Genomic DNA, 57,671 nt, shown 5'->3' with positions numbered 1-57,671 from the left:
CCGAAAACCTGCGCAAGCTTTTTCTGGCCGTTGCCGATGATGTCCGGGTGCTTCTGGTCAAGCTCGCCGACCGGCTCCACAACATGCGCACGCTCTACTACATGCGCGCCGACAAGCGTCGCCGGATTTCCGAAGAGACTATGGAAATCTATGCCCCGCTTGCCGGCCGCATGGGCATGCAGGACATGCGCGAGGAGCTGGAGGACCTGTCCTTCCAGTACATCAACCCGGAAGCCTACGAGACGATCCGCGACAAGCTGCAGGATCTCTCCGGCCAGAACCAGGCTCTGGTCAAGAGCATCGAGGATGAGCTCAAGGCGCTTCTGACGGAGCACGGCCTGGCCGACGTCAAGGTGAAGGGGCGGCTGAAGAGGCCATTTTCGATCTTCAACAAGATGCAGTCGAAATCACTGTCCTTCGAGCAGATGTCCGATCTTTATGGTTTCAGGATCATCGTTGATGAGCTTGAGAGCTGCTACCGCGCGCTCGGCCTTGTGCATACCCGCTGGCGCATGGTGCCGGAACGCTTCAAGGACTACATCTCCAACCCGAAGCAGAACGGCTACCAGTCGCTGCACACCACCATTGTCGGGCCGCTGAGGCAACGCATCGAGCTGCAGATCCGCACCCGCTCGATGCACGATATCGCCGAATACGGCATTGCCGCGCATTCCCTCTACAAGGAGGGGCGTGCGGCGGGTGCGGCCAATGACGAGACCAATGTGTTCTCCTGGTTCCGCAGGACCATCGAGGCGCTGGCCGAAGGCGACAGCCCTGAAGAATTTCTCGAGCATACCAAGCTGGAACTGTTTCAGGATCAGGTGTTCTGCTTCACGCCGAAGGGCCAGCTGATCGCGCTGCCGAAGGATGCGACGCCGATCGATTTCGCCTATGCGGTTCATACCAATATCGGCGATACCTGTGTCGGGGCCAAGGTCAACGGGCGGATGATGCCGCTTGTAACCCGGCTCAACAATGGCGACGAGGTCGAGATCATCCGCTCGGGCGTGCAGGTGCCGCCGCCTGCCTGGGAAGGCATCGTGGTCACCGGCAAGGCCCGCGCGGCGATCCGAAGGGCCACGCGGGCTGCGATCCGCAAGCAGTATAGCGGCCTCGGCTACCGGATTCTCGAGCGCACCTTCGCCCGCTCGGGCAAGACCTTCTCGCGCGAGGTGCTGGCCTCGGTTCTGCATCGGCTCGGCCAGAGCGATGTCGAGGATGTGATCGCCGCCGTCGGCCGCAACGAGCTCTCCTCCGTCGATGTGCTGAAGGCCGTGTTCCCGGACCACAAGGACGAGCGCGTCACCATCAAGCCGAGCGTCGAGGAGGGCTGGGTCAGCCTGCCGAAGGGCGAGGGCATGGCGTTTCGCCTGCCTGAGGCGGAAGGCGAGGCGGGCGTGCCGCTGCGCGGCCTGAACGGCGCGGCAATCGTGCGTTTTACGCCAACAGGCGCGGTGCCGGGAGACCGCATCGTCGGTATCACCGAGGATGACGGCAGCATCATGGTCTATCCGATCCAGTCCCCCGGCCTTCAGCAATACGAGGACCAGCCGGACCGCTGGGTCGACATCCGCTGGGATATCGATTCCACCAATGACAAGCGGTTTCGCGCGCGGATCGGCATCAATGTCCTGAACGAACCCGGCACGCTTGCCCGCATCACCTCGACTATCGCCACGCTTGATGTCAATATCCGTTCGATCCGCATGGATGTCATCGCCGAGGACTTTGCCGAAGTCGGGATGGACATGGAGGTCTGGGATCTCCGGCAGCTCACGCAGACGATCAATCAGCTCAAGGCGCTTGATTGCGTGGCAACCGTGAAGCGGGAATTCGGCTGAGGCGTCATACGGGCGGTGCGACCGTTGGTCGCGCGCAGTGCGAAGCGACCCGGGCCGAAATGGAACATTATGCGTTGAGTTTGCGTCTAACAGTCATCAACCGACGAAAGGCAGGAACGCCATGTGGGATGGTTTGCGCGACTTTTTCAAACGTTTCACGCACCCCAAGGTCAGCGAGAGCGAAGCGGAGGGTGTGAAGCACGTGATGGATAATATCGATCATAATTTCGATCCCGGACGCCCGAAACCCGAAGATTTGCGGGAGAGCGATGATGACGAGGTGCGACGCCGCGTGAAGCCCGACTGAGTTTCGCCAAAACGCGCTTGCATTCATTCTCCCAGCTGTCAAAACTAGGCCATGCTTTTCAAAAGACGTTCTCCGGCAGGTTTTTGGCAGCGATTGCGAGGCGCTCTCTGGCCCAGAAAGGGTTTCTGGCGCGTCCCGGTCTATATTTACCATCGCACCGTGCGGCTGCGGGGAACGCCGCATGCGATCGCCATGGGCATCGCGGCTGGCGTTTTTGTGTCGTGGACGCCGTTCATCGGTTTGCATTTCGTTTCCGCGTTTGCGGTTGCCTTCGTCCTGGGCGGAAACCTCTTCGCCGCGGCCCTTGGAACGGCCTTCGGCAATCCGCTGACCTTTCCCTTCATCTGGCTGTCGACCTGGAAGTTCGGGAGCTTTCTGCTGGGGCGGAGCATGGAGGGGCGCCACCATATCGACCTTGTCGAACTGGTCAAAAAGTTCGAGCTGTCCGATCTCTGGAAGCCGCTGCTGGAACCGATGATCGTGGGCTCGATCATTCCCGCGCTGGTATGCGGCGGCCTGTTTTATGTCGCCACCTACCTCGCGGTCCAGTCGTTCCAGAGCCGCCGCCAGGCGATGATCGCCGCACGCCAGGCCGAACTCCGGAACGGCGCCGTCAACGGCTCTAAATAATTGCAACGACCGGGAGGAATGTCATGATCGTCGGACTCGGCAGCGACCTGATCGACATCAGGCGCGTGGAAAAGACCATCGAACGCTTCGGCGAGCGGTTCACGGCGCGCTGTTTCACCGATATCGAACGGGCGAAATCCGACCGCCGGCGCAACCGCGCCGCCTCCTATGCCAAACGCTTCGCCGCCAAGGAGGCCTGCTCCAAGGCGCTTGGCACCGGGATCGCGCAGGGCGTGTTCTGGAAGGATATGGGCGTGATCAACCTGCCGGGCGGCAAGCCGACGATGAAGCTGACCGGCGGCGCCGAGACCTGTCTTCAACGCATGATTCCCGCCGGCCACGAGGCCCGCATCCACGTCACGATCACCGATGATTACCCGCTCGCGCAGGCGTTCGTCATTATCGAGGCGGTGGAGGAGAGCCCGAAATCCGTTTAAAAACATTGCCCGGTTTTCTGGAAGGGGCTAAAGCTCATGGCAAAACCGGTGAGCATAAGGAAGCACTGTGTGTCTGAAAAAGAAGTAAAGCAGGAAAGCTCGCTCTGGAGCAATGTCAAGGTCATTGTCCAGGCGTTGCTTCTGGCAGTGGTCATCAAGACCTTCCTGTTTCAGCCTTTCACGATTCCCTCCGGATCGATGATGCCGACGCTTCTGGTCGGCGACTATCTGTTCGTGAACAAGTTTTCCTACGGTTATTCGAAATATTCCCTGCCTTTTTCGCCGAACCTGTTTTCGGGCCGCATTTTCGGCAGCGATCCCGATCGCGGCGATGTCGTGGTGTTCCGCTATCCGCCGAATCCCGATATCGATTACATCAAGCGCGTGATCGGGCTTCCCGGCGACCGGGTGCAGGTGAGAAACGGCATTCTCTATCTGAACGACGCGCCGGTGCCACGCACCGCCGACGGCGCCTTCACCTCCGATTATCGCCGCGATCCCGGCCGCAACATCCCGGTCTTCCGCGAGACGCTTCCCGATGGCGTCAGCTACGATACGCTGGATGAAATTCGCGGCTCGCCCGGCGACAATACCCGCGAATTCATCGTGCCCGAGGGGCATTATTTCATGATGGGCGACAATCGCGACAATTCGCTCGACAGCCGTTTCGACGTCGGATTCGTTCCGGCGGAGAACCTGATCGGCCGCGCCAGCCTGATCTTCTTCTCGCTCGGCAATGATACCTCCTTCGCCCAGATATGGAAGTGGCCGTTCAACATGCGCTGGGATCGCATGTTCAAGGTTATCGGAGGCTGAATGACGGACAAGCACGGCGCCAGTGTCAACGCGTTTGCCGAGTTGATCGGCTTCGACTTTGCCGATCGCTCGCGCCTGACGCTGGCGCTGACCCATTCAAGCGCGCGCAACGGCAAGGACGACAATTACGAGCGGCTGGAATTTCTCGGCGATCGGGTGCTGGGGCTCGTGATCGCCGAAAATCTGTTCCGGCTGTTTCCCGGCGCGAGCGAAGGCGAGCTTTCGGTGCGGCTGAACCAACTTGTCAGCGCCGAGGCCTGCGCGCGGGTTGCCGATGATCTCGGCCTTCACCGGTTCATCAAGACCGGGCAGGACGTCAAGAAGCTCACCGGAAAGCGCATACTGTCGATTCGCGCCGATGTCGTCGAAAGCGTGATCGCCGCGATCTATCTGGAAGGCGGCATGCCGCCGGCACGTGACTTTATCGAGACGTACTGGAAGCCGCTGTTTGACGATGGCGTGGAGCTTCGCCGCGATGCCAAGACCGAGTTGCAGGAATGGGCGCATGCCCGGTTCGGCCTGACGCCGGTCTACAAGGTCGAGGACCGTTCCGGCCCCGATCATGAGCCGCGCTTCACCGTGAAGGTCACCGTCGGCGGCGTGGCGTCGGAAATCGGCGTCGATCGTTCCAAGCGCGCCGCCGAGCAGGTCGCGGCGACCCGGCTTCTGGAGCGTGAGGGCGTTTGGGCAGCCGAGAGCTGAGCCTGCCATTATTGAACCTGTTATAATGCGGTCCGCCACGATGCGGAAAACCGCGGGAGCTGCCATGACCGAGACTGAAACCATGCCGGAGGGTGTCAACACCCGGTCCGGCTTCGTCGCCCTGATCGGCCCGACCAATGCCGGCAAATCCACGCTGGTGAACCGGCTCGTCGGCGCCAAGGTCACCATTGTCAGCCACAAGGTGCAGACCACCCGCGCCACGCTGCGCGGCATCGCCATCCACGACAAGGCGCAGATCGTGTTCATGGATACGCCCGGCATCTTCAAACCGCGCCGCAGACTGGACCGCGCCATGGTGATGGCCGCCTGGAGCGGCGCGCGTGATGCCGATGTGATCTTGCTGCTGGTTGACAGCGAGCGCGGCCTGAAAGGCGACGCGGAGGCCATTCTCGAAGGCCTGAAGGAGGTGCGACAGCCGAAAATCCTGGTCCTGAACAAGATCGACCGCGTTCGCCCCGAGGATCTGCTGAAGCTCGCCTCGGCCGCCAATGAAGCCATCGAGTTCGAGGAGACCTTCATGATCTCCGCCACGACCGGGTCAGGCTGCGACGATCTGATGGATTTTCTGGCGAAGCGGTTGCCCGAGGGGCCGTGGTATTATCCCGAGGACCAGATTTCCGATCTGCCTATGCGCCAGCTCGCAGCCGAAATCACCCGCGAGAAACTGTTTCTGCGGCTGCACCAGGAACTGCCCTATTCCTCTCACGTCGAAACCGAGAAGTGGGAGGAGCGCAAGGACGGATCGGTGCGCATCGAGCAGGTGATCTATGTCGAGCGCGACAGCCAGAAGAAGATCGCGCTCGGCAAGAACGGCGATGCGATCAAGGCGATTTCGATGAGCGCGCGCAAGGAGCTATCGGAAATTCTCGGTCAGCCGGTGCATCTCTTCCTGTTCGTCAAGGTGCGGGAAAACTGGGGTGACGATCCGGCGCGCTATCGCGAAATCGGGCTCGACTATTCGAACTGATCCGTCAGGGGATGCCACGCTTTGGAATGGCAGGATGAAGGCATTGTTCTGGGAAGCCGCCGCCATGGCGAGACCAGCGTGATCGCCGAGATGATGACGGTGGATCACGGCCGTCATCTCGGCATGGTGCGCGGCGGCAGATCGCGAACCATGCGGCCGGTGCTGCAGCCCGGAAACCGGGTTTCGCTGCACTGGCGGGCGCGGCTTTCCGAACATCTCGGTGAATTCCGGGTCGAACCGATCGAGCAGCGCGCAGCCTTTCTGATGCTCTCCGCGCCCGCGCTTCACGGCGTCCAGGCGATGGCTTCGCTGTTGCGGCTGCTGCCGGAACGCGATCCCCACCGCAATCTCTGCGCGGCGATGGAGGTGATCATCGCCCATCTGGACGATGCAAACGCTGCCGGCGAATTGTTCGTTCGCTTCGAACTGGCGCTGCTCAACGAACTGGGCTTCGGGCTAGACCTCGCCCAGTGCGCGGCGAGCGGCGTGACGGAAGGTCTTGCCTATGTATCGCCCAAGACCGGCCGGGCGGTGTCGCGCGTGGCGGGAACGCCCTATGCGGAGCGGATGCTGGCGCTGCCGGTGTTTCTGCGGCCCGACATGAACGAAGCCGCAGATCGGGCCGATCTGGAAGCCGGCTTCCGGCTCACCGGTTTTTTTCTGAACCGCCATGTCTACGAGCCACGCGGGCTGAAGCCTGACACGGCGCGCGATAGCTTCATCCAGGCCACACTGAAGGCGCTCGATGCCGCATCTGTCTGATGCGGCCTGCGATCCGAGACGAAAACGATCTACAGATTTTCGGCGAGCGTGCAGAATTCGGCGATGTCGAGGGTCTCGGCGCGGCGGGTCGGATCGATGCCGGCTTTCGCGAGCAGCGCTTCCCCGCCCAGGCTCTTGAGGCTCTGGCGCAGCATCTTGCGGCGCTGGCCGAACGCTGCCTGCGTCACTTTTTCAAGTGCGGGGGCAGAAACCGGAAGCGGTTCGGCGCGGGGTGTGAGGTGCACCACGCTTGAGGTCACCTTCGGCGGCGGCGTGAAGGCCTGCGGCGGGACGTCGAAGGCGATGTGCGCCTCAGTCCGCCAACCGGCCAGCACGCCGAGCCTGCCATAGTGATTGTCGCCTGCCTCCGCGACGATGCGCTGGGCGACTTCCTTCTGGAACATCAGCGTCAGGGATTGCCAATAGGGCGGCCATGCGCCCGGCAGCAGCCAGTTCACCAGAAGCTGGGTTCCGACATTGTAGGGCAGGTTGGAGATGATCCTGACCGGATTGTTGCCCGCAAGAGCGGCAAAATCCGTCTTCAGCGCATCGCCACTGATGATCTCGAGCCGGTCCGGATAATGGGCGGCGATTTCCCTGAGCGCCGGAAGACAGCGCTCGTCGCGTTCGATCACAGTCAGCTTTTCGACGCCGAGCGAGAGGATCGCGCGCGTCAGTCCGCCGGGGCCGGGGCCGACCTCGATCACATGGGCGCCGGCAAGATCGCCTGCGGTGCGGGCAATCTTCTGGGTCAGATTGAGATCGAGCAGAAAATTCTGGCCGAGCGCCTTCTTCGCGTTGAGCTCATGGGCGGCCAGAACCTCGCGCAGCGGCGGCAGGTCGTCGATCTGGCTCATGCCGCGCTTTCCGAAAGCCGGGCCGCAAGCTTCAGCGCCTCCTCGAGGCTCCCCGGATCGGCAACGCCCTTGTCGGCAATGTCGAAGGCCGTGCCGTGGTCCGGCGAGGTGCGCACGAAGGGCAGGCCGAGCGTGACATTGACGCCGTCCTCGAAGCCCAGCGTCTTGACCGGAATCAGCGCCTGATCGTGATACATGCAGATCGCGGCATCGTAGCGGCTGCGGGCGGCGGCGTGGAACATGGTGTCTGCGGGCAGGGGGCCGACGACGTCGATGCCATCGGCGCGAAGGCGCGCGATTGCCGGCCGCACGATTTCCTCGTCCTCGCGGCCGATCGTTCCCTGCTCGCCGGCATGGGGGTTGAGGCCCGCCACGGCAAGGCGGGGCGCGGCAATCCCGAAGCGGGATTTGAGCTCGTCCGCGGTGATGCGGATGGTATCGATGATCAGCGCCTCGTCGAGCGCGGCCGGCACGTCCTTCAGCGGAATATGGATCGTGACCGGCACGACCCGCAATTGCGGGCAGGCAAGCATCATCACCGGGCGTACATGTCTTCCGGTCTCGCGCCCGGCAAGAGCTGCCAGGAATTCGGTATGGCCCGGATGTTTGAAGCCGGCGCTGTAGAGCACCGATTTGGCTATCGGATTGGTGACCACCGCGCTCGCCTTGCCGCGCAGGGTGAGCTTCACGGCGGTTTCTATTGCCGCGATGGTGCCCTCTCCGGTCGCGGGGTCAGGCTTGCCGGGCGCGATCGTCAGCGCGGTATCGATCGCGAACACCGGCAGCGTCGCGTCGAAGCGCTCGTGCGCTGCCTCCGGTGCGGTGATCTCAATCGGGATGTCGAGCCCGAGCATTTCGGCGCGCGCTGCAAGAATGCGCGGATCGCCGAGATAGATGAAGGCCGGCAGGCCGGTCTCGCGGCGCCTGTGCCATGCCTTCAGGGTGATCTCGGGGCCGATCCCGGCCGGATCGCCCTGTGTCAGGGCCAGCGGTGGCGCGGTGTTCATTGCCAAGGATTACGACTTGCCCGGGGTGACGATCTGGGCCTTTTCCCGCAGTTCGTCGAGATATTTCTGGCTTTCGGCGTCGGTATCCACTTCAGCGGAATCCTCCTTGCTGCTCAGCACCAGGCGGGCGGCATAGTCGTCATTGGCGGTCTTGCGCTCGCACACCGCCAGGAATTCGGCGCCGGCTGGCGTTGTGATCACAGACGTCGTGTCGCCGGTCGACTTGATGACCGGATCCTTCCACTGGGCAGGCAGCTGCGGTTCAAGGAAACGGCCGAGATCGACAACGGTGACGTCATTCATGGTCGCGGCAAAGGAAATGGCCTGATCGCAGCCCGGAAACTTCTTGCGCGCGGCCTCGGCTTCATTCTTGCGCTTGCCAAGCAGCGAGCCCCGCTCTTTTTCCGGTACCACGAAGATGATCCGCTTCAGCAGATACTCGGTGGTTTCGGGCTTCTTGCCTTCCTTCTCCGCCTGTTCGAGCTGCGTGATGAACTCGTCGTCGGGAAGCAGCGTGTTCGTGCCATAGCGGGCGCGCAGAAGCTGGCCCCAGCTCATGCTCACGGCGATGAAGAATTTGAAATGTTCGGCGCCGACACCGGCCTGATTGAGGACGCTGGTCATCTGGGCGACCGACATCTTGTTGCCGCTGGCGAAATTCTGAAAGGCTTCATCGACCTCGACCTGGGTGACGGAGGCGCCGCGGAACGCGATCTCCGACTGCTTCAGGGCCTGGTCGACCATCGCCTCGCGGGCCTTGGCGTCGGTTGCGCCCTTGGTGCCCATCAGGCGCAGCAGGTTCTTGCGCTTGGTGATATCGTCGTTGGTGATCGGTACGTTGTTGACGATCACCTCGATGTCGACGGTCTTGGCGAAAGCCGTCTGGGCGGGCATGCCGATGATCGACGCCGTGGCGATCACTGCGGCGGCAAGGGCATTCACGGTAAATCTGGCGGCAATCATGTCTTGTCCTTTCCCCGGCCGGGGCGAAACGCCATCGCGGCCGCATCCGTATTTCTTGTCCGCGGGGCGTATCGGTCTCGCCTGAAACAGATCGAACGCATCCGATCGCCTCAAGTCCCGCGTTCTTTCAGGAGACATGTGAGACCGTGTATCCGGCCGCATGTCGATCCTGAACCTATGGGGGAAATGTTTTGTCCATTTCAGCGGCAAAAGCAAGGCATGGCCGCGATTCCCTGCTTGATGAGCCGCTAGAAACTGCCGCCGAAACTGTCCGAACCGATCGCGATATCGCCCAGAGTGCGCAGGGTCAGACGCGCGCCGATGGTCCAGTCGACCCCTTGGGAATTATCGGTATCCCAGCTCTCCTGATAGGTGATCGAGAACGAGGTGCAGATGTCCTCATAGCTCAATCCCACCCAGCGGCGCGTCAGGACATTGTTGCTGAGGTCATAGGTCAAGGACCCCGAGATGCCCCAATTGTCATTGAACCGGAACGTGCTGGTCGACTTCAGCTCGCTGTTGCGCTCGTCATAGGCGTAGCCGGGCTGGGCCGCGACATTGGTGTAGTCGAGCGCGGTGTCGAAGCGCGCCGATGTGTAGGTAATGCCCGCATCGGTGCGCTGCAGCGAAAAATCGGTCTCGTCGAAACGGGCGGAGCCGTTGAGGCCGATGCCGAAGGGGAATGTGATCTGGGCGGCGCCGACATAGTCGGAGCGGGTGGTTTCAAGCCCGGATTCCAGGCCGACGCCGACGAGGTCCGGCGAGGCGAACGAGTTCGCGCCGGCGAGCTGGAAGGATTGGCCGAACAGGCCGTCGATCATGATGCCGTTGTCGTAGACGCCGCGATAGCGCAGCCCGAGATTGGCGCGAGTGCCGCCCTCGACCCGGTCGTATCCGGCAAACTTGTCGCGATCGAACAGCGTCGTGGCGTCGAACACGAAGCTCTGGCTGTCTTCATTCGGCAGGCCGCCGGCATACTGCTCGTCCGGGCGGACGAAAATCTGGCCGATCGGCTCCAGGATATGCGAGCTGAAGCCGTTGGTGATCAGCATCGGGTATTTGACCTCCAGACCGGCGGTCAGCATGCCCCGGGCCGCAGCATCCCGATCGACGAAATCGCCGGAATAGCTGTAGGCTCCGTTGTTGATCGTATTGGGGTCATCGACATTGAGAAGATAACCATCGGCGCGCGCGGCCAGGATCGGTGTCAGTTGCAGGCCCTGCGGCGTGGTGAAGGTCTTCTTCCACTCGACTTCGCTGGTCAGCCTTGTGCTGTTGCCTTCAAGCCCGAGGAACCGGTCGTTGACCGAGGTCTCGACAACGTTGTTCTTCTGCCGGACGATATTGGTGAGGTTGTTGGTGATCGAAAGCTCGCCGCCGGCGAACGGGCGCGGGGCGATATAGTCATAATCGATGACCGGCAGCACGATCGCCTGCTCGTCCTCGCTGGCATTCTGGCTGTTGGCGTCCTGGACGTCGAAATAATTGCCCTTGATCGAGAGCGCGCTGCGCTTGCCGAGGCCTTCAAGGTAAACCTGATTGTTGAAGATCCGGTCGTCGTGGCCGTCGATCGAATATGTCCGCGCGAAATTGGTGTCGCTCTGCGCCATGACGTCCCAGCCGAACACCCAGCGCGGGTTGATCTGGAACTGGCCGGTGGAGGCGATCATGCCGCGCGCGTCATTGTCGGCGTCGCTGGTGCCGACCGGGAAGCGGTCGCTGCCCATCTGGTCGATGCCAGCCATGCGCAGCGTATGATGGCCGTTGCGGTAGAGTTTGCGATACTCGGCTTCGAGGAGGAAGCCCTGCTGGGTGTAACCGGTTCCGGTGAAGGTGACATCCGCGCTCGGGCTCAGCGGAATATAGTAGGGCACGGAAATGCCGAAACCGAGATTTTCCTCCACGCTCATCGACGGGAACAGGAAGCCGCGCTTGCGCTTCACGCTGCCGTCGGGAACCGTGACGGTCGGCAGGATCGCGATCGTGTGGCCGAGGAGCTGGAATCGGGGATGCTCCAGCCGCACCGTCTTGGTGACGCCGTTCTGGATCACGCGCTGCGCCCGGATCTGCCAGAACGGCGGCTTCTCCGGGTTTTCCGCGCACGGTATGCAGGCGGTGTAGACGCCGTTTTCCAGCACCATGACATCATTGTCGATTCGCTGGGCGCGCTCGCCTGCCATCGCGATGTCGTCGGGCGTGCGCACGCTGATGGCGTCGAGAAAGCCGTTTGCGAAGTCGTCGGTGACGTCGAGCTTTTCGGCGCGCAGGCGGTTTCCATCGGGATCGATGACCTCGATGCCGCCGAAAGCCATCAGCTTGCCCGCCTTCTGGTCGTATTCGACCTTGTTGGCGACCATGCGGTAACCGGCATAGAATATCTGGACGCCGCCAAGCGCGAAGACCTGCTGGCTATCGTGGTTGTAGACCAGTTCGTTGGCGCTCAGGAGCATGGGCCCCTGATCATCGGCCGGAGGCTCCGGCAGCATGCTTTCCTGCGCCGCGGCCATGTCATGAACACCCGCGCCGGGCAGAGTCAATGCGGTGGCAAGGACCAGCAGCCCGGCAAGGCGATATCCGCTCAATTTACGCCGGACCACTAACCATCCTCCTGATGCAGCAATATCGTCAAACCCAATGCCATCGCTACGACAACCGGAATCCAGGCTGCCAGAAGCGGGGACAGGATTCCGCTGCTGCCGAACGCCTTTACAAGAACACTCGTCACATAAAGCAGAAACCCGGACAGGATGCCACCCAAAATAACGGTTGGCGACTGCGCAAAGCGCGAAAACTTGAGGCAGACCGTAGCAGCGATCAATGTCATGGCGACCAGAAGGAAGGGCAATGAAAGCAAATAGTTGTATTGGGTTTCCAATGCGCTGGTCGAGGTTCCGAACTGGCGAGCCAGCATAATCTGCCTTGGCAAGGCGAAGAAGCTCACGAGATCGGGCTGGACAAGGTGCTGCTGGACGAAATCCTGCTCCAGATTGGTCTTTACCTGAACCTCGTCCATATGTGTGGATAATTCGCCCGCCTCGGTCTGGGTCACGTCGTGAAGGGTCCACCACCCGTCGCTCAGCACGGCCCGCTCCGCATCCTGACGTTTGGTGATTCCCCCCTGATCATCGAAATAGATCACGACTGCATCGCGCAGTTCGGTCCCGTTTTCGGCAATGCCACGGCCGCCGATGATTGTGTCCTGCCCGTCGGTTATCTGCCTGAGCCACGGCACCACCTGATCCTGCTTGCCGCCGACGGCTTCAAGCCCGAGGGATCTTTTCTGGCTCCAGGAGGCAAGCGGATTGAGCGCGAGAACGCTTGCCGCGCCCAGCAGGGCGGCGCCGATCACAAACGGCATGATGAACTGCCAGACCGAAATTCCGGCGGCGCGGGCGACGACCAGTTCGTGGCGGCGATTGAGCGCGATCAGCGCCACCATCGCCGAAAACAGGGCGATGAAGGGGATTGTCTGCTGCAGGATATAGGGCAGGCGCAACGCGGTGATCAGCACGGCATCGAACAGGTTCTGCCCGGCTTCCTCCGAAATATTGCCGACCACCTCGCTGAAATCGATCAGGTAGATGATCGATATAACGCCGAACAGGAACCAGGCGACGGTAATAACGTAGCGGACGAAGAAATAGCGACCGAGAACGGAGATGATCATGCCGCGCCTCCGCCATTGGCCCTGTGTGGCAGGCGGAATAGCCTGCCCATGAGCCGGCCGAGCGGCCCTGTCTTGCGCCGCGCCCGTCGCGGCCTCAGGAGCAGATAGAGCCCGATGGCCAGCGAGACGAAGATGATCGCATAGCAGACATAGACGAAGATCGGGTTGTTTTCGGCCTGATTGGAGCTGAAATGGGAGAGCAGCCGCAGCAACAGCGTCAGGCCGAATGCGGTTGCCATCGGCGGCACGCGGCGCTCGCGGTGGGAACGGGCGTCACCCACGATGACAATCGTGAACACGGCATAGATGAAGGGCAACGTCCAGTCGGTGAGCCGCCGGGTAAGTTCGGCGCGGTAAGACCCCGGATTACCGAGATAATCGGGATCGTCCTTGGGCGGATTGAGCAGGTAGGGCAGGCCGCGGTCGGTCGCGCGCCGGTGGGTCTGGCTCTTGTCGCTGGTCAGTTCGGAAAGATCGAAACTGTAGGAATCGAACTGAACGATGGAAACGTCGCCATCCTGGTTTTCGCGCTGCACCTGTCCGTCGCGCATGATGAGCTGGCTGCCGCTTTCATCGACGGCGCCTTCCTTGGCGTAATAGATGTAGGAGTTTTCCGGCTCGCGGTAATCGGCCACGAAAAGGCCTTTCAGCACCCGGCCGGACATGCGTTCCGAAATCTGGATATAAAGCCCGTCCTCGACTTCGCGAAAGGTCTTTTCCTCGATCACGGAGGAGAGCAGGTCGGCATATACCGAGGCGATCACGCTGCGCGCCTCGGCGCGCGAGCGCGGCTCGATATAATTGTCGAGCATGAAGGAAAAGGCGCAGAGCAAGGCGGCAAACAGCAATATCGGCCGGTAGATGATCCAGCGGCCGGCGCCGGCGCCGTCGATCACGGCGAGCTCCGAATCATTGTTCATCGTGGTCAGCGTCTGCGCCGTGCCGAGCACGATGCCGAAGGGCAGCACGGTCGGGATCACGGTCGGAAGTAGCAGCGTCGCCAGCGTCAGGAACGACACGATTGACTGGCCGCTGTCGGTCACGAGGTTGATGCGCCCGAGCACCTGCGTCAGCCACAGCACGGCCAGCACCGGCAACAACGTTGCCAGGAACATGCGCACAACCCGTGCCAATATGTAGCGTTCCAGTATCTTCATGCCGATCGGGTGTCGGGTGTCGCGCAAAAGACCGTTGTCAGGTCGTCTTGCGAAGCGGGCCGACGTGCTCCTTTCTGGTGAAGATGTATAGGGTTCCGATAAAAACCACCACCGATGCAAGCCATCCGAGAATGATATCCGAAAGATAATGGCCGCCATAGGCCAGTCTCATGGCCGGTGAAACAAGCGAAAGCGCGAGCAGCGGCGGCGTCAGCAGCAGCCGGAAGCGTTCCGGAACGAGAAAGATCGCATAGCAGAACAGCCAGCCGGCGCCCGCGGCCTCGCCGGAAACGAAAGAGCAGTTCGACTGGCAGGCGCCGGAAAAATCGCCGGCCGGCACGAAGCCCAGGTCGCCGCCGAAGATATCTGTATTGCGCGGCCGCGGCCGGTGGGAGATTTCCTTCAGGACGGTATTGACCAGAAGGCCGGGGCCGAGGATCAGGGCGACGAGGCCGGCCATCAGCTTGTTGGCAAGCGCCTTGTCATAGGTGGCGCCATGATGGGACCATGCAATGATCAGGCGATAGATGATGGTGAGGCCGAGAATGATCGGCAGGTAGAAGATGACCTCGCGCAGAAACCCAAGCAGGGCATCGGCTGCGATCGGAAAGCTGCCGCATATCCTGCCGGCGGGCGCGCTGGTGCTGCAGCCCGTCTGATGGAAGAACGCCCTGGAGGCCGCGATATCGATGCCGGGAAAAAGGTAGAAGAACACGAGCAACAACAGCCACAGGGCGAGCAGCAGAATGAACGCAGCCTTGAGCGGCTGCATGGCGCCGAGGCGCCCTGGCAGGTTCTCAAGCCATTGATGGTGTTGCTGCACTGCGGCGGTTCCGGTTTCGTTGACGGCGCGGCGCACACACCGTTTCCATTTTCGTCGTTTTAAGTGTTATGAGGGCGGGGTCAACCATTGATGGCCGGTTGCGTTAACAAGGGGTGGATTTCTCTCTCCCATCCTATCCTGTCAATTCCATGACACCAGAACCCGGAGCATGAAATGAAGTTCTCGATATCTTTTGTCGAAAAGGCTGAAAGCAACGGAAACACGGCGATTGTCCTGGCAAGCGTCGGCCATGTTCCGGCGGGCCTTCAGGCCATCGGCATGGGGGAGGCGCTCTATGGCAAGGCCTCGGCCACCGCTGGCTTCAAGGCGAAACTGTGTTCGACGCTCGATCTGCTCGCGCCGGCCGAAAGCGATGCTGCCCGGATCGTGCTGATCGGGCTCGGCGAGCGCGATGCGCTGAATTCCAACGCCTGGCTCCGGGCGGGCGGCAAGGCTTCCTCGCTTGCCGGCAAGGCGAAGAAGCTGGTGGTCTATCCTGACGGTTCCGCCGCGCCTTCGGAGCTTGCGGAGTTCGCACTCGGCATGATTCTCGGCGGCTATTCCTTCGACCGGTTCAAGACCACATCCAGGGACGAGGACGAAACGGAGGGCGAGATCGCGGTCGAGATCGTGGCCGGCGACGTCGCTGCCGCCAATGCTGCCTTTGCCGAAAGGCAGGCGGTCGGCGAGGGCGTGGTGCTGGCGCGCGAACTGGTAAACCTGCCCGCCAATATTCTCGGCCCGCGCGAATTCGCCGACAAGGCCGAGGCGCTCGCCGCGTTTGGCGCGAAGGTCGAGATTCTCGATCGCGCGCAGATGGCGGAACTCGGCATGGGCGCGCTTCTCGGCGTTGCCCAGGGCTCGGTGCGGCCGCCCTATCTTGCCGTCATCCACTGGAATGGCGGCGGCAATGACGAGCGCCCGATCGCGTTTGTCGGCAAGGGCGTGGTGTTCGATACCGGCGGCATCTCGATCAAGCCGGCAGCCTCGATGGAAGACATGAAGGGCGATATGGGCGGCGCTGCCGCCGTCATCGGCCTGATGCACACCCTTGCCGCCCGCAAGGCAAAGGTCAATGTCGTCGGCATTCTCGGCCTCGTCGAGAACATGCCGGACGGCAATGCCCAGCGGCCGGGCGATATCGTCACCTCGATGTCCGGCCAGACGATCGAGGTGATCAACACCGATGCCGAGGGTCGGCTGGTGCTTGCCGATGCGCTCTGGTACTGCAAGGAACGGTTCAAGCCGCGTTTCATGATCGATCTGGCAACGCTCACGGGCGCGGTCATGGTGGCCCTCGGCTCGCACCGGGCCGGCCTGTTTTCCAATGATGACGGTCTTTCGAAGGAACTGGCGGATGCAGGCGAGCGCACCCAGGAGAACCTCTGGCGCCTGCCGCTGGGCGATGAATACGACAAGATGGTCGACAGCCGCTTTGCCGATATGCGCAACACCGGCGGCTCGCGTTATGCCGGCTCGATCACCGCCGCGCAGTTTCTGAGGCGTTTCGTGGGCGATACGCCCTGGGCGCATCTCGATATCGCGGGCACCGCCATGGGCTCGCCCAAGAACGAGATCAATCGCGGCTGGGCATCGGGTTTCGGGGTGCGGCTTCTGGACGAACTGGTGCGCGCTCATTATGAGGCCCGGGACTGAAGGGGGCAGGGGCGTGCGATGACGGAAATCCTGTTCTATCATCTGACGGAATCGCTGCGCGACGCCGCCCTGCCGCCGCTTGTCGAGAAAAGCCTGGAGCGCGGCTGGCGGGTCGCGATCCAGACGTCAAGCGAGGGAGAGCGCGATCGGCTGGACGATGTCCTCTGGACCTTCCGCGCCGACAGCTTCATTCCCCACGGGCGGACCGACGAGCCGGAGGCGGAGCGCCAGCCCGTGCTTCTGACGACCGTGGACGCAAATCCCGGCAAGGCCGACATCCGCTTCTTTGTCGAGGGCGCCCCGGTTTCGGGCGTCGAGGACTATCAGCGCGTCGTGGTGATGTTTGATGGCCACGATGTCGATGAACTGACCGCGGCGCGCGCTGAATGGAAGCGGCTGAAGCAGGGCGAGCACAGCCTCACCTACTGGCAGCAGGGCGAGGGAGGACGCTGGCAGAAGAAGGCGTGACGGTCGCCCGGCATTCAGCCTTCAATTCGTCTCCAGCGCTTCGGGCTTGGCGATCAGGCTCTCGTCCTCGTTTTCCTTCAGGAATTCAGCAAAGTAGCGCTTCAGCTTCGGGATCTTGATGAGCTCGTCGAGCGAGTATTTATGGGCGTCGCGAACCAGCGTGGACGGGTTGAAATAGGCTTCCGCGTTTTCAGGCGTCAGCACGAAAGGGGGCTTGCCCTCCCGGCCGAGAATGTAGCTCATGATCAGCGCGCCGGTGCGGTGATTGCCCTCGATATAGAGCTGCGGACGGCTGAGCACCCGGACATAGACGCCGGCGGCGCGCTTGCGCACCGGCTTTCCGGCATTGCGCTGGCACCATTCGATGAGACCGCCGATGTCGCCAAGGTCGCGGTCGTAGAAATGGGCTTCGGTGCGTTCGATATGGTTGCGGAATTCCGCGCGTCGCTCTTTGGAAGAGCCGCAGAGAACGAGATGGTTGAGTTCCAGCAGGTGGTGAAACTGGCCGAGCCTGAGGATGTCGGTATTGTCGCGCAGCAGCCGGTCGACATAGGCATAGCCCTCCATCATGTGCTCGATGATGCTGTCGGGCATGCCGTCACGGGGCATGGTCAAAAGCGCATTGATCCGGTCGAACTGGCGCTGGGTATCGCGCAGCTTCTCTTCGATCTTCTCAAGGTCGAGTGCGTGTTTGAACATCGTGGTTTCCGCTCGGCCGTCTGTTCGGCCTGAGTTCCGCAGGGTAGCCATTCGCGATCGTTGAAATCAACGCGCTTCGAGTAGGATACCAAAAGGGCGGCATCCCGAAAGAGCCGCCCCAGAGTGTTGGTTCCGGCGCTGCCGCCGATCAGCTGAATTCGCCGGACAGATACTCTTTGGTCAGCTGCTGTTCCGGGTTCTCGAAAATCTTCTTGGTCTCGCCGACCTCGACGAGGAAGCCGGTGCGGCTGCCCTGCGACATGTCGACGGAGAAGAAGGCGGTCTTGTCGGCAACGCGGATCGCCTGCTGCATGTTGTGGGTCACGATCGCGACCGTGTAGTCATTCTTCAGTTCCAGCATCAGCTCCTCGATCTGGCGCGTGGCGATCGGGTCGAGCGCGGAACAGGGCTCGTCCATCAGCAGCACGGTCGGTTCGGTGGCAATCGCGCGGGCGATACAAAGGCGCTGCTGCTGGCCGCCGGAAAGCGACAGGCCATTCTGCTTCAGCTTGTCCTTGACCTCGTTCCACAGCGCCGCCCGGCGGAGCGCCTTTTCGACGCGACCGTTGATATCGCCCTTGAAGCCGTTGAGACGCAGGCCGAAGGCAACGTTTTCGAAAATGCTCATCGAGAACGGGTTGGGCTGCTGGAACACCATGCCGATATGACGGCGAACGACGACCGGGTCGACATTCTTGCCATAGACGTCCTGTCCGAGGAAATGGACATGGCCCTCGAGGCTGAAGGAGGGGATCAGGTCGTTCATGCGGTTCAGCGAACGCAGCACGGTCGATTTACCGCAGCCCGACGGGCCGATGAAGCCGGTGATCTTGCCTTTTTCAATGTCGACATCGGCATTGCGCACGGCCAGGAAGTCGCCGTAAAAGATCTTCGCTATCCGCACGCCGATGGCGACTTCGGGGCTTTCATTGGCGGTTTGGACGCTGTTCATTTCCAGTGTGGCAGACATATCTTTTCGACCTTTTTCCTATACGCGGCGTGTGCCGAAAGAACGGCTGAGGATGTTGAAGACAAGCACGATGAGCACAAGCACTAGCGAGGCGGTCCATGCAAGTTCAATCTGGTTTTCATAAGGCATTGCCGAGAAATTGTAGATCAAGATCGACAATGACGCTGTCGGCTCCGTGAAGCTTCCGATCCAGTAATTCGAAAACAGCGCTGTAAACAGCAGAGGGGCCGATTCGCCGGATGCACCCGCCACCGCCAGCATGACACCGGTCATAACACCCGGCATCGCGGTCGGCAAAACAATTTTGGTGGCAACCTGCGTCGAGTTGCAGCCGATGCCATAGGCTGCGTCCTTCATCCGCTGCGGCACCATGCGGAAGGCCTGTTCGGCCGTCAGCAGGATGGTCGGCAGCATCAGGATCGACAGCGAAATGCCGCCTGCGAGGGCCGAATAGGTCTTCATCACCACCACCAGCCAGGCGTAGACGAACACGCCCGACAGGATCGACGGGAAGCCGGTCAGCACCTTGCCGACGAAGCGGATGATGGAGGAAAGCTTGCCATTGGGGTTCAGGAGGCCGGTATAGAGGCCGCCCAGAACGCCGATCGGAACCGCGATCAGCGTTGCAATCGCCACCATTACCAGCGTGCCGACGATGGCATTGCCGATGCCGCCGCCCTGTTCGAAGGGGGCGGGCGGCAGTTCGGTGAAAATGGCGAGGCTGAGGCGCAGGCCGCCACGGCTGATGAGCATCCACAGCACCGAGATGAGCGGAACGGCGGCGATGCCCGCCAGCAGCCAAAGGATCAGCGTCTGGATGAAATTCCAGAGTGTACGGCGCTCGGCGAAGGAGAAGGTGAGATTGGTATCGCCAAGGGCGACCGCCTCGGGGTTCACGAATGTCTGATCCGTCGTCGTTGTCATGGGTTCGTTATCCATTCTCTCAGGTGACGGTCTGGCGGGAGGTATAGTTCATGATCACAGTGCCGATGATATTGACGGCCATGGTGATCACGAGCAGCACGACAGCGGCGTACATCAGCGGTCCGATCTGATTGGCGCCGGCTTCCGGGAAGGTGGATGCCAGAAGCGAAGCGAGCGTGGTTGCCGGCGAAAACAGCGACAGCGAGACCTGCTGCGAATTGCCGATCAGCATCGCAAGCGCCATGGTCTCGCCAAGCGCGCGGCCGAAGCCGAGGACCAGCGAGGCGAAGATGCCGCCGGACGCCGTCGGGATGATCACCTTGCGGATCGCTTCCCATTTTGTGGTGCCCATGCCGTAGGCGGCTTCCTGGATCTTCATCGGGATCGCGCGGAAGGCATCCTGGGAGATCGCGGCGACTGTCGGCAGGATCATGATCGACAGCACGATCATCGCCGGAAACATGCCGGGACCGGCAAGCTTTGTGGAAAAGAACGGAACGAAGGGGAGCGTGTCGTGCAGCCAGTTGGCCATCGGGCGGATCGCCGGGATCAGCACATAAATGCCCCAGAGGCCGAAGACCACGGAGGGGATGGCGGCCAGCATTTCGACGATCAGGCGGAACACCCATGCAAGCCGGGCATTCAGGAAGCCCTGCGTCAGAAAGATCGCGACAGCGATGCCGAGACCGCCGCCGAATATAAGCGCCAGGAAGGATGAGTAGAGCGTACCCCAGATTTCGGCCAGGATGCCATATTCGTTCTTGCCCGGGTTCCACTCCACCGAGGTCAGAAACGAAAGACCGTATTTCTGCATTGCGGGAGCCGCCTGGCCGCCGATCTTCCAGAAGATATAGACGAGCAGCAGGACAGTCAGAATGCCTGCGGTCAGCGTCAGGATGCGGAATGATTTGTCATAGGTATATTCAAACCGGGTCGGCGGTCGCGAAACGCTGCCGTCTGAGGGCAGGGCGGTTTTCGTTTTGTCGGCCATTCAAGGCTCCTGCGTGCGGCGACCGGGCTGGCGCTTCGGTCTGACGGCGTGTTGCTCTGCTCTTCCAAGTCAAAAGGCCGGGGCGTACTTTCGTCGCCCCGGCCACGGTCACTAATGACCGAATATTACATGCCGATGTCAGCGAACGACTTCTGGTCGAGTTCGATGACGTTTTCCGGCAGCGGGATGTAGCCGAGCTTGTCAGCCATGGCCTGACCGTCGGTCAGGGCGTAGTTGACCATTTCCTTCAGCGCGGCAACGGTGTCGGCGTCCTGGCCTTCCTTGTAGAACAGCAGCCAGGTGAAGGTTGCGATCGGATAGGCCTGCTCGCCCTTCGGGTCGGTGATGAACGCGCGGTTGTGCTCGTCGAATTCTGCCGAGGCAAGAGCGGCCTTACCGGCTTCAGCGCCAGCCTTCACGTAGTTGCCGGCCTGGTTTTCCAGGTTGGCGTAAGGCGTGTTGGTCTGCTGGGCGTAACCGTATTCGATGTAGCCGATCGCGCCGGGAGTCTGCTTGACCGTGGCGGTGATGCCCTGGTTGCCCGGAGCAGCGATGAAGTTCGAAGCCTTCGGCCACGAAACGGTCTTGCCGGCGCCGACAGCGCTCTCGAAATCGGAGCTGATGGCGGCGAGGTGATTGGTGAAGTTGAAGCTGGTGCCGGAAGAATCGGCGCGGACGACGACGGTGATGTCTTCGTCGGGAAGGTCGACGCCTTCATTGGCGGCGACGATGGCCGGGTCGTTCCACTTGGTGATCTCGCCGAGGAAGATCTTCGGGTAGACGTCGCGCGGAAGCTTGATGTCTTCCAGGCCATCGAGGTTGTAGGCAAGCACGATTTCGCCGGCCGTCATCGGCAGCAGGATAACGCCGCCGTCGATCTTGGCGATCTCTTCGTCGCTCATGGCGGCGTCGGAGGCTGCGAAATCGACAACCTGGTTGGTGAAGTCTTCAATGCCGGCGCCGGAGCCCTTGGACTGATAGTTGACTTCGATGCCGGTCTTCTGGCCAAAATCCTTAAACCAGGCCGAGTAGAGCGGGAAGGGGAAGGAGGCGCCCGAGCCGGTCAGCGACGTGTCGGCAGCATTAACAACAGTGCCGGAGAAGACCATGGCGGCGGCAACGACTGCGACCTTAGCGCCCTTGGAGAAATTTCCGATTTTCATCAGATAGCCCTTTTGAGGTTTGGTTGAAAACGGAAGTCCTATAACAACGAAAGTCTTGAAAGCATATATTGTTGTAAAAAATTCACATTTCTCCGGATTTGTCGGTTTATTGTTATTTAATGTTCAAATAATTGTCATAAAACTGTCATGGTGGAATTGGAGCGCCTGCCTTTCCGCAGCGCCGTCGCGGGTGCCTTCTGGTTTTTGACCGCTAGGCCGTAAACCCATAAATGGGGTTCACATGGGTGCGATGACTTGATTCAATGGTTTCTGGAAAGGAGACCATTGATGCGCCGACGTTTTGACCTGACGGATTTCGAGTGGGCGGTGATCGAGCCGCTTCTGCCCAATAACAGCCGCGGCGTACCGCGGGTCGATGACCGCCGTGTGATCAACGGCATACTCTGGCGCTTTCGTACCGGCAGCCCATGGGCCGATGTTCCGGAACGCTATGGCCCTCACACCACCTGTTATAATCGCTTTGTCCGCTGGCGGCGGGCTGGTGTCTGGGATCACCTTCTCACGGCGATTTCTTCCGCCTTCGACGGCGATATTCAGATGATCGACTCGTCTTGTGTTCGCGTGCATCAGCATGGCGCCACCGGTAAAAAGGGGGCGCCAATCGAAGCATGGGACGTTCCAGAGGCGGCCTGACAACGAAGATCCACGCTCTCGTCGATGCCGATGGGCTGCCGATTGATCTTCGCCTCTCAGAAGGTCAGCATGCTGATTGTCGCTACGCCGAAGATCTGCTCACCAGACTTCATGCCGGAACGACGCTTTTGGCAGATCGTGGCTATGACACCAACGCCATCCGCGCCACGGCAACTCAGGCGAAGGCATTCGCCAACATCCCGGCGAAGCGAAACCGAAAAAAGACCTTCGCTTTCAGTTCGTTCCTCTATCGCTATCGAAACCTCGTCGAGCGGTTCTTCAACCGCATCAAAGAAGCGCGTGGAATTGCAACGCGTTACGACAAACGCGCCGACAACTATCTCGCGGCAATCAAGCTCTTCTCTGTGCGACTATGGTTAAAGCGTTACGAGTCTACGGCCTAGGCTTGTGTTCGCAAGAGGCGGGATTCTTGCAACCTGCGGCAGCATGAGGCCAGACCTGTCAGGCGGTCATTTATTGGACAGGTTTCAGGGAGGACTTCCCAATCTTGTCGCGCGCTGTGTTGGCGTGAGCGTTGTTTCGTATTCGTGGCCCAGTCGCGGCGGCGTGAGCCAGCGGAGCAAAATCTATTGTTTTAATTCAATAAGATGACATTGTTTGGCGTGCTTGCCGATTGGTAGGAACAATTTCAGGCAGCGTGACGATTTCCCGCCTCTGTTCGCGGGAATCTTGTGCGTTGCAGGTTTGCAACTTTCGTTCTCCGATGCCCGTAAACGTTAGCAACCACTATCGATCTTGCTTGTATTTCCACTCGCTTGATGTCATTCAGCTAAGACAGGAATCGGAATTTTAGCTTTTTGGGGGATTAAATGACATTGTCTGATGTGAAACTGCGCGGCGGGCGCATGACCAAGATTGCAGGTACCGCGGCCAGCTATGCACCGCGCGGAACGGCGTCGGTACTCGCGCTCAGCATGCTCGCGCTTTCCTCCGGCGCGACCTATTTCGGCACCGGCGTTTCTTCAGCCTTCGCCGCGAATGAGTGCGGAGCGGCGGGCGGCCCCAATGCGGTGATCGAGTGTACCGGCAATAAGCCAAACGGCATCACCTACAATAACCTGCAGGGCGCGACCGTTACTCTCAATTCCCCCAGCATGAAAATCGGCAACGGCCTCTTTAACACAAGAGGGGTGAGGCTCACCTCGACCGGTGGTAATGCACTGACCTTCAATGCCGACAGCTACGACAGGATTTACTGGCCGGTTGTGCTTCAAGGCGATGGCGAGGTAGCCGCAAACTTTTCCGGCGGTACCGTGACCAGTTCGTTGTCGGCTGATGCCGTCGCCATAACGCTTACGTCAGCGGGTGCGGTCGCTCATGCCGGTACCGTGATCCTTGACGGGACGACGATAAATGCCGGCAATATCTTGGCGTCCGGAAACAGCGCGGTCATCATCAACGGCAATGCCGACGGTTCGGTCATGACCGCGACCATCACCGGAGGTTCCTCAATCGACATTGAAGGCGGTAATTCTTTCGGTGTGCGCCTCAGGGGTAGCGGCGCCGGCAATTCCGGAATGGTGATCGTCGACGGTGCCAGCGATATTAGTGCCTACCAGATCGTATCTTTGAATACGAGCAAGGCAACCGCCATCAGCGTCGAAACATCCGGCGCTTCGAGCATGGGCTACGTGTCCTTGTCCGGTGATGCCGATGTAAGCGCTTCGGCCACCAATTCGATCGTCAGTTCTGTTTCAACCGGCGTTTCCAACAAGGCCGGCGATGGCGGCGTCAACACCATCGTCGATAACGCAACTCTGACGTCTTCCGCGACTTCGCTCCTGACCTCGACAGCTTTCGGGATCGACAACCAGAGCACCGGCGGAACGGCCGAAGCTACCGTGAAAGGGGCAGGTTCGGTTTCGGTCACGGCCAACAGCTTTGTATCGCTTGGCGATACGGACCAAGCCTCCTCAACAGCGATCCGCAACGTTTCCGATACCCAGGGTGCGACCGTCTATGTCGCCGAAAACGGAACCGTGACCTCCGAAGCCACAATTACTTTTGGTAACGCGATTGCCTCCGGCGTCATCAACAACGCCGGCCTTGGGGGGGGCGTTGTTCTGGATGCTGGCGCGATCACCGCGACGGCAAGTGCGACTACTTTGGGTGCCGCGACTGTCTCCGGCGTCATCAACAGCGCCGGCCTTGACGCGCTTGTTTTTCTGAATGAAAGCACGATCGCCGCGACGGCAAGTGGAACGGGCCTCATCGAAGCCGTGGCCGTTTCCAACATGGCTGCCGATGGACTTGCCGGTGTCGGCGGCAGCGCCAGCACGCTTTCGGCTTCTGCCACCAGCTCGCTCGGTCAGGCATTGGCCACCGCCGTCGATAACATCGCCGTTCTCGGCGATGCCGCAGCCGTATTCGACGGTAGCAGCCAGATCAGCGCCACCGCCAATGGCGCGAGCGATGCTCAGGCCGTGGCGATCGACAGCGGCTCGCAGCAGGGCGACGCCGCTGCGAGCGTGGACGGCGCCAGCACCGTGAATGCCGAGGCTAGCAGCGCCAACAGCTACGCAGTTGCATCCGCGGTTGAAAACCGGGCGGAGAAAGAGGCGCGCATTCGTGTCCGTGGCGGCAGCACGATCACCAGCACGGCAATGGGCGCCGCAAGTGCCGGCCTTGGCGGTTTCGCCGCCAAGTCGACCGGCTTGCTCAACGCTTCGACCGCGGGTGATGCCTCCACGGTCATCGACGACATGTCGGGTGTTTCCGCGCAAGCCTTCAGCACTGTGGAAAACACAAGCGCCATGGGCGTCAATAACTTCACATCGCTTGGAACGGCGCGCACCGTGGTCGACAACGGATCGAATATCGATGCCCTGACGGCCAGCCAGCTTGACTCCTCCGCCGTTGCGGTCAGCAACAGTTCCGACAATGGCGAAAGCCGTGTCGATCTCGACAACCAGAGCAGCGTCAACGCCAGCGCCGACAGCGAAGCGGGCAGTGCCTCGGCCACCGGTATCGCGAACAATGCGGTCGATGGCAACGCCATTGTTCTCGTGCTCGGCGGCAGCGAGGTCTCCGTCGGCGTCAGCGGCAGCGACGTTTATGCCTATGGCGTGACCAACATGCTGAGTGGCGCCGGCGTGGCCGGTTTCGCCCTTGATGAGGGCAGCACGATCGACGTCGGCACTCTGGATCAGGCAACGGCAACGGCGTCCGTTGTCGGCGTCAACAATGTCGCCAAGGGTCCGCTCGGCTCCGTATTCGCTTCGATCAAGGGCATGATTTTCGGTTCGGCAGACGCTGTCGGCGCCGCTGAAGTCTATGGCGTCATGAATGCCGCGCAGGACGGTGATGCCGTGATCGGTCTTTCGGACACGGCAGAAATTGTTGCTGAGGCCATGAGCGCAGCAGACACCACGGCCGTCGCTGTCGACAACACCACCGCCTCCGGCGATGCAATGGGCGTTGCCGAGGGAGCCTCCAGGCTGACCGCTTATGCCCAAGGTGATCTCGTTGCCAATGCGACCGGGTTCAACAACGCATCGGCTTCGGGCAATGCGTGGCTTTCTCTTGATGGTTCGGCCAGCGTGAGCGCAAGTGCGATTAGCAATACAGCTTCGGCTGAGGCCAAGGCGTTGGACAACCTCGCCACTGACGGCAACGCCTATGTCGAACTGCTTGGTACCAGCCTGGCTTCAGCCGACGCCAGCGGTGTAACCGCCACGGCGCGCGCGGTGGCCAACGAGGTGCATGGCGCCGGCGAGGCGAGCCTGAAGCTTGATGCCGGGAGCACACTTCTTGCAACGGCATCGGCAAGCGATCTGGCAATGACTGCGGCTGCGACCAACTTCGCCGATGACGCCGGCGGCTCTGCCAGCGCTTTGCTGGCCGGCCTGATCTCGGTCAGCGCCGATGGCGATGACGAAGTCAACGCGGGTGGCGTGTGGAACAGTGCCGAGTTCGGCGACGTCACCATGGGCGTGGCCGGCACCAGCGTCATCACGATCGACTCCGTCAGCGCGCTCGACGCATATGCGACCGGGCTCAGGAACATGACCCGCACGGGCGGTGCGCTGCTGACCATCGACGCGGGAGCCGGGATCACTGTATCGGCCACCGGAACGAGTGACGCGGAGGCGACCGGCGCCGAGAACCTGGTTGGCGGCGACAACCTCGCCCTGTCCGACCTGGGCGGCACGATTTCAGCGGTTGCGACCGGCGTTGGCGGCGAGGCGGAAGCAATCGGCCTCACCACGAACACGGAAGGCGCAGGCGATGCGGTCTCGCTGGTGAGATCAACCGCGTCAGTCACGGCGACGGCGACGGATACAACAGGCTTTGCGAGCGCGATTGGCGTGAGCAGCGAGTCCTACGATGAAGGTGATGCCTATGTCGAAGCCGCGGCCGGCGCCTCGATCAAGGCAAGCGCGAGCGGCGATGCTCTTTCCCTGGCCATCGGCCTTGGCGCTCTTTCGGAGCTTGGCGATGCCACAGTAACAACTGCGGCCGATATCGTGGTGGACGCGACGCTGGCCTCGTCGGCTGGCGATATCAATGCTGCCGGCGCCATCGCTCAGGTGAACAATGGCGGCGTCGCCACTTTGACGATGACGGGCGGCTCGATAGTCTCGACCGCTTCCGTGGCTGACAGGGCCTCCGGCCTTATAACCTTCACCCGCGGCGCGGGCGCCACCTACGCTGTCAACGCTCTCGGCGGTTCGGTGCTTGCCGATATCGGTATCATGACCGACTCCGAAGCAGGACAGACCGGCACGATCATGATCGGCGCTGATGCCGCGATCACGTCTTCGGGCGGACATGACGGCAAGGCACTCGTCGATCTGGACGGTTCCGTTACCGTTACGACCACCGGCACGGTGGTCGGTTCTGCGATGCTTGGCGCGGGCGACGACACCTTCAATCTCGTCGGCGGTTCCTGGACCGGCGATATCTTCGGCCAGGACGGCGATGACGCTTTCAACTGGACCGGCGGCGCGCTCAACAGCGGCTTCTACGGTGCGGCCGGAAACGACACCGCTTATCTCAGCGGCGGCGCGATCTATGATGGCACCGAGGTGTTCGACGGCGGCGACGGCGTCGATACGCTGACCTTCGACGGCGTCTCGGCGACCACCGCGGGTTCGCTTGTCACCAACTGGGAAACCTTCAACCTCGACAACACCATGCTGACGCTGACCGGCGGCGCGATCACCGTGGGTTCGACCTCGGTCGCAACCCAGGGGATTTACCTCAACGGCTCGACGCTTCAGGTCAACGAGAGCACCGTCTTCAACGGCAACATGTTCCTGAATTCCGGCTCGACGCTTTCGTCGGTCGACGGCGCGACGGGCGATGCCATGACGGTGACGGGCAACCTCACCGGCGGCGGCACGCTGGCGATCGATGTCGATCTGGCGAATGCGCTGGGCGACACGCTCACGGTCAACGGCGCCTATCTCGGCGGCGTCACGACCCTGTCGCTCAACGAGCTTTCGACTGGTTATGCCTCTGGTGCGCCGATCGAGATCATCACGCTTGACGGCGGCGAGACCGGCGCTTTCGTACTGCCGGGCTACAACGTCTCCGGCGCCTATGCCTACGACCTGACCGAGGTCGGCAACCAGTATTTCCTGACCGGAGACTTCTCCAACGCGACGCCGGTCTATGAAGTCCTGCCGGAGCTGATGCTCACGCTGAACCGCCCTGACTCGCTGCAGGACCGTGTCGGCGAGCGCTACTGGAACCTTGGTGACGTTTCCGATCCGGGCTATGTCTGGGCCGATTTTTCGGGCGGACGCGAACATTATGACGGCAGCGAAGGCACCCTGAATGCCTCTTACGACGCCGATATCTACCGGCTTCGTATGGGTGTGGACGGGCAGTTCGGTGAAAATGAAAGCGGCTTCGCGGTCGGAGGCCTGGTCTTCCAGTATGCCAATGCAACGGCCGACGTCAGCTCCCGCGTCGGCGGCGGCGATCTCGTCACCCAGCTGTTCGGCTTCGGCGCAACGATGACCTGGTACGGCAATAACGGCTTCTATGTCGACGGTCAGGCCTTCGGCAATGTCATCAGCAACGACATCACGATCGGCGGCGCGCCGTCGCTCAGCATGAAACAGTCCTACGGCTATTCGCTCTCGGCCGAGACCGGTTTCCGCTTCGACGTGGCGCCGGGTTGGGCTGTGACGCCGCAGGCGCAGCTCTCCTGGGGCTCGGTCAACTTCGATGATTTCACCGGCGTCTACAATGAAGACGTATCGCAGGTGGATGGCGACAGCCTTGCGGTTCGCATGGGTCTGGAAACCGACCGTCGCACCAATTGGACCACTGCGACGGGAGAAGCCCGCAGCGCTTCGTTCAATGGCATCGCGAACGTTTATTACGACCTCACGGACGATCCGAGCGAAGTCAGGGTGTCGGGCGTCAACATGTCGACTGACGACGGCGACTGGACCGGCGAGATCGGCATTGGCGGGACCTACACCTGGCTCAACGGCAAGCTCGGCATCAATGGCGATCTGACGGCTTCGACCGGGCTGGAGAACTTCGGCGACAGCTACGGCCTGACCGGCAAGGTCCGCTTCCAGATGCAGTGGTAGGCAACTGAGGCTTCTGTGACGAAACCCCCGCGATCTTGCGATCGCGGGGGTTTTTCAGTTAGGTTGGTGCTCAGCTTTTGGTCAGCGTCTCAATCGTTGCCGATGCAGCCGAACATGTCGAAGCCGAGAACGCCATCGTCACACTCGGGCGGTCCGGGCTTGCAGGACAGCGTTGGGCAGGCATTGGTGTCCTTTGTCGGGATCTCTCGACGGATCGCATGGCCGCCCTGGCCAAAGCAGATACCGGCGTTGTCGACATAACGGTCATAAAGGATGCGGCCGCTGCCGCTGGGGGAGGGGTAGCGCAGGATCGCCGCTCCCTGCTGCCGCAAAATCGAAAGAACCTGATTGCAGGTCATGTCCTGTATGTCGTAACGATTGATGGGTTCCTGGGCGTTCGCCGTGCCGAATGAGGCCAGAAGCAAACCGGCCGCGATGAAAGTTTTCATGATGTAAAACCCGTGAAGGCCTCCCTGATTGTCTGAATAACCCGCGTCAAAAGGAATTGTTTCACCATGGTACAACTTCAAATCGACGATTCAATTATTATCGATGTCCTGAAGACGGTCCGTCGGATCGCGCTTGTCGGCGCCTCGCCCAAACCGGAGCGCCCCAGCCACCGGGTGATGGCGTTCCTGATGTCGAAGGGATATGAGGTCGTGCCGGTCAATCCGGGGCTTGCGGGCAAGACGATCCACGGCCAGAGCGTCTATGGCAGCCTTGCGGATATTCCGGGCGCGATCGACATGGTCGATATCTTCCGCGCCTCGGCCTTCGTCGGCGGCGTCGTCGACGAGGCGCTGGCGCTTGCGCCGCTGCCGCGGGTCATCTGGATGCAACTCGATATCCGCGACGATGCCGCAGCCGAGCGGGCCGAAAAGCTGGGCCTAACCGTGATCATGGATCGGTGCCCGGCCATCGAATATCCCCGTTTGATCGGCGCTTGAAGGCGCGTCAGCCTTTCTCGCGCAGCATGTCCGGCTCAGCGCGCATTTCATTCAGCAGCGCCTCGTTGTCGCAATAGTCGCGGAAGTTCTCGGCGGCGGTATTTCGGGCGAGGTCGGCGCGGCAGCGTTCCTTGTCGCGGCAGCCGGCGCAATTGGCTTCCATGGCGTAATAGAGCCTGCGATACTGGAATTCCGCCTCGACCGGATCGATGTTGAGCGTCTTCATCATCTCGGTCATCTCCGCGGCGTCGCGCGGCTCGGCGAGGGCGAATTGCGCCGTCGAGATCGCCGGGAAAACCGCATTCGAGCGGCCCCTTGCTTTCGATCGATGCCGGCGGGCCGGATTGCGATCGGCTCGGGCAATGTCTTCGGGCAAAATATCCATTGCTGTTGTCCTCGTTGTCGACAGCAATGCTGACACTTGTATAAAAGACAGCATTGATCCCGATCAAAGAGCCGGAGGGTGCTTTCGGCCGGGGCACAACAAAGGGAAGGAATTCACGATGGAAAACCGGGAACCGGGATTTTCGACGCTTTCGATCCATGCGGGCGCTGCACCCGACAGCGCCACGAACGCGCGGGCCACGCCGATCTATCAGACGACCTCGTTCGTCTTCAACGATTCCGATCACGCGGCAGCCCTTTTCGGGCTCAGGGAATTCGGCAATATCTATACCCGGATCATGAACCCGACCACGGCCGTGCTCGAGGAGCGCGTCGCAGCCCTTGAGGGCGGGTCGGCGGCCCTTGCGGTTGCGTCCGGTCATGCCGCCCAGTTCCTGACATTTCACATGCTGATGCAGCCCGGAGACAATTTCGTCGCCGCCCGTCGTCTCTACGGCGGTTCGATCAACCAGTTCGGCCATTCGTTCGAGAACTTCGGCTGGCAGGTGCGCTGGGCCGATCCTGCCGATCCCGAGAGCTTCGCCGCTGAAATCGATGATCGCACCAAGGCGGTCTTCATCGAAAGCCTCGCCAACCCGGGCGGCACATTCGTCGATATCGAGGCGATCGCCAGGGTCGCGCATGATCACGGCCTGCCGCTGATCGTGGACAACACCATGGCCACGCCCTATCTGGTGCGCCCGATCGCGCATGGCGCCGATATCGTCGTGCATTCGCTGACCAAGTTCCTCGGCGGCCACGGCAACTCCATGGGCGGGATTCTGGTCGATGGCGGTACGTTCGACTGGTCGAAATCGGGCAAGTATCCGATGCTGTCTGAACCGCGCAGCGAATATGGCGGCCTGGTGGTCCACGAGGCCTTCGGCAGTCTCGCCTTCGCGCTCGGCGCCCGGGTGTTGAGCCTGCGTGACCTGGGGCCGGCGATCTCGCCGTTCAACGCGTTCATGATTGCGACCGGGATCGAAACCCTGCCGCTGCGCATGCAGCGCCATTGCGACAATGCCCTGGCCGTCGCCAAATGGCTGAAGCAGTCGGACAAGGTGTCCTGGGTCGGCTATTGCGGGCTGGAGGACGATGCCAATCATGGTCTTCAGCAGCGTTATTCGCCGAAGGGGGCAGGGGCCGTCTTCACCTTTGGCCTGAAGGGCGGTTACGAGGCCGGAAAGACCTTTGTCGGCGGTCTCGAACTGTTCTCGCATCTCGCCAATATCGGCGATACAAAGTCGCTGGTTATCCACCCTGCATCCACAACCCATGCACAGCTTACGCCGGAACAGCAGGTCGCGGCCGGCGCCGGTCCGGATGTGGTCCGTCTGTCGATCGGTATCGAGGATGTCAATGATATCATTGCCGATCTCGAGCAGGCCCTGAGCAGGATTTGAGCAGGATCTGATCTGTTCGGACGGGCGATGCGTAGCCGTCGCCCGTCACGCAGTCCGAATAATTCACAGGCTGCAAGCCGTTACACGGCGAGTGCGACCTCGTGCTCGGCGGCCTCGGCGAGCGGTTGCGCCGGGCCATCGTAGAACACGATGCGATTGCGCCCGTCACCCTTCGCCTTGTACAGCGCGCGGTCGGCCTCGGTGAGCATGGATTCGATATCGCCGATCCGGCCGCGCATCAGTGTGACGCCGATGCTGACAGTCATCCTCAGTTCACGGCCGTCTTCGCGAAACGGCGTGGCCTCCAGAGAAGACCTGATCCTCTCCGCTATCTGGCCTGCGGTCTTGCGGTCGGTGACCCGTGTGAAGATTGCGAATTCTTCGCCGCCGGTGCGGCCGAAAATGTCCCTTTCGCGCAGGCACTGGCGCACCACGTGGGTGAAATTTACCAGCGCCCTGTCGCCCGCGCTGTGGCCGTGAGCATCATTGATGCTCTTGAAATTGTCGAGATCGAGCGAAAAAAAGGCAAACAGATCGGTCTTGGCGGAGCGGTGGGACATTTTCTCGATTTCATCAATCACGCCGCGCCTGTTCAAGACGTTGGTGAGCGGATCGCTGAAGGCAAGGTCGCGCAGATCCCGTTCCAGCCTCTCGACGGTCAGCCATACCGCGAGGAATCCCTTGAGGGAGAACAGCACAAATCCCGTTATGAGGGCAATCGAGGTGGTTGCGCTACCAAGTGAGGGCGGCGAATTCTGCATATTGTAGGCGCTTAAAAGGGCAAGGCATGTGAGGGCCTCAAACGCAAAAACCGCCATGAGCGACCGGCGAAAATGCACTCTGAGAGAGTGCACGTTCCTCACCATGAAATAAAAGCCGTAAATGGAGATCGCGAAGGCTGCGACATAGAAGCTCGCGACATTGGCAACGCTGTCAAAACCCGCAATCCTGCTGAAAATCACAGCGGTGAACCAGACGCCGACGATCGCCATGGTGAAAGCCGCGGGCCGGTCTTCGCCGCAAAGGCTGAGCAGTCCCGCGGTCGAAAGCGCGCGGGCGCAGATCAGGCCTGTGAACGCTATCATGCCGATCAGACGAAGGTCGTCGCGATGGGCGAGCATGAGCAGAGCAAGTCCGATTGCCTGGGCGAGTAGCGCCAGAACCCAGTAAACCACATACATACGCGCCCGATTCCGCAACCACAGGGGGAGCAGAAAGGCGGCCAGAAGCAGACTGTCTGCCGACCATGCTATGACTGCGGTCAAGTTATACGGCAAATCGAAATCCCGAATTCCTTTGATGCGGGGGCCTGAACATAGCGAGCGCGAGACCTATCCTCCAGATAGGTTCCGGCCCATTTTTGGTATTAATCGATTAAGTTTGTACGCGGAGGAAGTTTTGCACAGTTGAAGCATGAATAAAAGGACCTTTCTGATGGCGCAGCCTTTCGCGCGAGATGCAAACCATCTCTTGAAGTGACCAAACCATCTCTTGAAGTGACAAGGTGTGGCACTCTATGTAGGAGGGACGACAAGATTCGAATAAGACCGGCGACAATCAGCCGCCCGAAGGACAGCCATGACAAATCCCGTAGACACCGCGATGGCCCTCGTTCCCATGGTTGTGGAGCAGACCAATCGCGGCGAACGTTCCTATGACATCTATTCGCGCCTTTTGAAGGAGCGGATCATTTTCCTGACCGGGCCCGTCGAGGACCATCTGGCGTCGCTCGTCTGCGCGCAGCTGCTGTTTCTCGAAGCAGAGAACCCGAAGAAGGAGATCGCGCTTTACATCAACTCGCCAGGCGGCGTGGTAACGGCCGGCATGGCGATCTACGACACCATGCAATTCATCCGTCCCGCCGTTTCCACCCTGTGCGTCGGCCAGGCGGCCTCCATGGGTTCGCTGCTGCTTGCGGCCGGTGAAAAGGGCATGCGCTTTGCCACGCCGAACGCGCGCATCATGGTCCATCAGCCTTCCGGCGGCTTCCAGGGGCAGGCGTCGGACATCGAGCGCCATGCCCGCGACATCATCAAGATGAAGCGCAAGCTGAACGAGGTCTATGTCCGCCATTGCGGCAAGACTTACGAGGAAGTTGAAAAGACGCTCGATCGTGACCATTTCATGGATGCCGGCGAGGCGAAGGACTGGGGTCTTATCGACAAGGTCATGACCTCGCGCAGCGAAATCGAAGGCGTGAGCTGAAGCCGGCCAGTCCGGATCGTTCGCGTTTTCGGCCGGATCGTTCGCGTTTTCGGCCGATTCGTTCGCGTTTTCGGATTGACGGTTGTGTTTGACCGGCCCGGGACATGTCGCAGAGTTGCAATTCGCGATATGCAAATCTTGCCGGTCGGCGCTTTTGGGGTTTTATCCGCCGTATAAGCCGTTAATAGTATGGCAAACCGAAGCTGTTACGACATCGTAGTGCGTAACAGTGCTGGGTAGTGCGTAACAGGGCCGGGCTTGACGGCATGGCCCGGAAGCGGGCATGACCCGTCGTGTTGTTGCCCTTTTGTTTTGCGAGCGTTCTTCAGGGCGGCAGAAAGCGAATAAGATAGTGGCCGTTCCAGGTGGGCGGCTTACTGGAAGGAAGTGATAATGAGCAAAGTCGGCGGTAACAATGGCGGTGACTCGAAGAACACGCTCTATTGTTCCTTTTGCGGAAAGAGCCAGCACGAGGTCCGTAAACTGATCGCTGGCCCGACCGTGTTCATCTGTGATGAATGCGTTGAGCTGTGCATGGACATCATCCGCGAGGAAAACAAGACCTCAATGGTGAAGTCGAGCGACGGCGTGCCCACTCCGCAGGAGATCATGGAGGTTCTGGACGAGTATGTGATCGGACAGAACCATGCAAAGCGCATCCTGTCGGTGGCGGTCCATAACCATTACAAGCGGCTTGCCCATGCCGCCAAGGGCGGCGGCGAGATCGAGCTTGCCAAGTCCAATATCCTGCTCGTCGGTCCGACCGGTTGCGGCAAGACCTATCTTGCCCAGACGCTCGCCCGCATCATCGACGTGCCGTTCACCATGGCCGACGCGACGACGCTGACGGAAGCGGGATATGTCGGAGAGGACGTCGAGAACATCATTCTGAAGCTCTTGCAGTCCGCCGATTACAATGTCGAACGCGCCCAGCGCGGCATCGTCTATATCGACGAGGTCGACAAGATTTCGCGCAAGTCCGACAATCCCTCGATCACCCGCGACGTGTCGGGCGAGGGCGTTCAGCAGGCGCTCTTGAAGATCATGGAAGGCACTGTCGCCTCCGTGCCCCCGCAGGGCGGGCGCAAGCATCCGCAGCAGGAATTCCTGCAGGTCGACACCACCAACATCCTGTTCCTGTGCGGCGGCGCGTTCGCGGGCCTCGACAAGGTCATCTCGGCGCGCGGCGAGCGCACCTCGATCGGCTTCGGCGCATCCGTTAAGGCTGCCGATGACCGTCGCGTCGGCGATGTGCTGCGGGAACTGGAGCCGGAAGACCTGGTGAAGTTCGGGCTTATCCCCGAATTCATCGGCCGTCTGCCGGTGATCGCGACGCTGGAAGACCTCGATGAGTCAGCCCTGATGCAGATCCTGACCGAGCCGAAGAATGCGCTGGTCAAGCAGTATCAGCGCCTGTTCGAAATGGAGGACGTGGAACTGTCGTTCCAGGATGACGCGCTGATCGCCATTTCGCGCCGCGCGATCGAACGCAAGACCGGCGCGCGCGGCCTCCGCTCGATCATGGAGAAAATCCTGCTCGATACGATGTTCGAGTTGCCGGCCCTGAAGGGGGTCCGCGAGGTCGTGATCTCGGAAGAGGTCGTCGAAGGCACCGCCCAGCCGCTCTACATCTACGAGAATCGCGCCGGCGACAAGGCCAATGCCTCGGCCTGAGGCAGGCGCATATTGAAATACATGCGCGGGCAGGGCGGTTTTATCGCCCTGCCCTTGGCGTTTTAGGGCATATCCGGCACGTAACGGCCGAGATTGCCGGTTTGTTCCGCCGAATTTGCGGTACAGCTTGAAATCGCGCTTTTAAAGCGCCACTTGTTCCGCAACAATCGAGATGAAGCTACGGGTTGCTCCCAACGACCCGTCAATGCTGCCCGGTCTCCCTCCGGGCGGTCGGAAAGGAAAAAGACATGACGCAGAACGCGCCAGCAGCGGAAAACGCCGCTTTCCCCGTGTTGCCCTTGCGTGACATCGTGGTTTTCCCCCACATGATCGTTCCGCTGTTCGTCGGCCGCGAGAAATCCATCCGCGCGCTTGAAGAAGTGATGAATGCCGATCGCCAGATCATGCTGGTCACCCAGATCAATGCCGGCGACGATGATCCGGAGCCGGACGCGCTTTACCGCATCGGCACGATCGCCAACGTGCTGCAATTGCTGAAATTGCCCGACGGGACCGTAAAGGTTCTGGTCGAAGGCAAGGCGCGCGCGGCAATCGACGATATCCGCCTTGAGAACGACTTCTACGAAGCCAATGCCAGCGAGCTCTCCGAGCCGGAAGAAGACGCGGTCGAAATCGAAGCGCTGTCGCGCTCGGTCGTCTCCGAGTTCGAGAATTACGTGAAGCTGAACAAGAAGGTTTCGCCCGAGGTCATCGGCGCCGCCGGCCAGATCGAGGATTATTCGAAGCTTGCCGATACGGTCGCCTCGCATCTTGCGATCAAGCTGACCGAAAAGCAGGAGATGCTGGAAACCACCAGCGTGAAGGGCCGTCTCGAAAAGGCGCTCGGCTTCATGGAAGGCGAAATCTCCGTCCTTCAGGTCGAAAAGCGCATCCGTACCCGCGTCAAGCGGCAGATGGAGAAGACCCAGCGCGAATATTACCTGAACGAGCAGATGAAGGCCATTCAGAAGGAACTCGGCGAGGGCGAGGACGGCCGCGACGAAATGGCCGAGCTCGAAGAGCGCATCAAGAAGACCAAGCTCTCCAAGGAAGCCCGTGAAAAGGCCGATGCGGAGATGAAGAAGCTGCGCAATATGAGCCCGATGTCGGCCGAGTCGACCGTTGTTCGCAATTATCTGGACTGGCTGACGGGCCTGCCGTGGAATTCGAAGTCGAAGATCAAGCGCGATCTGAAATCGGCCGAGAAGGTGCTCGAGGAAGATCACTTCGGTCTGGAAAAGGTCAAGGAACGCGTGGTCGAGTATCTCGCCGTGCAGGCGCGCGCCAAGAAGCTCAAGGGGCCGATTCTCTGCCTCGTCGGTCCGCCCGGCGTGGGCAAGACCTCGCTCGCCCAGTCGATCGCCAAGGCGACCGGCCGCGAATATGTGCGCATGGCGCTTGGCGGCGTTCGCGACGAGGCCGAGATTCGCGGTCACCGCAGGACCTATATCGGGTCGATGCCCGGCAAGATCGTCCAGTCGATGAAGAAGGTCGGCAAGAGCAATCCGTTGTTCCTGCTCGACGAGATCGACAAGATGGGCGCCGATTTCCGCGGCGATCCGTCCTCGGCCCTGCTCGAGGTACTCGATCCGGAACAGAATTCGACGTTCATGGATCACTATCTTGAGGTCGAGTACGATCTGTCGAACGTGATGTTCATCACCACGGCGAATACGCTCGATATTCCGGGCCCGCTGATGGACCGTATGGAGATCATCCGGATCGCCGGCTACACCGAGGACGAGAAGCTGGAAATTGCCCGCCGTCACCTTCTGCCGAAGGCGATCCGCGAGCATGCTCTGAAGCCGGAAGAGTTCTCGGTCGATGACGGCGCGCTGACCCGCACGATCCAGCAGTACACCCGCGAAGCGGGCGTGCGCAGCCTTGAGCGCGAGCTGATGAAGCTTGCCCGCAAGGCCGTGACCCAAATCGTCAAGGGCGACAAGACCGAGGTTCATATCACCGCGGACAATCTTGACGACTATCTCGGCGTCCAGCGCTATCGCCACGGCGAGGCGGAAGGCGACGACCAGGTCGGCATCGTCACCGGTCTGGCATGGACGGAAGTCGGCGGAGAACTGCTCACGATCGAGGGCGTGATGATGCCGGGCAAGGGTCGCATGACCGTCACTGGCAACCTGCGTGACGTGATGAAGGAATCGATTTCGGCGGCGGCCTCCTATGTCCGTTCGCGCGCGGTCGATTTCGGCATCAAGCCGCCTATGTTCGACAAGAACGACATTCACGTTCACGTTCCGGAAGGCGCCACGCCCAAGGACGGTCCGTCGGCGGGTGTCGCGATGGCGACAGCCATCGTCTCGATCATGACCGGCATTCCGATCCACAAGAACGTGGCGATGACGGGCGAGATCACGCTGCGCGGCCGGGTTCTGCCGATTGGCGGGCTGAAGGAAAAGCTGCTTGCGGCGCTGCGCGCCGGCATTACCAAGGTGCTGATCCCGGAAGAGAACGCCAAGGACCTGCCGGACATACCGGACAACGTCAAGAACGGTCTCGAGATCGTGCCTGTGTCGCGTATGGGCGAGGTTCTCCAGCACGCCCTGCTGGAGGTTCCTCAGCCCATCGAATGGGACCCGGAAGCTGAGCCGGTCGCCATTTCGAGCGATGAATCGGAAAGCGACTCGGGCAAGACAGTGGCGCACTGACGCCGAACAATCGCCACTTTTCACGGGCTCCTGTGGAAAAGGGGCGCTCAAGGCCGGTTAACAACCGGCCTTTTGCGTGCAAAATGCCCCAAACCCCTTGCAATTCCCTGAAACGCAGGGCTTTTGAATTGCAGCGGGCTTTGGTGGCGTGTAACTAAAACCCCTGAGACATGACTAGTTTCGAACCATTTGAGAAAGGGTGGAAACATGAACAAGAGTGAACTCGTAGCATCCGTAGCCGAAAAGGCTGGCCTGTCGAAGACCGACGCGGCTTCCGCTGTAGATGCCGTATTTGACGCCGTTCAGGGCGAACTGAAGAATGGCGGCGAAGTCCGTCTGGCCGGCTTCGGCGCTTTCACGGTATCCCACAGCGCCGCGCGCAAGGGCCGCAATCCTTCGACCGGTGCTGAAGTTGATATCCCGGCGCGCAACGTTCCGAAGTTCACGGCCGGCAAGGGCCTCAAGGAAGCTTGCAACTCCTGATCTCGCGTTTAGCGGAAAAGCCCGGAGCCTTGCGTTCCGGGCTTTTTTTATGCGTAAATTTGTTAGTATGTACTTACCTAAAAGGTGAGGGACCTTTATTGCCGGTTCAGCCGGCCGGAACCGGTCTCGGGCGATCATCAAAACGCTTGACCTCGGCGAAAATCTGCTGCACTAGGTACCGTACCGTACGTTACCTATTCGAGAGAACCGTTTCTTGTCCGACGATACCGACATCGAAGCCCATTTTTCGCCCCGCCAGCAGGCGGTGCTCGAGCAGGCGCTCCGGCTTCTGGTCGAGGGTGGCGAGAAGTCCGTGACGACGGCGGGGATAGCGCGCGCGGCAAGCTGCTCGAAGGAGAGCCTCTACAAATGGTTCGGCGATCGAGACGGGCTGCTTGCAGCGATGGTCGTCTATCAGGCCAGCAAGGTTCGCACCTTCGAAAGCGCGGGCCATCGCCTTGACGGTGACGAACTCAAGCGGCATCTGACGGCCTTCGGGCAGGATCTGCTGGAAGTGCTTGCGGGCGATGTCTCGCTGGCGCTGAACCGGCTGGCGATCGGCCGCGTGACGCGGGATGGACAAAAACTGGGCCGCATGCTGCTTGAGCGCGGGCGCGCGCAGATCGACCAGCGGGCCCGGGCGCTTCTGGAAGACGGCAGGCGTTCCGGCGTGCTGCTGTTCGACAATGGCGACGAGGCCTACCGGGTGCTTTACGGGCTGATCGTAGGCGACAGTCATGTGCGCCAGCTTCTGGGCGAGGTTGCCGACCGCGGCATGTTCCGGCGGCGCGCCGAGCGAGCGGTTGAACGTTTCTGGCTGCTTTACGCGGCCAAATGAACAGACGCCGCCTTCGGGCGGTCGATGAAAAGACAGGTTGTCAAGGGAAGGAAAGACAATGCGTGTTTACTACGATCAGGATGCTGATCTCAATCTCGTCAAGAGCCGCAAGGTAGCGATCATCGGCTATGGCTCGCAGGGCCGCGCCCATGCGCTGAACCTGAAGGACAGCGGCGCCGAAAACGTCGCCATCGCGCTGCGCGCCGGTTCGTCCACCGCCAAGAAGGCGGAGGCCGACGGCTTCGAGGTCAAGACCGTCGCCGAGGCTGCGGCCTGGGCCGATCTGATGATGATGGCGACGCCTGACGAATTGCAGGCCGGCATCTACAACAGCGAAATCGCGCCGAACATCCGCGACGGCGCCGCGATCGCTTTCGCGCACGGCCTCAACGTCCATTTCGGCCTGATCGAAGCCAAGCCGTCTGTCGATGTCATCATGATCGCGCCGAAGGGCCCCGGCCACACCGTGCGCGGCGAATACCAGAAGGGCGGCGGCGTTCCCTGCCTCGTTGCCGTGCATCAGGATGCCTCCGGCAACGCGCTTGACGTCGCGCTGTCCTATGCCTCCGGCGTTGGCGGCGGCCGCTCGGGCATCATCGAGACGACCTTCCAGGAAGAGTGCGAGACCGATCTGTTCGGCGAACAGGTGGTTCTGTGCGGCGGTCTGGTCGAGCTGATCCGCGCCGGCTTCGAAACCCTGGTCGAAGGCGGCTACGCCCCGGAAATGGCCTATTTCGAATGCCTGCACGAAGTGAAGCTGATCGTCGACCTGATCTATGAAGGCGGCATCGCCAACATGAACTACTCGATCTCCAACACGGCCGAGTGGGGCGAATATGTCACCGGCCCGCGGATCATCACCGCCGAGACCAAGGCCGAGATGAAGCGCGTTCTGAAGGACATCCAGACCGGCCGCTTCACCGCCGAATGGATGCAGGAATGGCATTCCGGCGCTGCCCGCTTCAAGGCCACCCGCCGCCTCAACGATCATCACCAGATCGAGGAAGTCGGCGAGAAGCTGCGCGGCATGATGCCCTGGATCAAGAAGGGCGCACTGGTCGACAAGGACCGCAACTAAGCGCTCTTGAACGGATAGGAAAACGAAAAGCCGGAGAGCGAACGCCCTCCGGCTTTTCATGCCGGTTTGGTTGCTGTGTGGCCGGTGGCGCAACCGGCAGCTCGGCGCTGTTGCTTCCAGATTCGTCACAAAATTACGGAAATCGATGATACTGGGACCGAAAGTTACGCCGGCTCGCCGACAATCGCGGTTTTATTACCGAAAAATAGGTCAGTATTATTGACTTAAATAGCGCTCTGTGATGATGTTTCCCGCACAAAAAGACGTTTGAGGAAACCCCCATGCTCGACTGGGAATCAATCTATGCCACCCGCGCCAAACGGATGGGCGCGTCCGAAATCCGCGAACTTCTGAAGCTGCTCGACCAGCCGGACATCATTTCGTTTGCCGGCGGTATTCCCGATCCCGCGCTGTTTCCGGCGGCGGCCTTCCAGAAGGCCTATTCCGATATTCTTGGCGGCGCGGAAGCCGGGCAGGCGCTGCAGTACTCTGTCAGCGAGGGCTATGTGCGGCTGCGCGAGTGGATCGTGCAACGCATGAATGCGCGCGGCATCAACGCCGATATCGGCAATATCTTCATCACCTCCGGCTCCCAGCAGGCGCTCGATTATCTCGGCAAGATGCTGCTGTCGCCGGGCGACACCGCGCTGGTGCAGTGGCCGACCTATCTCGGCGCGCTGCAGGCCTTCAATGCCTATGAGCCGCGCTATGACAGGCTCGACCTTTCCCGCAACACGGCGCCGGAAGATTACGCCAACGCCGCCCGCGAAGCCGGAAGCCGGGTGAAATTCGCCTATCTCTCGGCCGATTTCGCCAATCCGACCGGCGAATGCCTGACGCCGATGGAGCGCGAAAAGCTGCTCGATATTGCCGACGCGCTCGACATTGCCGTGATCGAGGATGCGGCTTACCGGGCATTGCGCTACGAGGGCGAGCGCCAGCAGACGCTGCTCGCCATGGATTGCGCGCGCTCCGGCGGCATCGAGAACACCCGCACGCTTTACTGCGGCAGTTTTTCGAAGACGCTGTCGCCGGGCCTGCGCGTAGGCTGGGTTTGCGCGGCAACGCCGATCATCCGCCGGCTGGTGCTGGCAAAGCAGGCCGCCGATCTGCACTCGCCGACGATCAACCAAATGGCCGTCGTGCGCGTCGCCGAAGCCGGATTCGATGCCCAGGCCGAGAAGATCATTGCCGTCTACCGCGAGCGTCGCGACGCAATGCTGAAAGCGCTTGCCGAGCACATGCCGGATGGCGTGAGCTGGACAAAGCCGCAGGGCGGCATGTTTGTCTGGCTGACCCTGCCCGAACATATCGATGGCGCGGCACTGCTCAAGGAATCGCTGAAGGAAGCCAAGGTGGCGTTTGTCCCCGGCAACGCATTCTACGCAGACGGAAGCGGCAAGAACCACCTTCGCCTGTCGTTCTCCTGTTCGCAGCCTGCGGCGATCGATGAGGGGATGCGCCGGCTTGGCGCCCTGATCGGCAGCGAAGTCGCCGCAGCCGCCTGACAGCAGTGGAAAAGGCGTTGCCAAGACGCCTTCCGAGCATTTCAATCCGAGGCCCGGTCGCCTGAAGCCGGGCCTTTGTTGTGTGTAGGCGCGGGTGCGGCCCGGCAAGTCTCTCTGCCGGTCGAGAGCCCGTATTCGGCGTGCTGTCATCAAAGTCTCAACCGCGATCTGTAGGACTCCGACGGGGGAGATCCTGCGATGGAAGGGAATATGATGGACGCTATCAACAACGATCCGGGGACTGTGGCAGAGAGCCACAGCGTTCAGCACTATATCGATGAGCATCCCTACTGGGCGGACGGTACGGCAGCGCCGGCGCCGCAGATGACAATGATGCAGTGGCGTATCTGGTGCCTTTCGGTTGCCGGCAAGTTCTTCGAGGGGCTTGTGGTCTTCATGACCGGCGTCGCCATGCCGCTGATCGCCCGCGAATTCGGCCTCAACGCCGCCCAGCATGGTCTTGTCGGCTCGGCCTCGCTGTTCGGCATTCTGATCGGCGCGAGCGCGCTGGGCAGCCTTTCGGATCGCTTCGGGCGCAAGCGGGTCTTCATTTTCGAGATCGGGCTGTTCATTGTCTTTCTTGGGCTGATCGTGTTCACGCCGAATTTCCCGTGGCTGATCGTCTGCCTGTTCGGCATGGGGCTCGCGCTTGGCTGCGACTACCCCACGGCCCATCTCGTGATTTCCGAGAGCACGCCGTCGCGCACCCGCGGCGGACTTGTTCTTTCCGCCTTCGGCTTTCAGGCGGTCGGTGCGCTGTTCGGCACAATCCTCGGCTATATCATCCTCACGCTCGATCCATCGGTCGGCGCATGGCGCTGGATGTACGGTTGCGCGATCATTCCCGCGCTGGCGGTCTTTGCCGGCCGTTTCTTCATACCGGAAAGTCCGCATTGGCTGGCGGTACGGGGCCGGGAGCGCGCTGCCGAGACCGAGCTGCAAAAGCTCCTTCACCGCCAGCCGCGCTATCCGAAGAAGATTTCGATCAATGACCGTCAGAACAAAAACGACGCCAAGCAGCACGCCATCGGCTATCGCGGCCTGTTTCAGAAGCAGAACCGCAGGGCTCTCATCCTGGCCTCGGTGCCATGGTTCCTTCAGGACCTCGGCACCTATGGCATCGGTATCTTTACCCCGACGATCCTGGCCGCGACCGTGGGCCATGAGCGTGCGCATGCCCAGAATATTGCCGACCTCGTGCACAATGATCTCATCGCCGCAAAGGGCGCGGCGCTGCTCGACGTGCTTCTGCTGGTCGGCATTGTCGCAGCCGTCCTGCTCGCCGACAGGCTCGGGCGGATAAGGTTGCAGGTTTTCGGCTTCATCGGCTGCGCCGCGGGGCTGTTCATCGCCGCCCAGGCCGGCTCCTACAGCGGTATGACGCAGACCACACTGATCTTTACCGGCTTCATGCTGTTCAACTTCATGACCAATCTCGGCCCCAATGCGCAGACCTATCTGATCGCCGGCGAGGTGTTCCCGACGCGGATCAGGGGAACGGGAGCCGGGTTCGCCGCCTCGTTCGCCAAGATAGGGGCCTGCCTCACGGCCTTCCTGTTTCCGGTCCTGCTCGCCGATATCGGCACGACGGCATTGCTCTACGCCCTTGTGGCCACATCGCTTGCCGGCGCGGTGGTGACGTTCTTCTACCGCATCGAGACAAACGGCATCAGCCTGGATGCGTCCTAGGCCGTAGACTCGTAACGCTTTAACCATAGTCGCACAGAGAAGAGCTTGATTGCCGCGAGATAGTTGTCGGCGCGTTTGTCGTAACGCGTTGCAATTCCACGCGCTTCTTTGATGCGGTTGAAGAACCGCTCGACGAGGTTTCGATAGCGATAGAGGAACGAACTGAAAGCGAAGGTCTTTTTTCGGTTTCGCTTCGCCGGGATGTTGGCGAATGCCTTCGCCTGAGTTGCCGTGGCGCGGATGGCGTTGGTGTCATAGCCACGATCTGCCAAAAGCGTCGTTCCGGCATGAAGTCTGGTGAGCAGATCTTCGGCGTAGCGACAATCAGCATGCTGACCTTCTGAGAGGCGAAGATCAATCGGCAGCCCATCGGCATCGACGAGAGCGTGGATCTTCGTTGTCAGGCCGCCTCTGGAACGTCCCATGCTTCGATTGGCGCCCCCTTTTTACCGGTGGCGCCATGCTGATGCACGCGAACACAAGACGAGTCGATCATCTGAATATCGCCGTCGAAGGCGGAAGAAATCGCCGTGAGAAGGTGATCCCAGACACCAGCCCGCCGCCAGCGGACAAAGCGATTATAACAGGTGGTGTGAGGGCCATAGCGTTCCGGAACATCGGCCCATGGGCTGCCGGTACGAAAGCGCCAGAGTATGCCGTTGATCACACGGCGGTCATCGACCCGCGGTACGCCGCGGCTGTTATTGGGCAGAAGCGGCTCGATCACCGCCCACTCGAAATCCGTCAGGTCAAAACGTCGGCGCATCAATGGTCTCCTTTCCAGAAACCATTGAATCAAGTCATCGCACCCATGTGAACCCCATTTATGGGTTTACGGCCTAGGGTCGGCGGGCCTTTTACAGGCCAGGGGTGATCCGCTTCGCCTCGCGGAGAGGTATCAGAAACGAAAAGCCCCGGCCGAAAGACCGGGGCTCGGACTGCTGACAAACCATATTGCAGACACCTTGAGTTTGCCTACCCCTCTGCCCGTCACCCCGGACTTGATCCGGGGTCCAGGGCTGCGGAACGCCATACGTGCAAGGGGAACACCCTGATAGCCCTCCAAATTTGGCCCTGGATGTCGGGTCAAGCGCGGCATGACGGAAATATCTGTCAGGGCCTTTGTCAACAAACTGAGCCCCGGCCAAAAAGACCGGGGCTCAGACTGCTGACAAACCCGGAGACGTGCAGTTTGTTGCCTCTGTCAGCCGCCCCCCCACAGGTGTCATGCTCGGACTTGATCCGAGCATCCATCCTGCTCAAGTCCTTGAGCAGAAAGACTCTTTAGCAAGCGCAGGCCGTGTGGCCCTGGATCCTCGGGTCAAGCCCGAGGATTGTTTGTTGAATGCAGGTTATGATGTTGGCGCAGCTGCGGGCTCTTTCACAGCCCGCAGCTGCTGTGGCAGGCGACCGTCCGAGGATTGGGCAACACCCGACGTCATCAAGGTCACTGCCGCACTCTGCCATCGCTTGGAGAGTTGATTGGGCCGCTGCCTGGCACGCCCGCAAACAATCCGAAGCCTAGAGAGGATAGCATCACCATGACCTTTTTGCATCATCCCCCGTGCCGTTGCCTTGGCGTCGATGTCGCCAAGGACACCATCGCCGTTTTTGACGGCCGCATCGCGACGGTCATTCCCAACCAGCGAAAACAGATCCGGCACTTCCTGCGAAAGTGCGATGTCGACCTGGTCATTTGCGAGCCCACCGGCGGCTACGAGATCATCTTGATGGAAGAATGCCGGGGCCTGAAACTTCCGCTCCATCGCGCCGACACACGCAAGCTCAAGGCTTTCATCCGGTCACGCGGCCGCTTGGGCAAGAGCGATGCGATCGATGCGCGGGAAATGGTCGCCTATGGGCTGGAGCGATGGGCAACCCTGCCTTTATGGCATGCGGAGGACCCCTGTGAGGCAAGGCTCAAGGCTCTCGTGCGCCGCCGCGCCGATCTGGTGGCCATGAGGGTGGCCGAGCAGAATCGCGCCAAGGCCCCAAGCGCGCGCGAACTGGGCGGGCGCGACCTGGCCGCCACCTTCAAGGCCCTGCTCACTGTCCTCAACCGGCAGATCGTGCTTGTCGACAAAGCCATCAGTGCGCTGATGCGCTCCGCATCCCTTGTGCAGAGGGCCAGGACCGCAACCGCCATGAAGGGTATCGGCGAAACGACGGCCGCAGCCCTCATTGCCGCCATACCGGAACTGGGGAAGATGGACCGAAAGCAAGCAGCGGCTCTGGCGGGCCTGGCGCCTCATCCAAACGAAAGCGGCAACAAGATCGGCTACCGCAGGATGCGCGGTGGACGGCCAGCCGTGCGAACGATCCTGTTCATGCCCGCCATGCAGGCCGCACAAGGAAGGGGCGAATTCGTCGAATTCTACAAACGCCTCATCCACAACGGTAAAAAGCCAATCGTCGCCCTCGCCGCGGTCATGCGAAAGATAGTCATCACATTGAATGCAAGGTTCAGAGACCAGCTAAGCCAACAGAGTTGATGACGCGGAGTGTGGGGACAGGTTTGTCAACAAAACGAGCCCCGGCCAAAAAGACCGGGGCTCATCATTTCGTTCAATAGGGAAGGCCGATCAGCCTGCGGCGGCGCGGGCCTTTTCAAGCCAGCCGTCAACCGTGTCCTGATTGTTCTTGATCCACTCGGTGGCCTGCGCCTTGACGTCGTCATTACCATTGTTCATGGCAGTGTTCTGGGCGAAGATATCCGGCAGCGGGATCGAGACTTCCTTCAGAAGCGCATCGACCGCCGGGTTGTCGGCTAGGAATTCGTCATTGACGACCGGAACGATGTCGTTGGCGACGAAGCCCATGTAGCACGGATCGGCGACGCATGTTTCGAGACCCTTGGCCGGAGCCGGCAAGTCGACGCCTTCCTTCTGCGGCACTTCGATCCAGACGACGTCCTCGCCCGGCTTCAGCTGGTCGACGGTCCAGTTCGGCGTCCAGGTGTAGAACAGGATGTGCTCGCCATTCTGGTAGGACGCGATCGCGTCCGCCATCGAGGCGGAATAGCCGGCCTTGATCGGGTTGATGTCATCACCGAGATCGAAGTCTTCCATATGCTGCGTGATCGTCAGCTCGCAGCCCCAGCCTGGCGGGCAGGCAACCAGATCGGCCTTGCCATCGCCATTGCGGTCGAAGGCTTCCTTGACTTCCGGACGCTTGAAGTCGTCCAGGGTCTTGATGTCGAACTCTTCGACGGCCGCCTTGTCGACGAGGTAGCCCTGAAGGGCGCCGCCCTTGGCGACCGCGCCGTCAACCTTGGCCTTGCCTTCGAAGGTCGGCTTGTAGGTTTCGTGCAGCGGGAACCAGCCATTGACCCAGAGGTCGACATCGCCCTGCGACACGGCCTGATAGAAGGCGGAGGCGCCGAGCGTCATCGGACCGGTAACGCTGTAGCCGAGATCCTCGAACATCTGCTTGTAGATTTCGGCCTGGAACCAGCCGGTGTCCCAGTCGGCCTGGGCCATCTTGATGGTCTTGCCATCGCCCGGGCCGTCCGCGGCAAAGGCTGCGGCCGGCGCGAGGCTGGCAGCGCCGAGCATCAGGGCGGCGGTCAGTTTGGTGAGATTGTTTTTCATGAGTGTTTCTCCGTTTCTACGTGTTGCGGCGGAGCCTGTTACAGCCAACCGCCTTGGCGACGGGATTGGAGATCCCTTTAAGAAAGCGCCCCGAGAGGGACGCTCTCGTTTTATTCGGCGGTCTTTTTCTGACCGCTGAAAAGCGTACCCAACGCCTGACGGAATGTCATCCGGTTGGGATCCGAAGGCTCGACAAGGCCCTGGGTTATGCGGTCGAGCACGATGGCAAGCACCACGATGCCGACGCCGCCGGCGGTAGCACCACCGACATCGAGCCGGCCGAGGCCGGTGTTGACGACCTGTCCGAGGCCGCCCGCGCCAATCAGCGCTGCGATGACAACCATGGACATGGCGAGCATGAGGGTCTGATTCAACCCCGCCATGATGGTTCTCATGGCAAGCGGGAGTTGAACTTCGAACAGGGTCTGCGAATAATTGGCGCCGAAGGCCTCTGAGGCCTCGATCAGATCGGTGCGCACATTGCGGATGCCGAGATTGGTCATGCGGATGATCGGCGGCAGCGCGAAAATGATGGTGGCGATGATGCCCGGCGCCATGCCGACGCCGAACAGCATCACGATCGGAACCAGATAGACGAAACTCGGAACGGTCTGCATCACGTCGAGGATCGGTCTGACGATGCGCCACATCGTGTCGCTGCGGGCAACGAGAATGCCGACCGGAACCCCGAGAACGGTGCAGAAGATCACCGAGGTCAGGATCATGGCGAGCGTCGTCATCGTGTCCGGCCACAGTCCGATGAGATCAACGAACAGGAAGCCGACAATGGTGACGATCGCCATCGTCCTGCCGACGATGCGCCAGGCCAGCAGCGCAAAGATCGCCGTCATCACCAGCATCGGAACGAAGGCGAGGAAGGTGTCGAGCGCCATCAGGACCTGGTTGACGGGCACCTGAAGCGCGCGGAAGAACGGCCGGAAATTCGGAACCAGAAAGCCGCGGACGAAGTCGTTTACCCAACTATCGAAGGGAATGGTGAAATACTGCGATGGATCGAACAATGTCTGTCTTCCTCTCGGCTTACTTTATAGCCGGCTGGCTGGGGGCCGGCGCCTGCTTTTTGGCTTCTTCTTCGGCGAGCGGGGGAGGCGGCTCCTCCGTATCGGCGGTCAGCTGTTCGAAGATCGCTTCCTGGGAAACGACGCCGACGAGCTTGCCGGCATCATTGGTCACGGCCATCGGCACGCCGGCCTGGGCGGCGCCATAGACCTCGTTCAGGAACGAGCCTTCGGAAACCGTCGGCGGTTCGGCATACATGACCTCGCGCACCGGAGTGGCGCGGGCGGCCCCCATCGCGTCCGAGCGCATCAGCAGCCCGACCGGCACGCCCTTTTCGACGACATAGGCGAGATCGGACTTGGCCTTGTCCATCACCGCAAGCGCATCGGCCGTGGTCGAATCGACCTTCACCCATGCGGCATCCTGCGAGATATCGGAGACCTTGAAGACCCGGCTGCGGTCGATGTCGGAAACGAAGGCGCGGACATAGTCATCGGCGGGCTCGGAGACGATTTCCTGCGCCGTGCCGACCTGCACGAAGGCGCCGTCCTTCATGATGGCGATGCGGTCGCCGAGGATCATGGCCTCGTTGAGGTCGTGGGTGATGAAGATGATGGTCTTCTTCAATTCTTTTTGAAGAACCATCAGTTCGTCCTGCATTTCGCGCCGGATCAGCGGGTCGAGCGCGCCGAAGGGCTCGTCCATCAGCAGGATTTCGGGGTCGTTGGCAAGCCCGCGCGCCAGACCGACGCGCTGCTGCATGCCGCCGGAAAGCTGGCTCGGATAGCTATTGGCATAGGCCTCCAGTCCGACCTTGGCGAGCGAGGCGCGCGCCACCTTGTGACGCTCTTCCTTGCCCATGCCCTTGAGCTTCAGGCCGAAGGCGACGTTGTCTATGATCGTTTTATGAGGAAACAGCGCGAAGTGCTGGAAAACCATGGTAATTTTCTGGCGGCGGACCTCCCGAAGCGTTTCCTTGTCGCAAGAGGCCACGTCGACATCGTCGATGATGATTTCGCCGGCGGTCGGCGGGATCAGGCCATTCAGCGTCCGCACGATCGTCGATTTCCCGGAGCCGGAAAGGCCCATTATGACGAAGATTTCGCCCTCATTGACCTCGAAACTGACATTGTCGATTCCGACGGTGACGCCGGTCGCCTTGAAGATGTCTTCCTTGCTTTCGCCGGCGGCGAGGCGGCGCGCGCCTTCGCCGTCGTCATCATTGAATAGCTTCGACACGTTTTTGGCGGTCAGTTTGACGCTCATACTGGTTCCTTCTTCGGCGGACGTCCGATTGTCCTGGCGCTGGGTGCCAGCGCTTGCACGCGGTAAAACACAACGGATGCGTGCGGACGATGATCCCGCATGGTGCGGGTATGCGAAGCCTCATACGGCGTCGCTCGGGCCTCCAGATAAGCAATGGTGGAGGCTTGCCGCAAACATGGTTTTGTCGGCGGCACGGCTGTTGTGTAGAATTTGGACGCCCGAATGTCAAATTTGCGGCCATAAAGTGCCACGCGGGGCCAGCAGCCCGGTTTAGTCGCATTGCGCGCGATTGAAGCGGATTTACACCGCCTTTCAGCTTGAACAGGCGGGGCGGGCGCGCTAGTCCATGGGACGTTGTTGAACGGGATAGCAAGGGTGACGGTTTGATCGATCCCTATGAAGTGCTGGGCATAAATCGCGATTGCGACGGCGAGGCCGTGCGCGCGGCGTACCGGCAGCTTGCCAAGGAAGCGCATCCCGACAGCGGCGGCGACGGCGACCGCTTCGCCCGCCTTCAGGCTTCCTACGACCTGTTGAAGGACCCGGTGCGCCGCAGGGTGTATGATGATACCGGCTATGACCCCGAACTCGCCGACGCCAAGGATCTGAAGGGCGTGCTGCTGCTCGAACCGCTGGTCAACGAGATGATCCTCGATGAGCGCGAGCCGGGCAGTTTCGATCCCGTGGCGGCGATGCGGCGCAAGCTTTCCGATGACATCCTGAAGAGCCGTTTCCACATACTGGAGCTGGAGCGCCACCGCGCACGGGTGCGCAAGCATATGGCGAGGCTTGCCCGGCGCAAGCGCGACAAGGGCAGTTCCGATGTGCTGGGATCGATGCTGCGGGCGCGCAGCGAATCGATCGGGGAGGCGATCCGCAATGCCGAAACGCAGATCGAGGCGATCGAGCAGGCCTATGTGATGCTTGAAGGCTATGCCTACGAACTCGAGCATGATGGCGAAGCGGATACCGACAAACATCTGGAAGACAAGACCGCGCAGGGCAAGGCTGCGGAATAACGGGGTTTCCGACCGGGGGACAGGAATATGGCTGAAATGGAATGGTCGCTTCTGCTCGACCTCGAACGTCTCCAGCGTCCCGACCAGAAGGCCTCTCCCCGCCGTCCGGCATGGGACCAGGATGCCGACCGGATCTCGTTTTCGGCGCCGTTCCGCAGGCTTGCCAACAAGACCCAGGTCCATCCGCTTTACGACCACGACCACATCCATCACCGGCTGATACACAGCGTCGAGACCGCAAGCGTCGGGCGTTCGCTCGGGCTGGAGGTCGGCTACTGGCTCGAGCAGGAAGGCAAGGTCGATCCGGGCGGCCAGGCGATTGTCGCGGGCCTCGTGCATGCGGCCTGCCTTGCCCACGATATCGGCAATCCGCCATTCGGCCACTCCGGCGAAGCGGCGATCGGCGCGTGGTTTGCCGAGCGGTTCGACCGGGGCGAGGGGCTGTTTTTTGACCGCGAGACCTGTTTTGCCGAGGAATTCGAGGCATTCGAGGGCAATGCCCAGGGCTTTCGCATCCTCACCCGGCTGGAAATGAACCGGCCGGGCGGCATGCGGCTCACCCATGGGACGCTCGGCGCGTTCATCAAGTATCCGGTGACGGCCAGGGTCCGCAAGAAATTGGCGGTCCACGACGGCGGTCTGAAGAAGTTCGGCGTGTTCGAAAGCGAGCGCCCCGAGCTTGAAACTGTCGCTGCCCGTACCGGCCTGATCGCGGGCGATGCCGCGGAAAACTGGTGGCGGCGTCATCCGCTGGTTCTCCTTGTCGAGGCGGCCGACGATATCTGCTACAATATCCTCGATCTTGAGGATGCCTTCACCACCGGCGATCTCGGTTATGCCGACGTTGCGCCGCTTCTTTCGGCGGTTGCCGGCTTTTCACCGAAGGATGATCGCGGTGACTCGCCCGCCGAGAAGATCGCGGTGCTGCGGGCGGTCGCGATCGGCCGGGCATTCGAGGATTGCAGCCGGGCCTTTGCCGGGAACTATGATGCGATCATGGGCGGCAGGTTCGCCAAGGGGCTCGTCGGCGCTTCGGCCCAGGCGGCAAATTTCGCCGCGATCGAGACCCTGGCCAATGAGCGCATCTTCACATCGCCACGCAAGACCGAACTCGAGGTCATGGGCCGCAACCTGGTCCATCGCGTTCTCGACGGCATCCTGCCGGTGATCGAGGCTCTGGCCGAAGCGGACTGGCAGGCCGAGCGGCTCGACGGTTATCCCCGGCAATTGCAGCGCGCGCTGGGCATCGATCTGCGTCACGCGCGCGATCCCTACAGCGCGCTCCATGCGCTCGCCGATTACGTCTCCGGCATGACCGATCGCTATGCCGTGAAGATCGCCGGGATGATCTCGCGCTGATCTGTCCGGTGAGCGTTGAGCCGTGTTTACGCTCCGCTGAACCGAGTGTCGTTTCGCAAGCTGCCACGTCAGTGCAATGCTGGCCTGCGTCCAACCCCATACCCCGCAGGCGAGAAGTCACTATGTTGTGACTAGCAGAGCCGAAACGAGGATTTGAGAGATGAAGACCACCCGCAAGACCGAATTCAGCAACCAGCCCAATCCCCTGGTGCGTTTCGCGCGCAGCGTCGGCGAAATGTATAGCGATTATCACGAACTGAGAGCCGAAGCTCGCCGCCGCTACCCGACGGTATTCCGTTGATCTGAAATCCGAGCCCCTCCGGTGCCTGCCGGGGACGAACCCGTCCCCGGCGCGACTGTATGGCGAACCGACGCTTGGTTCGGTCTCGTCCCCCAAGAACTTGCAACCTCCGAAATAGCTGATCTCCAGCCGGGCAGCGGCTGGTCAGTCCGATCCCGCCAATAGGCGATCCCGGCCAGGGCACACCGGTCACCGCGATCGGGACCATTCCCGGACACCGCGCCCGAAGGCATTCAGCAGGTTCCTGAAGCTGAATATCCCGCCTTTCGGGTATCTTTCGGCGCTTTTTCCCGCCTCGATGAAGTCTTTTCCCGGCATTCCCCATGCGTCCCGCCACTTCTGCGTCCAGGCTGCCTGTGACGGAATGATCCGTGGTCTATCTTGCGGCCGATGCCGCCGCGATGTAACCGGCCATATCACAGTGGTTGACGGCGGCGTGCTGCACGGGTTCTGATCCGCCGCGGCCGCCACCTATCAGGAGGACAGAATATGCCCGGTTTCATCCATGACGATTTCCTGCTCGACACGGAGATGTCGCGACGCCTTTTTCACGGCTACGCGAAAGACAAGCCGATATTCGACTACCACTGCCACCTGCCGCCCGATGAACTGGCGGAGAACTACCAGTTCAAGGACCTGTGGGACATCTGGCTGCGCGGCGACCACTACAAGTGGCGCGCGATGCGGGCCAATGGCGTCAGCGAGGCGTTCTGCGCCGGCTCGGCGACGCCGCGTGAAAAATTCGATGCCTGGGCGCGCACCGTGCCGGCCACCATCGGCAATCCGCTCTATCACTGGACCCATCTGGAACTGCGGCGGCCCTTCGGTATCGATGACGTGCTGCTATCTGGCGAAACCGCCTCGGCGGTCTGGGAGCGGACAAGCGAAATGCTGGCTGAGCCCGGATTTTCGGCCCGCGGCATCGTCGACCGGATGAATGTGCATACCGTCGTCACCGTGGACGATCCCGTCGACGATCTCGTGGCGCATCGCAAGGCGAACGGCGACAGCCGGTTTCGCGCGCATGTCGTGCCGTGTTTCCGGCCGGACAGGATCTGCGACATCCGCCAGCCGGGCTTCATGGCCTATCTCGAAAAGCTGGAGGAGGTGTCGGGCGTCGCGATCACATCGATGGCCACCCTCTACGAGGCGCTGACCCTGCGGCTGGACCATTTCGCGGCGGCCGGATGCACGATCTCCGATCATGCGCTCGACGTCGTCAGCTATGAGGAGGCGACGGAATCCGAGCTCGACGCCATCCTCAGAGGCCGCCGCGATGGGGTCATTCCCACAGGCGAACAGTTTTCCGCCTACCGCACGGCTCTCCTCGTGTTCCTCGGGCGCGAATATCACCGGCGCGAATGGGCCCAGCAATATCACATCGGCGCTCTCAGGAACGTCAACACCCGCAAGGTGCGCGAGATCGGCGAGGCCTGCGGTTTCGATTCCATCAACGATCAGCCGGTCGCCATGGCGCTTGGCAGGCTGCTTGACGCGCTCGAGCAGACCGACGAACTGCCCCGGACCATCCTCTACTGCCTCAATCCTTCCGACAACGAGATGATCGCGGCGATGTGCGGTAATTTTCAGGACGGCCGCATTCCCGGCAAGATCCAGTTCGGCTCCGGCTGGTGGTTCAACGACCAGAAGGACGGCATGTTGCGGCAGATGACCCAGCTCGCCAATTTCGGACTTCTGAGCCAGTTCATCGGCATGCTGACCGACAGCCGCAGCTTCCTGAGCTACACACGCCACGAATATTTCCGCCGCTGCCTGTGTCAGCTTCTCGGCCAGGGCGTGAGAGATGGTGAAATTCCGGATGATGAAAAGCTTCTCGGCCGCATGGTCGAGGACATCTGCTTCGACAACGCCATTCGCTATTTCCAGGCGAAGGCCTGAGATATCCGTCGGGATGCTACAGTGAGGCCCCCGGCAAGCGGAACTGGCGGGGGCGAACGAAACGATCGCGTGAAGGTCTCCGCGGCTTCGCGCTGCATCGTTTACGGGCATCAGGCGTCGGCGGTTGCCGGCTTTTTACTCGGTGGAACCTCAATCCTGCCTTGCGACCAGCCGGCCCTTCAGCGGCCTCAGCAGCGGTATGCAGGATAATAACACGACCGGTATCGACACGAGGATATGGAACCAGAATGACGGCTGGAACCGAAGCCTAAAGTACAGGCCTAGACCAGGCCGCTTAGATGCGATCTGTCTGCCAACGCTGCATCGCCTCTATCGGGCAGGCACTAAAGAGAAGAACAGTTCTTCGGAAAAATTGCTCCAGTTTTCATGAACAATTGGCGATGCACGAGAGTGGGGGGCCTTCCCGGAGATCATCGCTCTGAGCGAGCGGGCAGGCAGTAGTTCAGTCAGAGCAACCCTTCAGTGGAGCACCGTTCCGGGTGACTATGCCGGCATATTTGCTTGCGTGGAAACACATGTATCTCCATAGTTTTTTGAATTTCATGACAGGTTTCGAAATGCGCAGCAATAAAAAGACTCACTTCGGTGTCGCAGGCTTCATTCTGACGCGAGCCTTCCCGATATTAGCGTTGACCGGCGTCATCGGACTTGGCGTTTTGGGGCTTTTGACCTGGGCGGGACACGAGGCTGATCGGGTTTCGTACGATCGCCAGGCGAACCTTTTTAAGTTCGTCGTCTCCCAATTGCGTTCCGATGTCGCGCATGATCAGGAAAGCGTCACCGTATGGGACGATGCCGTCGAGCGGGTACGTGCGCACGACACCGAATGGATGGACAGCAACCTCGGAGCTTGGATGCATGAGTACTTCGGACTTGACCAGGCCTATGTTCTCGATCCTGCGGATCGTCCAATTTACGCTTATGCGGATGGCGGTATCGCGACCCCGGACGCGTTTGACGTGGTCAGCGGTGAAACTCTGCCTTTGGTGCTTGCTCTTCGCCAGAAGCTGCGTATTGGCGATGACAGCCAGATCAGAGACACCGTGCTCACACTGGGCGTTTCGGATCTGGCTGTCATCCAGGACCGTCCCGCGATCGTCAGCGTCAAGCCAATCGTCTCCGATACCGGTGACATCCAGCAGACAGCCGGTGACGAAAGCGTTCACGTCGCCGTGCAGTTCCTCGATGGCAACCTGATCGAAGAGTTGCGGACGAACTACATGTTCGACGACCTGCATTTTTCGTGGGCGGCGAGCGGTGATCCAGACTATTCCAGCCAATCACTTGAGACGGCTGATGGAAGATCGACAGGCTACATGGTCTGGCATCCCCACCATCCCGGGGCTACGATGCTATCAAGGCTGATCCCGGTTCTGTCAGCCGTTATTGTCCTTGCACTTTGCGCAATAGCGTTCTTTCTGGCTCTCTATCATCACCGTACGAAAGAGCTGGAAGCGAGCGAGGAGCAGATCCGGCATATGGCGCTGCATGATCCTTTGACCGGCCTTCCCAACAGAAATTACTTCAATGAGTATGTCGATGTTGAGTTGGCCAAGGGGGCTTCCGGAACCAGCGCTCTTCTTTTCCTCGACCTGGATCGTTTCAAGCAAGTCAACGATACGCTCGGCCATCCATCGGGCGATGCGTTAATCCGAGAGTTCGGCGAGCGCTTGAAGGCTATCGTGCGTCAGGGCGATGTCGTTGCCCGCGTCGGTGGAGACGAATTCACCGTGATGCTGAGAGGGAAAGCCAGTCTGAAGGAGGTTGACGGAATCTGTCAGCGAATAGTTGATTCCGCTCGCCGCCCGTTCTTGCTCGGTGGTCAGGAAGTCTTCGTTGGAGTGAGCATTGGCGCCGCGCTGGCGCCGCAAGATGGGCTTGATCGCGTCAGTTTGTTGCGGAAGGCTGATGTCGCCTTGTACTTTTCCAAAAAGTCTGGACGCAGTCGATATTCGTTCTTTTCCGAGGATATGGATCAGTTGCTCAGCAGACGGCAGGAAATAGAAGGGGATCTGCGCGCAGCTCTGAAGACAGGCGAGACGTTTCAGGTTCATTATCAACCGATTGTTTCCGCACATGACCGCCTGGTCAAGGGCTACGAGGCCTTGCTGCGCTGGAACCATCCCAAATACGGCTCGATTTCTCCCGAGCTGTTTATTCCCATAGCCGAAGAAACCGGGTTGATAGAGGATGTCGGCGAATTTGTTTTGCGCGAAGCCTGCAGCGCTGCTGCAAAATGGTCAGGCAAAACCGTCGCTGTCAATGTATCCGGTGTCGAGCTTCGCAATGAAGGCTACGCTGCCAAGGTCAAAAGAGTTCTGTTGTCTACCGGCCTGTCGCCAGAGGCGCTTGAGTTGGAAGTGACGGAAACAACCGCGACGGATGAAGCAAGTGCTGCTGTCGACAATCTGGATGCCCTGCGGGCAATTGGAGTTCAGATCGCGATTGATGATTTCGGGACCGGCTTCTCGTCTCTTGGCCGATTGCGTTCCCTGAACGTCGATCGGATCAAGATCGACAGAAGCTTCGTCCATGGACTCGGTGAGAAAGCCGGCGATGAAGCCATAATTCGGGCCATCGTTGACCTTGCCCACGCCAGCGGGCTCAAAATAACCGCGGAAGGCGTGGAAACGTCAATGCAGGATGCAGGCCTTACCAGGATGGGCTGTGACAGCCTTCAGGGGTTCCTGTATTCGAAGCCGGTTCCACTGCGCGAGATCGAGGTTGCATCCCCTCCTGGTGGCCTCCAAAGGTAGACGCAGGGGAGGGTAAACGCAGGGGCATGGCGAATGGATTTCCCTGCGGTATGCTCTCAAGCTACCGAAAGATCATGACGAGGCCTTGGTTAAGTCATGGGCAGTGCAGAATGCACGATCTCCGTTGACATGGTTGAATATTAGAACGAAACATGAACGTTGTTGGCGGAGAGTCGAAATGTCGGAAAAACAGAAAATCATCATCATGCCCTTCAATAAAGGGAAGAGAGGCAGCCTGACAGCCGGTGAAATGCGAGAGGCGAGCTCCGCCGCCTCCGCCGAAAGAATCGTGGACGCGATGGCATCCCGCTTTGCCGGCGTCGCCGCTTTCGAGGTCACCGTCGATGATGAAAACGGATATCTTTCGAGCCCGCGTCTGCTTCACAGCAGGGGGAGCATCATCGATCTTTCGAAGGATGATTGAAAATCGGGCAGGTCGGGCTCAACGCGTTTGCCGCCATTGGAGGCAGGCGATGTTCCTTCTGAATGCGCTGGTACCCGCTTCGGGGGC

General features: G+C 60.8%; 49 protein-coding genes (1 of these 49 cut by a window edge). 29 read left to right on the top strand and 20 right to left on the bottom strand.

The annotated features are described in order from the left end of the window. From HQ843_RS20000 to recO, 8 genes are all read left to right on the top strand, one after another. A protein-coding gene (locus HQ843_RS20000; RefSeq protein ID WP_180901532.1) for a RelA/SpoT family protein crosses the window boundary here: on the top strand, positions 1-1,841 show its 3' portion. 346 nt of this gene lie to the left of the window's left edge; the window shows 1,841 of its 2,187 coding nt (coding positions 347-2,187); its start codon lies off the left edge, out of view; its stop codon occupies positions 1,839-1,841. A 121-nt stretch (positions 1,842-1,962) separates the two neighbouring features. Beyond that, the gene (locus HQ843_RS19995) at positions 1,963-2,148 is read left to right on the top strand and encodes a hypothetical protein (RefSeq protein ID WP_180901533.1); all 186 of its coding nucleotides are present in this window, start codon (positions 1,963-1,965) and stop codon (positions 2,146-2,148) included. 51 nt (positions 2,149-2,199) lie between these two features. Beyond that, the gene (locus HQ843_RS19990) at positions 2,200-2,778 is read left to right on the top strand and encodes a DUF2062 domain-containing protein (RefSeq protein ID WP_256432925.1); all 579 of its coding nucleotides are present in this window, start codon (positions 2,200-2,202) and stop codon (positions 2,776-2,778) included. A 23-nt stretch (positions 2,779-2,801) separates the two neighbouring features. Then, positions 2,802-3,215: a holo-ACP synthase gene (acpS, locus tag HQ843_RS19985; RefSeq protein ID WP_180901535.1), complete on the top strand. Its 414-nt coding sequence runs from the start codon at positions 2,802-2,804 to the stop codon at positions 3,213-3,215. A 69-nt stretch (positions 3,216-3,284) separates the two neighbouring features. Next, on the top strand, positions 3,285-4,031 hold the full coding sequence (gene lepB, locus HQ843_RS19980; protein WP_180901536.1) for a signal peptidase I: 747 nt from the start codon (positions 3,285-3,287) through the stop codon (positions 4,029-4,031). Continuing rightward, positions 4,032-4,733, top strand: coding sequence for a ribonuclease III (gene rnc, locus HQ843_RS19975; RefSeq protein ID WP_180901537.1), 702 nt, complete (start codon positions 4,032-4,034; stop codon positions 4,731-4,733). A gap of 64 nt (positions 4,734-4,797) precedes the next feature. Further along, positions 4,798-5,721 carry a GTPase Era gene (era, locus tag HQ843_RS19970; RefSeq protein WP_180901538.1) on the top strand — a complete coding sequence of 308 codons (924 nt, stop codon included), beginning with the start codon at positions 4,798-4,800 and terminating at the stop codon, positions 5,719-5,721. Between the two features lie 21 nt (positions 5,722-5,742). Then, a complete protein-coding gene (gene recO, locus HQ843_RS19965) occupies positions 5,743-6,483 on the top strand; it encodes a DNA repair protein RecO (RefSeq protein WP_180901539.1) in 741 nt (246 codons plus the stop codon). 29 nt (positions 6,484-6,512) lie between these two features. Here recO and rsmA read toward each other — a convergent pair whose 3' ends face one another. The 7 genes from rsmA to HQ843_RS19930 form a co-directional block, all read right to left on the bottom strand. Next, a complete protein-coding gene (gene rsmA, locus HQ843_RS19960) occupies positions 6,513-7,340 on the bottom strand; it encodes a 16S rRNA (adenine(1518)-N(6)/adenine(1519)-N(6))-dimethyltransferase RsmA (RefSeq protein ID WP_180901540.1) in 828 nt (275 codons plus the stop codon). Next, on the bottom strand, positions 7,337-8,353 hold the full coding sequence (pdxA, locus tag HQ843_RS19955; RefSeq protein WP_180901541.1) for a 4-hydroxythreonine-4-phosphate dehydrogenase PdxA: 1,017 nt from the start codon (positions 8,351-8,353) through the stop codon (positions 7,337-7,339). The genes rsmA and pdxA overlap by 4 nt, the downstream gene beginning before the upstream one ends. Before the next feature lie 3 nt (positions 8,354-8,356). Further along, positions 8,357-9,310 (bottom strand): peptidylprolyl isomerase, encoded by a 954-nt coding sequence (locus HQ843_RS19950; protein WP_180901542.1) that lies wholly within the window; start codon positions 9,308-9,310, stop codon positions 8,357-8,359. A 248-nt stretch (positions 9,311-9,558) separates the two neighbouring features. Beyond that, positions 9,559-11,796 (bottom strand): LPS-assembly protein LptD, encoded by a 2,238-nt coding sequence (locus HQ843_RS19945; protein ID WP_180902105.1) that lies wholly within the window; start codon positions 11,794-11,796, stop codon positions 9,559-9,561. Positions 11,797-11,906: 110 nt separating this feature from the next. Further along, positions 11,907-12,977: an LPS export ABC transporter permease LptG gene (lptG, locus tag HQ843_RS19940; protein ID WP_180901543.1), complete on the bottom strand. Its 1,071-nt coding sequence runs from the start codon at positions 12,975-12,977 to the stop codon at positions 11,907-11,909. Next, positions 12,974-14,134, bottom strand: a complete 1,161-nt coding sequence (locus HQ843_RS19935; protein WP_371822159.1) for an LptF/LptG family permease — start codon at positions 14,132-14,134, stop codon at positions 12,974-12,976. The genes lptG and HQ843_RS19935 overlap by 4 nt, the downstream gene beginning before the upstream one ends. Positions 14,135-14,171: 37 nt before the next feature. Beyond that, positions 14,172-14,993: a phosphatase PAP2 family protein gene (locus HQ843_RS19930; protein WP_246710170.1), complete on the bottom strand. Its 822-nt coding sequence runs from the start codon at positions 14,991-14,993 to the stop codon at positions 14,172-14,174. A 138-nt stretch (positions 14,994-15,131) separates the two neighbouring features. On the opposite strand from HQ843_RS19930, the gene HQ843_RS19925 reads away from it, so the two are divergent. Together HQ843_RS19925 and HQ843_RS19920 are read left to right on the top strand one after the other, a co-directional pair. After that, on the top strand, positions 15,132-16,613 hold the full coding sequence (locus HQ843_RS19925; RefSeq protein WP_180901544.1) for a leucyl aminopeptidase: 1,482 nt from the start codon (positions 15,132-15,134) through the stop codon (positions 16,611-16,613). Positions 16,614-16,631: 18 nt separating this feature from the next. After that, positions 16,632-17,081 (top strand): DNA polymerase III subunit chi, encoded by a 450-nt coding sequence (locus HQ843_RS19920; protein ID WP_180901545.1) that lies wholly within the window; start codon positions 16,632-16,634, stop codon positions 17,079-17,081. Positions 17,082-17,102: 21 nt separating this feature from the next. On the opposite strand, the gene HQ843_RS19915 is transcribed toward HQ843_RS19920, so the two are convergent. From HQ843_RS19915 to pstS, 5 genes are all read right to left on the bottom strand, one after another. Beyond that, complete coding sequence (locus HQ843_RS19915) at positions 17,103-17,780, bottom strand: hypothetical protein (RefSeq protein ID WP_180901546.1); 678 nt, start codon at positions 17,778-17,780, stop codon at positions 17,103-17,105. A gap of 148 nt (positions 17,781-17,928) precedes the next feature. After that, positions 17,929-18,750: a phosphate ABC transporter ATP-binding protein PstB gene (pstB, locus tag HQ843_RS19910; protein ID WP_180901547.1), complete on the bottom strand. Its 822-nt coding sequence runs from the start codon at positions 18,748-18,750 to the stop codon at positions 17,929-17,931. 18 nt (positions 18,751-18,768) lie between these two features. Further along, the gene (gene pstA, locus HQ843_RS19905; RefSeq protein WP_180901548.1) at positions 18,769-19,674 is read right to left on the bottom strand and encodes a phosphate ABC transporter permease PstA; all 906 of its coding nucleotides are present in this window, start codon (positions 19,672-19,674) and stop codon (positions 18,769-18,771) included. Between the two features lie 19 nt (positions 19,675-19,693). Further along, positions 19,694-20,665, bottom strand: coding sequence for a phosphate ABC transporter permease subunit PstC (gene pstC / locus HQ843_RS19900; RefSeq protein WP_180901549.1), 972 nt, complete (start codon positions 20,663-20,665; stop codon positions 19,694-19,696). Positions 20,666-20,790: 125 nt separating this feature from the next. Then, positions 20,791-21,828 carry a phosphate ABC transporter substrate-binding protein PstS gene (pstS, locus tag HQ843_RS19895; protein WP_180901550.1) on the bottom strand — a complete coding sequence of 346 codons (1,038 nt, stop codon included), beginning with the start codon at positions 21,826-21,828 and terminating at the stop codon, positions 20,791-20,793. Between the two features lie 285 nt (positions 21,829-22,113). On the opposite strand from pstS, the gene HQ843_RS19890 reads away from it, so the two are divergent. Together HQ843_RS19890 and HQ843_RS19885 are read left to right on the top strand one after the other, a co-directional pair. After that, positions 22,114-22,886, top strand: a protein-coding gene (locus tag HQ843_RS19890) for an IS5 family transposase (protein ID WP_246710122.1) whose coding sequence is annotated in 2 segments (ribosomal slippage) — positions 22,114-22,444 and positions 22,444-22,886 — 774 coding nt in all. Because the reading frame shifts where the segments join, the coding sequence is not laid out codon by codon here. A 426-nt stretch (positions 22,887-23,312) separates the two neighbouring features. Then, complete coding sequence (locus tag HQ843_RS19885; RefSeq protein WP_180901551.1) at positions 23,313-29,054, top strand: autotransporter outer membrane beta-barrel domain-containing protein; 5,742 nt, start codon at positions 23,313-23,315, stop codon at positions 29,052-29,054. Between the two features lie 89 nt (positions 29,055-29,143). Here the strand turns inward: HQ843_RS19885 and HQ843_RS19880 are convergent, their stop codons facing one another. Next, positions 29,144-29,503 (bottom strand): hypothetical protein, encoded by a 360-nt coding sequence (locus HQ843_RS19880; protein ID WP_180903288.1) that lies wholly within the window; start codon positions 29,501-29,503, stop codon positions 29,144-29,146. A 66-nt stretch (positions 29,504-29,569) separates the two neighbouring features. On the opposite strand from HQ843_RS19880, the gene HQ843_RS19875 reads away from it, so the two are divergent. Next, entirely contained in the window at positions 29,570-30,001 is a 432-nt protein-coding gene (locus HQ843_RS19875; protein WP_180901553.1) for a CoA-binding protein, read from the top strand. Positions 30,002-30,008: 7 nt separating this feature from the next. Here the strand turns inward: HQ843_RS19875 and HQ843_RS19870 are convergent, their stop codons facing one another. Continuing rightward, positions 30,009-30,386, bottom strand: a complete 378-nt coding sequence (locus HQ843_RS19870; RefSeq protein ID WP_180901554.1) for a DUF6455 family protein — start codon at positions 30,384-30,386, stop codon at positions 30,009-30,011. Positions 30,387-30,504: 118 nt separating this feature from the next. Between HQ843_RS19870 and HQ843_RS19865 the strand changes: the two genes are divergently transcribed. Then, the gene (locus tag HQ843_RS19865) at positions 30,505-31,788 is read left to right on the top strand and encodes an O-acetylhomoserine aminocarboxypropyltransferase (protein WP_180901555.1); all 1,284 of its coding nucleotides are present in this window, start codon (positions 30,505-30,507) and stop codon (positions 31,786-31,788) included. A gap of 80 nt (positions 31,789-31,868) precedes the next feature. Here the strand turns inward: HQ843_RS19865 and HQ843_RS19860 are convergent, their stop codons facing one another. Next, the gene (locus tag HQ843_RS19860; protein WP_180901556.1) at positions 31,869-32,969 is read right to left on the bottom strand and encodes a GGDEF domain-containing protein; all 1,101 of its coding nucleotides are present in this window, start codon (positions 32,967-32,969) and stop codon (positions 31,869-31,871) included. A 397-nt stretch (positions 32,970-33,366) separates the two neighbouring features. Between HQ843_RS19860 and clpP the strand changes: the two genes are divergently transcribed. The 8 genes from clpP (at position 33,367) to HQ843_RS19820 (ending at position 43,929) form a co-directional block, all read left to right on the top strand. Beyond that, positions 33,367-33,993, top strand: coding sequence for an ATP-dependent Clp endopeptidase proteolytic subunit ClpP (gene clpP / locus HQ843_RS19855; RefSeq protein WP_180901557.1), 627 nt, complete (start codon positions 33,367-33,369; stop codon positions 33,991-33,993). 393 nt (positions 33,994-34,386) lie between these two features. Further along, positions 34,387-35,667 (top strand): ATP-dependent Clp protease ATP-binding subunit ClpX, encoded by a 1,281-nt coding sequence (gene clpX, locus HQ843_RS19850; RefSeq protein ID WP_180901558.1) that lies wholly within the window; start codon positions 34,387-34,389, stop codon positions 35,665-35,667. A 248-nt stretch (positions 35,668-35,915) separates the two neighbouring features. Beyond that, positions 35,916-38,333, top strand: a complete 2,418-nt coding sequence (gene lon, locus HQ843_RS19845) for an endopeptidase La (protein WP_180901559.1) — start codon at positions 35,916-35,918, stop codon at positions 38,331-38,333. Positions 38,334-38,522: 189 nt separating this feature from the next. Beyond that, positions 38,523-38,816, top strand: coding sequence for an HU family DNA-binding protein (locus HQ843_RS19840; RefSeq protein ID WP_319520003.1), 294 nt, complete (start codon positions 38,523-38,525; stop codon positions 38,814-38,816). A gap of 214 nt (positions 38,817-39,030) precedes the next feature. Continuing rightward, a complete protein-coding gene (locus tag HQ843_RS19835) occupies positions 39,031-39,654 on the top strand; it encodes a TetR/AcrR family transcriptional regulator (protein ID WP_180901560.1) in 624 nt (207 codons plus the stop codon). A 58-nt stretch (positions 39,655-39,712) separates the two neighbouring features. Next, positions 39,713-40,732: a ketol-acid reductoisomerase gene (ilvC, locus tag HQ843_RS19830; protein WP_180901561.1), complete on the top strand. Its 1,020-nt coding sequence runs from the start codon at positions 39,713-39,715 to the stop codon at positions 40,730-40,732. Positions 40,733-41,013: 281 nt separating this feature from the next. Further along, positions 41,014-42,240, top strand: a complete 1,227-nt coding sequence (locus HQ843_RS19825) for an aminotransferase-like domain-containing protein (RefSeq protein WP_180901562.1) — start codon at positions 41,014-41,016, stop codon at positions 42,238-42,240. Positions 42,241-42,438: 198 nt separating this feature from the next. Next, positions 42,439-43,929 carry an MFS transporter gene (locus HQ843_RS19820; protein WP_210275312.1) on the top strand — a complete coding sequence of 497 codons (1,491 nt, stop codon included), beginning with the start codon at positions 42,439-42,441 and terminating at the stop codon, positions 43,927-43,929. On the opposite strand, the gene HQ843_RS19815 is transcribed toward HQ843_RS19820, so the two are convergent. Then, positions 43,926-44,698, bottom strand: a protein-coding gene (locus HQ843_RS19815) for an IS5 family transposase (RefSeq protein ID WP_246710122.1) whose coding sequence is annotated in 2 segments (ribosomal slippage) — positions 43,926-44,368 and positions 44,368-44,698 — 774 coding nt in all. Because the reading frame shifts where the segments join, the coding sequence is not laid out codon by codon here. The two genes, HQ843_RS19820 and HQ843_RS19815, sit on opposite strands and share 4 nt — an antisense overlap. 772 nt (positions 44,699-45,470) lie before the next feature. Here HQ843_RS19815 and HQ843_RS19810 point away from each other — a divergent pair. Then, positions 45,471-46,421, top strand: coding sequence for an IS110 family RNA-guided transposase (locus HQ843_RS19810; RefSeq protein WP_180897501.1), 951 nt, complete (start codon positions 45,471-45,473; stop codon positions 46,419-46,421). 90 nt (positions 46,422-46,511) lie between these two features. On the opposite strand, the gene proX is transcribed toward HQ843_RS19810, so the two are convergent. The 3 genes from proX to HQ843_RS19795 all read right to left on the bottom strand — a co-directional run bounded on the left by proX (position 46,512) and on the right by HQ843_RS19795 (position 49,805). Then, positions 46,512-47,519 (bottom strand): glycine betaine/L-proline ABC transporter substrate-binding protein ProX, encoded by a 1,008-nt coding sequence (gene proX, locus HQ843_RS19805; protein ID WP_180901563.1) that lies wholly within the window; start codon positions 47,517-47,519, stop codon positions 46,512-46,514. 110 nt (positions 47,520-47,629) lie between these two features. Continuing rightward, positions 47,630-48,541, bottom strand: a complete 912-nt coding sequence (locus HQ843_RS19800; protein WP_180901564.1) for an ABC transporter permease — start codon at positions 48,539-48,541, stop codon at positions 47,630-47,632. 19 nt (positions 48,542-48,560) lie between these two features. Next, positions 48,561-49,805 (bottom strand): quaternary amine ABC transporter ATP-binding protein, encoded by a 1,245-nt coding sequence (locus HQ843_RS19795; protein WP_180901565.1) that lies wholly within the window; start codon positions 49,803-49,805, stop codon positions 48,561-48,563. Positions 49,806-50,188: 383 nt separating this feature from the next. Here HQ843_RS19795 and HQ843_RS19790 point away from each other — a divergent pair, with 383 nt between their 5' ends. From HQ843_RS19790 to uxaC, 4 genes are all read left to right on the top strand, one after another. Continuing rightward, complete coding sequence (locus HQ843_RS19790; RefSeq protein ID WP_180901566.1) at positions 50,189-50,824, top strand: J domain-containing protein; 636 nt, start codon at positions 50,189-50,191, stop codon at positions 50,822-50,824. A 27-nt stretch (positions 50,825-50,851) separates the two neighbouring features. Next, a complete protein-coding gene (dgt, locus tag HQ843_RS19785; RefSeq protein ID WP_210275313.1) occupies positions 50,852-52,183 on the top strand; it encodes a dGTP triphosphohydrolase in 1,332 nt (443 codons plus the stop codon). A 160-nt stretch (positions 52,184-52,343) separates the two neighbouring features. Next, on the top strand, positions 52,344-52,484 hold the full coding sequence (locus HQ843_RS19780) for a hypothetical protein (protein ID WP_180901567.1): 141 nt from the start codon (positions 52,344-52,346) through the stop codon (positions 52,482-52,484). 489 nt (positions 52,485-52,973) lie between these two features. Continuing rightward, positions 52,974-54,383 carry a glucuronate isomerase gene (uxaC, locus tag HQ843_RS19775; protein ID WP_180901568.1) on the top strand — a complete coding sequence of 470 codons (1,410 nt, stop codon included), beginning with the start codon at positions 52,974-52,976 and terminating at the stop codon, positions 54,381-54,383. A gap of 150 nt (positions 54,384-54,533) precedes the next feature. Here the strand turns inward: uxaC and HQ843_RS29790 are convergent, their stop codons facing one another. Next, complete coding sequence (locus HQ843_RS29790) at positions 54,534-54,662, bottom strand: DUF983 domain-containing protein (RefSeq protein WP_256432957.1); 129 nt, start codon at positions 54,660-54,662, stop codon at positions 54,534-54,536. 227 nt (positions 54,663-54,889) lie between these two features. Between HQ843_RS29790 and HQ843_RS19765 the strand changes: the two genes are divergently transcribed. After that, positions 54,890-57,160 (top strand): putative bifunctional diguanylate cyclase/phosphodiesterase, encoded by a 2,271-nt coding sequence (locus tag HQ843_RS19765; protein WP_246710441.1) that lies wholly within the window; start codon positions 54,890-54,892, stop codon positions 57,158-57,160. 178 nt (positions 57,161-57,338) lie between these two features. Then, a complete protein-coding gene (locus HQ843_RS19760) occupies positions 57,339-57,584 on the top strand; it encodes a hypothetical protein (RefSeq protein WP_180901569.1) in 246 nt (81 codons plus the stop codon). Positions 57,585-57,671 lie beyond the last annotated feature (87 nt).

Origin of the sequence: Martelella sp. NC20 (genome assembly GCF_013459645.1) — a bacterium.
Taxonomy (GTDB): domain Bacteria; phylum Pseudomonadota; class Alphaproteobacteria; order Rhizobiales; family Rhizobiaceae; genus Martelella.
Note: the sequence above shows the minus strand (reverse complement) of the source record. Positions and strands in the feature narration are given on the sequence as shown.

What these genes read in the sequence shown, in the direction of transcription:
- HQ843_RS19995 (WP_180901533.1), top strand. Translation starts at nt 1,963, where the DNA reads ATGTGGGATGGTTTGCGCGACTTTTTCAAACGTTTCACGCACCCCAAG.
- HQ843_RS19990 (WP_256432925.1), top strand. Translation starts at nt 2,200, where the DNA reads ATGCTTTTCAAAAGACGTTCTCCGGCAGGTTTTTGGCAGCGATTGCGA.
- acpS (WP_180901535.1), top strand. Translation starts at nt 2,802, where the DNA reads ATGATCGTCGGACTCGGCAGCGACCTGATCGACATCAGGCGCGTGGAA.
- rnc (WP_180901537.1), top strand. Translation starts at nt 4,032, where the DNA reads ATGACGGACAAGCACGGCGCCAGTGTCAACGCGTTTGCCGAGTTGATC.
- era (WP_180901538.1), top strand. Translation starts at nt 4,798, where the DNA reads ATGACCGAGACTGAAACCATGCCGGAGGGTGTCAACACCCGGTCCGGC.
- rsmA (WP_180901540.1), bottom strand. Translation starts at nt 7,340, where the DNA reads ATGAGCCAGATCGACGACCTGCCGCCGCTGCGCGAGGTTCTGGCCGCC.
- HQ843_RS19950 (WP_180901542.1), bottom strand. Translation starts at nt 9,310, where the DNA reads ATGATTGCCGCCAGATTTACCGTGAATGCCCTTGCCGCCGCAGTGATC.
- HQ843_RS19945 (WP_180902105.1), bottom strand. Translation starts at nt 11,796, where the DNA reads ATGCTGCCGGAGCCTCCGGCCGATGATCAGGGGCCCATGCTCCTGAGC.
- lptG (WP_180901543.1), bottom strand. Translation starts at nt 12,977, where the DNA reads ATGATCATCTCCGTTCTCGGTCGCTATTTCTTCGTCCGCTACGTTATT.
- HQ843_RS19935 (WP_371822159.1), bottom strand. Translation starts at nt 14,134, where the DNA reads ATGAAGATACTGGAACGCTACATATTGGCACGGGTTGTGCGCATGTTC.
- HQ843_RS19925 (WP_180901544.1), top strand. Translation starts at nt 15,132, where the DNA reads ATGAAGTTCTCGATATCTTTTGTCGAAAAGGCTGAAAGCAACGGAAAC.
- HQ843_RS19920 (WP_180901545.1), top strand. Translation starts at nt 16,632, where the DNA reads ATGACGGAAATCCTGTTCTATCATCTGACGGAATCGCTGCGCGACGCC.
- HQ843_RS19915 (WP_180901546.1), bottom strand. Translation starts at nt 17,780, where the DNA reads ATGTTCAAACACGCACTCGACCTTGAGAAGATCGAAGAGAAGCTGCGC.
- pstB (WP_180901547.1), bottom strand. Translation starts at nt 18,750, where the DNA reads ATGTCTGCCACACTGGAAATGAACAGCGTCCAAACCGCCAATGAAAGC.
- pstA (WP_180901548.1), bottom strand. Translation starts at nt 19,674, where the DNA reads ATGACAACGACGACGGATCAGACATTCGTGAACCCCGAGGCGGTCGCC.
- pstC (WP_180901549.1), bottom strand. Translation starts at nt 20,665, where the DNA reads ATGGCCGACAAAACGAAAACCGCCCTGCCCTCAGACGGCAGCGTTTCG.
- pstS (WP_180901550.1), bottom strand. Translation starts at nt 21,828, where the DNA reads ATGAAAATCGGAAATTTCTCCAAGGGCGCTAAGGTCGCAGTCGTTGCC.
- HQ843_RS19885 (WP_180901551.1), top strand. Translation starts at nt 23,313, where the DNA reads ATGACATTGTCTGATGTGAAACTGCGCGGCGGGCGCATGACCAAGATT.
- HQ843_RS19880 (WP_180903288.1), bottom strand. Translation starts at nt 29,503, where the DNA reads ATGAAAACTTTCATCGCGGCCGGTTTGCTTCTGGCCTCATTCGGCACG.
- HQ843_RS19875 (WP_180901553.1), top strand. Translation starts at nt 29,570, where the DNA reads ATGGTACAACTTCAAATCGACGATTCAATTATTATCGATGTCCTGAAG.
- HQ843_RS19870 (WP_180901554.1), bottom strand. Translation starts at nt 30,386, where the DNA reads ATGGATATTTTGCCCGAAGACATTGCCCGAGCCGATCGCAATCCGGCC.
- HQ843_RS19865 (WP_180901555.1), top strand. Translation starts at nt 30,505, where the DNA reads ATGGAAAACCGGGAACCGGGATTTTCGACGCTTTCGATCCATGCGGGC.
- HQ843_RS19860 (WP_180901556.1), bottom strand. Translation starts at nt 32,969, where the DNA reads ATGTATGTGGTTTACTGGGTTCTGGCGCTACTCGCCCAGGCAATCGGA.
- clpP (WP_180901557.1), top strand. Translation starts at nt 33,367, where the DNA reads ATGACAAATCCCGTAGACACCGCGATGGCCCTCGTTCCCATGGTTGTG.
- clpX (WP_180901558.1), top strand. Translation starts at nt 34,387, where the DNA reads ATGAGCAAAGTCGGCGGTAACAATGGCGGTGACTCGAAGAACACGCTC.
- lon (WP_180901559.1), top strand. Translation starts at nt 35,916, where the DNA reads ATGACGCAGAACGCGCCAGCAGCGGAAAACGCCGCTTTCCCCGTGTTG.
- ilvC (WP_180901561.1), top strand. Translation starts at nt 39,713, where the DNA reads ATGCGTGTTTACTACGATCAGGATGCTGATCTCAATCTCGTCAAGAGC.
- HQ843_RS19825 (WP_180901562.1), top strand. Translation starts at nt 41,014, where the DNA reads ATGCTCGACTGGGAATCAATCTATGCCACCCGCGCCAAACGGATGGGC.
- HQ843_RS19820 (WP_210275312.1), top strand. Translation starts at nt 42,439, where the DNA reads ATGGAAGGGAATATGATGGACGCTATCAACAACGATCCGGGGACTGTG.
- HQ843_RS19810 (WP_180897501.1), top strand. Translation starts at nt 45,471, where the DNA reads ATGACCTTTTTGCATCATCCCCCGTGCCGTTGCCTTGGCGTCGATGTC.
- proX (WP_180901563.1), bottom strand. Translation starts at nt 47,519, where the DNA reads ATGAAAAACAATCTCACCAAACTGACCGCCGCCCTGATGCTCGGCGCT.
- HQ843_RS19795 (WP_180901565.1), bottom strand. Translation starts at nt 49,805, where the DNA reads ATGAGCGTCAAACTGACCGCCAAAAACGTGTCGAAGCTATTCAATGAT.
- dgt (WP_210275313.1), top strand. Translation starts at nt 50,852, where the DNA reads ATGGCTGAAATGGAATGGTCGCTTCTGCTCGACCTCGAACGTCTCCAG.
- HQ843_RS19780 (WP_180901567.1), top strand. Translation starts at nt 52,344, where the DNA reads ATGAAGACCACCCGCAAGACCGAATTCAGCAACCAGCCCAATCCCCTG.
- uxaC (WP_180901568.1), top strand. Translation starts at nt 52,974, where the DNA reads ATGCCCGGTTTCATCCATGACGATTTCCTGCTCGACACGGAGATGTCG.
- HQ843_RS19765 (WP_246710441.1), top strand. Translation starts at nt 54,890, where the DNA reads ATGCCGGCATATTTGCTTGCGTGGAAACACATGTATCTCCATAGTTTT.
- HQ843_RS19760 (WP_180901569.1), top strand. Translation starts at nt 57,339, where the DNA reads ATGTCGGAAAAACAGAAAATCATCATCATGCCCTTCAATAAAGGGAAG.